Origin of the sequence: Clostridium sp. C105KSO13 (assembly GCF_001517425.1) — a bacterium.
Classification (GTDB): Bacteria; Bacillota; Clostridia; order Lachnospirales; family Lachnospiraceae; genus Muricomes.
Genome location: NZ_FBWL01000165.1, coordinates 57,672 through 115,342 on the forward strand (window position 1 = coordinate 57,672; position 57,671 = coordinate 115,342).

Consider the following 57,671-nt stretch of genomic DNA (forward strand, 5'->3'; position numbering starts at 1 on the left):
GGCCGCCAGTCATGCTGACACCGCCGATTACACAGGCAGCGATAACATCCATCTCTTTTGCGTACAGCATATTCGGCTGTGCAGAAGAATAAACTGCGACAGCCAGGGCGCCGCATAATCCTGCGAGAGTTCCCATTACAACATATACCATAAGTTCTACATTGGAAGTATTGATACCTGAAATGGATGCCGCCTCACGGTTACTGCCCACAGCATATATCTTCCGTCCAATCTTTGTCCACTTCATCACAACAAAGAAAATGATGTAGCAGAGAATCATAATCAGCACTACATTGTTGATTCCCAGTACTTTGCCAAGAGCAAAGTTTTTAAATGTCCCCAGGTTCTCGGCACTTGCCCACTGACTGTTTCCTATCATATATGCCATACCTCTGTATATGTACATAAAGCCCATGGTGGCAATAATCGGAAGTACCTTTCCCTTTGCAATTACAAGGCCGATAATCAGCCCGCATACTGCCCCAATTCCTATTGCAATCAGGAACAGTAAAAATGTATTTTCAACCTTATGATATTTAAGCAGCATCCCGACTGTCATGCCTGAAAAGGCAAGCGTGGAAGCAACAGAAATATCGATTCCGCCGATCAGCAGTACTCCCAGCATACCAAGTGTCATAATCATAATAACCGCATTGTTCTTCAGCATGTCTGAAATAGATTTCAGCGTCAGAAATGAAGGGCTTCTAAACGAAATAACCGCGCAGAGAATGATTAGGACAATCAGTAAGCTTGCTTCACGGGAACCGGTAATTGTTTTCCAGATAGATTTGTTTTCTTTCATCTTTCCCATTTCCTCCTTACTTTGATTTTTCCATGGACAACTCAAGTATTCCCTCCTGAGTTGCTTCGGCACGGTTCAGTTCACCGGTTACTTTGCCGTTGCACATAGCCACGATCCTGTCACTCATGCCAAGAATTTCCGGCATTTCTGAAGATATCAGGACAATAGCATAGCCTAACTTTGCAAGATCTCCCATGATCTGATATATCTCGGCCTTTGCTCCGACATCGACCCCCTTTGTAGGCTCATCCATGATGACAACTTTCATCTTCTGTCCCAGAGCTTTGGCAACCACCACTTTCTGCTGGTTACCGCCGGAAAGTGAAGATGCCGGGTCAAAAATAGTCACAGCTTTTGTATCTACATCTTCCAGGAGCTTTTTTGCTGCCTCCCGTTCCTTTTTCTCATCAGCAAAACCTTTTTTCGCATACTTGCCCATTGTCGGCAGGGTTACATTTCTTCCAAGTCCCCAGCTCATAATAAGACCATCCTTCTGTCTGTCTTCCGGCAAAAGAATAATTCCCTGATTCATAGCATCTGAAGGCTGCTTAATATGTATGGCTTTTCCCTCTAAGAACACCTTGCCCTCATCCGGCTTTGTAATTCCACATATACTCTCCACCACTTCGGTCCGCCCTGCGCCAACCAGGCCTGTAAGTCCCACAATCTCTCCTGCGTGGACACTAAAAGAAACATCTTTGAAATATCCTACTCTGGAAAGTCCTTCGACTCTCAACACCTCCGGTCCAAGCTGAACCTCCGGCTTCGGGAACAGATCACTGATCTCCCGACCTACCATAGCTTTAATCAAATCTGCATTCGTGATTTCATTTACATCATACGTGCCGATATACTTTGAATCACGTAACACCGTAACTCTGCTTGCCAGACGGTACATATCTTCAAAACGGTGGGAAATAAATATTATGGAAACATCATCTTCCCTGAGTTTATCAACAATCCTGTACAGTTTTTCAGACTCACTGTTTGTCAGTGACGCTGTGGGCTCGTCCAGGATAATAATCTGGGCGTTGGTGGAAAGTGCTTTGGCAATCTCAACCATCTGCTGCTGCGCAACGCTCAAAGCCCCCATCTCATCTGTGGGCTTAAAATCAGCATCCAGCTGGGACAATAATTTCCCTGTCTCTTCATTCATCTTTTTCCACTGGATCAGGCCGCTCTTTATGATCTCATGCCCCATAAAAATATTCTCTGCCACTGTCAGATCCGGGTAAGATGTGGGATGCTGGTAAACAGCTGCAATTCCAGCCGCCTGCGCGTCTCTGGGGCCTTTAAAGGATACCTTTTTTCCATCCAGAAACATCTCGCCTTCTTCTGCTTTATGTACACCGGTTATTACCTTAATAAAAGTGGATTTCCCCGCTCCGTTCTCGCCCATCAACGCATGGACCTCACCTTTCTTGAGCTGGAAATGCACATTGTCCAATGCTTTTACACCAGGAAATATCTTCGTAATACCTTTTAATTCCAAAACATATTCAGACACCGTGTTTTCCTCCTTGCATGCTTTATCATTAGTAAGTGTAACAATTATGAACATTTTGTTAAACAGCAAAATATTTTGATTTTGGGTAAATTATTTTTGTGTTGATTTTTACGTGGATTTTGTTAGAATAAAGGTATATGTGATGTATGCAGTCACAATCGGCAGATCTTATGTTTGATAACTGAAGGGCCACCATAGAAGGAGAGTTATGTATTATGAAATTATTAATTGTCGATGATGAAGAATTGACCCGTGAAGGCCTTATTGCCTCTTTGGACTGGGAGTCTCTGGGCGTTGCACAAATCCTTCAGGCCGATGACGGAATACATGCTCTTAATATTGCCCACTTGCAAAAACCCGACATTATACTATGTGATGTCCGAATGCCACGTATGGATGGAATACAGTTGGTAGAGCGTCTGGAAGAGTTTCTGCCCGATACCAGTGTAATCTTTATGAGCGGTTATTCTGACAAGGAATATCTAAAAGCAGCCATTAAACTGAAAGCTATAAACTATGTGGAGAAACCCCTGGATCCTCTGGAAATTAAAGAAGCAGTTCTGGAGGCAAAAGAAAGACGTCAGCAGAAAAGGCGTACACGCCTGAATGAGAATCTTTACTCTATGGAAACCACCTCTCATCTGGCTCTCCTTTTTACTAAGCCTTTCAAGGAAAATGTTGAGAAGATATCGCAGCTGACAGATGAACTTTCTCTCCGTCTGAAGCCCGGGAGCAGCTTCACGACATACATTATAAAACTGAAGACAAACGAACCCGACAGCTCTTTACTCAGTAATATTCGCAATGATTTTTCTGATTTTCTTGCTCATTATCATCTTCAGGCTCTTTACATCCAGCTTCACGCAATCTACCATGTGTTTCACATTATTGGAAACTACGAGCCATCTTCGACTGCTTTTAACGCCATCGAGCAATATTTGAAAGAACAGTTTTATACCTTTGGGGATGCCTTTATCGGCCGGGGTGAGACAGTGGCAGGTGTTGGGAAAGTTTATCACTCTTACACAACTGCTGTTGTGGCATTGCAGAGCAGTTTCTTTTTTGAACCTGGAACCATTCTTTCTGTGTCTGATATGAGGACATCTCCTGCCACCCACGGTGCCGGAGATTATATGGAGGATATTACTCTGCACTTTGCGGAAGCGCTCCTGACGGGTGATCGGGGGTCCTGTGAGAGCCTGCTTAAGGATCTTTATTCCAACTATTTTCAAAATTGCACGCTCTTTCCCAATCAGGTAAAAGATCTTTATTACAAGCTTTTCATGAGCATCAATGACAGTCGTGTGAAGTTAAAGCTAAACTGGGAATCCGGAGAAGACAGCACACAGGAATGTATTATAGAGCACCTGGAAAACTGCTTCACCTATCAGGAACTCCATCAGATGCTTGTCTCCAAAACAGAGCATTTCTTCCAAAGTATTGATTCATATGTGCCAGAGGATTCTACTATATTTTTGATTAAGGATTATATAAGTAAGAACTATACAAAGGATACTCTGTCTATTAAAGAAATCAGTGACCATGTGTTTCTTTCGGCTTCCTACATGTGCACCTATTTCAAAAATCAAACCGGCAGTACTTTGAATCAATACCTGACAGAATACCGGATGGAAAAAGCGATGCAGCTTCTGGCGGATGTACGTTTCCAGATTGCAGACATTTCATCAAAAGTAGGCTACAGCAATGGGAACTATTTCAGTAAAAGCTTCAAAAAGTTCACGGGATTATCTCCGTCAAAATACAGGGAGAAAATATTAAAATGAAAACCATATTCCAATCTATAGGCCGGTTCTATAAGAATCTGAAGCTTCAGACCAAATTTACGATTACTCATCTCGTAATTGGGACAATTCCTATGATCGTCCTGGCAGCTTTCTTCTATGTAAAGCTTTACGATATGATTGTTGCTGATAGTATCCGCACAGAGCAAAATGCATCTGCACAGACTTTTCCACTGATTGAAGACACCGTTTACAAGATTTTAAATGTCCATGCCCAAATTGCAAGCCAGGACTTTTACAAGAAGACTCTCACCGCTGGCTCAAAGGAATCCTTGAGTTCTCTGGCTGCTTCCCAAATTGCAGAGGATTTTCAGGAAAAAATAGAAAATACCATAGACGGGAACCTGGTGACAGACGTAAAGATATATATGGGTGTCCCGGAGGATGATCCTGCTTTTTCTGAATATCCTGTTACTGACACACTTCTGCCCGTTAAGCAGGCACAGGGAACCTACTGGTATGGGATTTTTAGCGGTGATCCCTCCTTAACCAAAATGTTCTGTCCTTCTTTTTATCTTAGCTCCCACGAAATTAGAAATCATGGTGATATGGCATACATCTCTAAATCCAGTATGTCCTATAACGGGGAAAATGTACCCTGTTTTCTTGCAGTTTATTTTTCCCGGGACCATTTTAACAGCCTTTTAAAAGATAATATGGCATCCGGAAGCAGTGTCGCTTATATGGTCAACGGACGGGATAATCTTGTTGCCACTACAGATTCTGCCCTGTCCGGGACTTATCACTTCAGTTATGATGAAATCCAGGAATATTTTAGATCCTCCAATAACTTCATATTAAAAAATGTCTTGGGAGAAGATGTATATGCCGGCTTCTACAATATTAAGAACACAGACTGGTACATGGTAGTCGCTATGCCGTCCCGGCCCATCATTAAAAAAAGTATAGAAATCACAGTTGCCTTCCTTCTTGTATATATTGCCTGTATCGGCGTTGCCCTTTTGATCGCCACATCACTTTCCAGTTCCATTACAAAGCAATTGTCGGCAGTAATCAATCAGATGGCAAAGGCCAGGACCGGCCCTCCTGTTGCGCTTCTGGCACCGGATACTCAGGATGAGATTGGGGATTTAATTTCGACTTATAATTATATGACCCGGGTCATCAATCACCTGATGGAGGAACAGGCAAAATCCGCGGAGGATCTGCGTATAGCTGAATTTAATTCACTGCAGTCCCAGATTAATCCTCACTTTTTGTATAACACCATGGATATGATTAACTGGCTGTCTCAGCAAGGACGTTCCCAGGAAGTAACTTCTGCCGTCCAGAAACTGTCACGCTTTTATAAACTCACGTTAAGCAGAAAAAAAAGCCTGAGCACCATCGCCGATGAAATAGAGCATGTATCAATTTATGTCCAGCTGCAGAATATGCGTTTTCATGACAAAATAGATTTCCTAATCGATGTACCCGATTACTTGCTGGAATATGCCATTCCGAAACTCACCTTTCAGCCGGTGATTGAAAATTGTATCCTTCACGGTATTCTGGAAAAGGAATCTAAACAGGGAACAATTGTTCTTACCGGATGGCTGGAAGAGGATACAGTTGTCATATTGATTTCTGACGACGGAATAGGAATGTCTGAAAAAAGTATAGGAGATATGATAAACGGCCGGGGCACACCTTCCGGTTCCGGCTCCAATATCGGAATTTACAATACACACCGGCGTCTTCAGCTCATATACGGACCCCAATACGGCCTTACGTACAACAGTGTGCCTGGCAAAGGTACTGAGGTAGAAATACGCCTTCCCGCCAACCCTTCCAGGCACGCAGATAGAACCGAAGTAGATAGCAATGTGGAAAATCAGCTAAAAGAAAGTCATCTTTTGCAGGCGCTGAATCTCTTATCCCGTCCGGAGATTAGCCTTTACGAAATTGCTGAGGAATGCGGTTACAAAGATCTCCAGCTGTTCTTTACAGAGTTTAAGGAACACTTTGGCTGCACTCCGGAAGAATACAGACGACATGTTCTATAAAGAGAAGAGGACACCGCCTTTTACGTGTCCTCTTCTCTTTACAATTTATTTTACATTAGCTTATTCCAGGATGACCGCTGGCACCTCCAATAAATCTGCCACTTTCTCATATAAGCTGCCCTGTTTTCCGATGCTCATGGCAAAGTGGTGGGTCGGTGATTCTGCAAACCACTCATCCATATAAGAATCCGGATCTTTTTTAAACCTGACCGGTGTCTGTGTATTTCCGATTGTCATAATTTCTCCGTCTGTGGATTCAGCTTCCGATATAATAAACTTCAGCTTTCCGTCTATGGTCTGTGTGCAGCCCAGATTGGTAATCGCCCCTGTACGCACTTTTGCCTCAACAGACACGCCTGTCCCCTGTTTGCCATGATACAGGCCCATCCCTCTTAAAATCGGCTTTCCTTTTGCAATTTCCAGATGGAATGGTCCGTCATGACCAAGAAGAATTGTATTGTCATCATAATCCACAGTAACAATCTCACAAAAGCTTCCGCCCGTCCCCAGAATGTCACATATCTTCATCGCCAGACAGGTTTTCAGGTCTCCCTCCCCGGCACAGGGAATTCCTTTTGCCGTCAGGAGGGAATGTCCCACAATAAAACCACCCTGTAAGTCCTCGTAATGGTTTCCGGGAGCTCCGTGATAATAATATGTCAGTGCATCCAGTTCAAATTCCTTTACCATCTTTTCCTGGGCTACTGCAACCTTAGCTGACCACTCCATCTGTGCATCTGTAGGTTTCTGCGCAAGTGGGTCAGCAGCTGCATTCTCGCTGATGATAAAGAATTCCTCGATTTCTTTCCTTTTTTCTGCAATTTCCGCTTCTGTAACGTTCTGCAGATGCCGATCCAAATCGCACATCTCCAAAACCTGCAGGTGCGCACCTGTCTGGGCCTGGAACATGGTAAAATCACTGTACATATCCAGCATTCCGCTGTAAGTATTCCCCAGAAACCCAAATCTCGCTCCCTGCAGATTGCATTTCACTTTTGCGGCAAGTACCCATTCTTCTATCTTTTTCCAGGCACGTCTGGCCTCCGGGCGGTCTGCAGTTATCTCATCTGTCATAGAAATTTCAGGTGTTTTCTCAAGCCCCAGGAGTCCATTTACTACCCGGAACTTTATCCCCGCCCGGTTAAATGCATTTGACAGTTCCGGTACCGGGCAGGCACCACAGTGTGCAAGCCATTCCCCGGTGGTTGTGCTCTGGTAATTTATTTTTGCTGTAGGCTGAAGATTCAATACAACGGCCGGAGCACCGCAGATCTGGTGAACAGGCAGAACAGAGGCACTTGTTACATAAGTGGCTGCATGTGCCAGAATTAAATCTGCATGTACTTCATTAAAATATTCCCCTGCCTTTTTCCCCTCCTGTTCACAGTCAACCAGCCCGTAATAATACACTTCTGCATCAAAGGCTTCCACTTTGCCGGCTACAAACTTTCCATATTCTATTAGTCTTTCCTTCAGTCCCGGGAACTGTGTCCAATATGTTTTCAGTCCCATAGAATAAATTCCAATTCTGGGTTTCTTTAAGTCTTTTCTCTCATACATAACAATAACCTCCATATACACCTGTTAAATTCTTGTAACATGTTTACAAACATATTATAATCTTGTAATATGAAAATTGCATCCAAGCAAATTGTTTAAAAATAGCAGAATGTTGTGGTAGTATTATGAATGAACAGCAAAAACTTCTGGAACGTGGTTCCAATACCTGGAGCAAAGACTCTATCCGGCTGATCCTCACGCCGAGCAGTACGGCTAAGGCAACGTACTTTTATACACAGGAGGTGGGATATTTTAAGACCCGTTATCCCTATTTTTCCGAACGTCAGAACCTGGATTCCTTTTTGATTGTCTATACAGTTTCGGGGAAAGGACATTTAAAGTATGAAGGGCATAGCTACACTCTCACAAAGGGACAGTGCTTTTTTATCCACTGTGAGCAGCATCATCTTTACAGTACAGACGAAAAAGAGGACTGGGAATTTCTCTGGATACACTTTAATGGAAACAGTGCACTGGGATACTATAAAGAATTTATACAAAATGGATTTCACATACTGAACTGCAGAGACGACTTTCTCATGGAGCGCACCCTCTGGCGGATTATCGCACTTCATGAAAAAAGAGATCTGACCACAGAGCTGGTCACGTCTAATCTTATTAATAGTATACTGACAGAACTATTGCTACAGACAGCAAGCAGAGAAGCAGATACCTTCCTGATCCCTGATTACGTTAAAAAAATCGCCCGGGAGATCGACAAAAATTTTAAATCAGAACATTCACTTTCTTATTTTGAAGAGTTAACCCACAGGAGCCGCTATCATATAGCAAAAGAATTCAAAAAATATATGGGAATCTCGATCCATGAATATATTATCGTCACCCGCATATCCTACGCAAAAGAACTACTGAAATACTCTGAATTGTCTGTGGGGGAGATTGCCTTTGAAGCCGGTGTAAATCACGTCACACACTTTATCAATTTATTTAAGGCGAGGGAAGGAATTACACCGTTAGCGTATAGAAAAGCATGGAGGGATACTATTTAAAAAAGTACTGTAAAAAGTTTATCGACAACCTTTTTACAGTACTTTTTCTTTCTCTATTCAGGATAGACACACTCTATCCCCAGCTCTTCAAATTTCTGAATCCACTCATCAGCCGGCTTTTCATCGGTAACGATTATCGTGATGTCCTTTAGCATTCCAACTGTTGTAAATGCGATTTTACCAAACTTACTGCTGTCCACCGCAAGAATCTTTTCTTTTCCGGCCTCCAGCATTGTCTTTTTGTTGTTAGCCTGAAGTTCATCGGAATCCGTAATACCCGCTGCAAGGTCAAGTCCTTTGCAGGAGATGATTGTCTTGTCTGCATGATAAGACCGAAGCATCCGGTCTGTTTGAGCTCCTACGAGGGCAAAGGAACCCTCTCTGGATATACCGCCGGTTGAAAGGACACGCCAGTCCGGCACATCAAACAGTTCAATGATAATTTCCACTGAACTGGTAATTACTGTCAGATTTTTCTTGTCCTTCAATGCTTTTACAGTGTATACTGCTGTTGAGCTGGCATCCAACATGATGCTGTCGCCGTCATTCACCTGCCTGCTTATCAGCTCCGCTATACGCTGTTTCCCAACCACGTTTCGGTTCTTTCTGATATTAAATGGCAGATCAATGTTTATATTTTCATTAATGACGGCCCCACCGTAACTCTTGATGGCATACCCGTCATTCACAAGCTTTTCCAAATCTCTGCGGATGGTCTCCTCTGAAACATCATAAACATGACTGAGCTCGCTTACCACCACACGCCGCTCAGCCTGAAGCTTTTCTAATATTTCATTGCGCCTCTCTATTGCAAGCATCTTCCTGTCCCCCGGTTTCGTGTTTTATAGTCTGTCTCTTTATAAGATAGCATCCCGTATCTGCGGATCCGGATGTGCAATGATGGACGAATCCAGATACATTCCGTCTACAGCTACAACAGCCTTGGCTTTTTCAATTGCAGCCTCAACCGCCGCAACTTCTCCCGTCAGCATCAGATACGATTTACCACACATACCTCTGGAAATTCTGATTTCAATCAAATCAACAATAGCAGTCTTTGCGGCTTCATCTGCCGCTACAATGATGGACGTCGCATCGTAAGTTTCCACAATTCCAAGAGCAGACACATCCTCAATCTTCGAGGTTCCATAAATCGCCGGGAAAATGGATTCGTGAGGGTTCCCTAGAATAAAGCTGTTAATCAGGTGCTTCTCATACTGTGTTCTGGACGCCGCTATCGCTGCATTCACAGCACTTAAGTCTCCTGATATGATTACAATATATTTTCCCGGACATACAGTCTGGGCTTCAATGATAGTCACATCAGAAGTCTTTACCATAGCATCTGCTGCTACCACACCCGCTGATACAGTTTTATATTCTACCATTCCGATTGCTTTACTCATCGCCTGAACGTCCTTCCTTTGATTCTATAATTATATATTTTTTGTTCACTGTACAGACTGTACCGTTAATACTTGCATGAATACCTACGCTTAACCCTTTGCCGGGTTCTGCGATCATCTGCCCTTCTTCCACTATATCACCTTGTTTTACCGCTGCAAGTGCGGGAGCTCCAATATGCTGGTTCAATAATATCTTCACTTTTTTGACAGAAATCTCTGCCTCATCAAGAGGAGCCTCCTTGTCATAGCGGCTCAAATCCAGTCTTGCTATCAAGCGCTGCATCGGAACCTTGCGGTATTCTCTTTCGGCCCTTACGGCTTTCGATAAAATATCCTGAGAAGGCCTGATACCATTAGCCTTTAGACCTGCTTTGTATTGTGTCATTAAAGATCTGGGCGATAATCCTTGTATACAGGAATAAAGTTCACAAAGACCACAGGAAGAGCAATACAACGTGTCAATAAATATGTCCGGTTTCTGTATGTCCTTACAGGTTGCCGCTCTCATAAATAAATGCGGCTCTATGGGGTGCCCCAAAAGGTGTCTCGGGCATAAATCCGTACACATACTGCACTGACAGCAGCTTGCCGCCGCGCGTTTTAAATCTATGGACGAGTTTCCTTTGTATTTCTGAATAATGAAATGCTCCTCCGGAAGTACCAGAACAGCATTTGTTGTCTTAGTAATCGGCTGTGAACCTTTTCCGATAAATCCCATCATCGGTCCGCCGATAAAATATACGGGGTTCTTTATCGTCGCACCGCCGGCTGCTTTCACTGTTTCTTCTATAGTTGTTCCAATAGGTACCCTGACTGTCGCAGGATGTTTTACCTCTGCAACGACGGTTACCAGTTTATCTATAACCGGTGTGTGTTTCGCAAGGGCTCTGTACACATTGTATACGGTCTCAACATTAAACACGGCGACTCCACTATCAATAGGAAGACTGCCGGGTTTGAGTTTTTTTCCGGTTACTTCGTAAATCAATACAACTTCGTCACCTGCCGGATACACCTCATCCAACAGCCCAAGCCTTACTTCCTGATATTCTTCGATTATCTCATTTAAAGCATCAATAGTTTCGGTGTAGGCCGTTTTTATGCTGATAATTAGCTCCTTTGCACCTACAGTCTGACCTATCATGTGGAAAGTTTCAACGATTTCCTGTGCATGCTTCTCCAGCAGTTGCCTGTGCAGTTTCAGCAAAGGCTCACATTCCGCACAGTTTAAAATAATTGTTTTGGCACGTTCGTCCAGCTTAGCGTAAGTGGGAAATCCTGCGCCCCCTGCTCCGACGACACCATTTTGCTGCAATAGGCTGCTCAATTCTTTCAAATCCATTGTCCTGCTACTCCAGTCCTGATCCATCGTCTATAATTCCCACGATTGCCGCATCCACAGGTGCGTCCGGCATTCCGGAACCTATTCTGGCCGCGCTTCCCTGTGCCACCAGAACATACTCGCCTATGCCCGCACCAATCTTATCAATCGCAATGAGTTGTTTTGCTCCGGTCTGCATATGCTCCAGAATATCTATAATCATAAACTTATTGCCGACTAAGTTTTCGCATTTGCGCGTTGAAACTACGCTTCCTTTTACCTTTCCTATCAGCATAATATCCTCCTTAAGCGACCGGTCTCTAAAATTTATCTGATAATTCTTACCGTATCACCTGTTGCAATCTTAGCTGCGTTGGCTTCATCTGTATCAATATGCATCTCCAATGTAAAACTATCGTCTACCCGGATTTGTACATGATTAAAGACAGTTCCTCTTTCATTATCTGCTTTAACAGACACTGTATCTCCATTGTGTACACCTGCTGCCATTGCGTCCTTAGGTGACATATGAATATGTCTCTTTGCTATAATACATCCCTCATCCAGATAAAGAGCTCCTTTGGGTCCTACCACCGCTATAGCAGCGGAGCCTGCAGTATTACCCGATTCCCGGATTGGTGCCTTCACGCCAAGACGGATGGCATCTGTTGCTGAAATTTCCACCTGGGATTTACGTCTTACAGGTCCCAGAATCCTTACATTTTCTATAGCTCTGAGTTTCAGACCCACAATAGTGACCAATTCATTTGAGGCATATTGACCGCCCATCAGTTCTTTCTTCTTCGTAAGCTGATATCCCGGTCCAAAAAGAACCTCCACATGCTCCTGCGTCAAATGAATATGACGCGCAGACACGCCGACCGGCACTACATATCCGGTATTATCGGTACTTTTTTGCTTCTCAACCGCTTCCAATACCATTTTTGTAATCAATGCTACATTGCTGTTATCCATATCAATTCTCCTCTTTAAGTATTTACAAGCCCCACAATCCACCCGTAGGCGGACCGCAGGGCCGTAAATCTCTGGCAAAACTAAATGATTACTTATTTCATTACCGGAAGAATCTTCTCTACATCATTGTGCGGTCTTGGGATTACATGTGTTGCAACTAATTCTCCAAGTCTTCCAGCTGACTCTGCTCCTGACTCAACTGCTGACTTTACTGCTCCCACGTCTCCGCGGACCATAACTGTTACAAGTCCGGAACCAATTTTCTCTGTTCCTACCAACACTACATTTGCAGCTTTTAACATTGTATCTGCTGCTTCGATTGATGCTACCAAACCTCTTGTTTCAACCATTCCTAAAGCTTCCTGTGACATTCTTTTTTCCTCCTTTAATTGAATATCCTCTGCCTGCTCTGCCTGCTGCGCCGCCTGTTTTACTCTCTGAGCGGTCTTAGCCGGTGCTTTTGCTGTAGTTTTCTTTCTGGCTGCTGCCCCTGGTTTTGAAGTACCTGGAGTCTGTTCTTCCCCAGTCGGTTTCTTTTCTTCTGCCATCTGACTGCCTCCTAACTTACTCGGTTCGCGCTGTTGTTGATGATTTTGATAATCTCTTCATGGGGACTCGCAATTACCACTTGCGCTACGGGTTTCTTAATTCCATTTGCTGTGGCAGTATCAATGGCTTGCGTTACAGCAGATACATCTCCGCGAATAATAATTGTTACGAGTCTTCCACCTAATCTTTTTTCCCAGGTGACAAGCTGCACATCTGCTGTCTTACACATAATATCGACGGCAGCAATTGCGGCTGTCACGCTCGGTATTTCAAAAAATCCATACGCCTGGCCCATGAGACTGCTCCTTTGCTAAATCGATGACTCTTATACTGTAGGAAGAATCTTCTCTACATCATTGTGTGGTCTTGGGATTACATGTGTTGCAACTAATTCTCCAAGTCTTCCTGCCGCATCAGCGCCTGTCTCAACTGCTGCCTTTACTGCTCCCACATCTCCACGTACCATGACTGTTACCAGTCCGGAACCAATCTTCTCTGTTCCTACCAATGTAACCTCTGCTGCCTTTGTCATTGCATCTGCAGCTTCGATTGCTGCTGTAAGTCCTCTTGTTTCTACCATTCCTAATGCCAGTTGTGCCATTTTAGTTTCCTCCTAAACTTCTTCTACATATATTTTATTGGGTTTTCCTTTATCTAAACCGCTCAGCTTCAGCATTTTCTCTGTATCCTCTGTTGGTCTTGCGATTTCGTATTCAGCTACAATTCCCGCCAGTTCTTCTGCCTTCCTCTTCGCTGCGTCTAATGCCGCTCGAACATCGGATACGCTTCCTCGAAACTTAATCATTACAATCAGCGGTACAGGTAACTCATCTGCATTTGCCGGTTTATTCTTATCAAAGGTCTCCAGATGTACGCTTCCAGCCTTGCACCCGGCGTCTGCCGCCGCAAATGCTGTTGCAAGTCCGAACACCTCCAACATGCCTACTGCTTCTCCCATATCAATTCTCCTTCTGGGGATTGCTGCTATTTATTGATAATAGCAATTTTCAGGCCTTCCATCTTCAGGTTAGTCTGATGGGCTTCATTAATTCTATCCAGTGGAAACTCATGAGTGATGAGGTCGTCCATTGGAAGTCCGATAGCCTTTGCTCTCTTTAAGAAATCAAATGTTGTTGCATAATCTCTCAAAGTATATACCCAGGAACCAACCAGTGTGATTTCCTTGGAGCACAGGTCAAAGTGCGGGTTGATTGTAGCATCTCCACCGTTAATAAAGAATCCTAACTCACAAAGTCCGCCGCCGTTGCGGATGAATTTGTAAATGTTGGAGTGTGCTGCCGGTGATCCTGTGCACTGGAATGCAAAGTCTGCAGAATATCCTCCGAATGCTTCTTTTACAGCATCTGCAAGAGCATCTATTCCTTTGTGGTCCTTAAAGTTTACGGATGCCTCTGCCCCCATTCTTTTGGCGAAGTCAAGTCTCTTCTTCTCACCGTCCACAGCAACAATATTTTCAATACCCATTGTACGCAAAACTGCGATACAAATCAAGCCTATAGGCCCACATCCCTGTACAACAACTCTGCTGTTGAATCTTAAAATTCCTGTAGTTTTTGCTCTTTCTACTGCATGAACAAGAACTGCACATGGCTCAATAAGAATTCTGGATTTCAGATCAAGATCACTTACATTGAAGCATGTAGAACCTTCACGGATCAATATGTAGTCTGAAAACCAGCCGTTGAGATGAATATCATCATCCGGAAGGAGACCATATACATCGGAAGCACCTACATTCTGCTTGTTCAAATCATACATTGTGATCTCCGGATCATCTCCGAAAATCATGCAGGTAACTATCTTATCGCCAATCTTCAAATCTTTTCCCGCGCTGTCTTTTTTAACATTTTTCCCCATTTTTACAATCTCACCGGTTCCCTCGTGCCCAAGAACAACGGGAATCAGACCAAATGGGTCTTTTTTAAACTCATGGGCATCGGTACCGCAGATACCGCATCCCTCCACCTTTACAAGAATATCTCCATCGCCAACTTCCGGAATCGGATATTCTTTAATATCATAATGCTCCAGACCGGTCAGCATAGCCACATGTGCGGTCTTGGGAATTGGTGTGCTTTTTGCAGCTGTACTTTCCGCCAATATTCCCTGCTTATCCAGCATGCTTTCCAGCACCTGTTTTACAACTGCTTCTACATTTGCAGAGCTCATTTCCATTTTAATTCCTCCTGTCTTAACGAATACACAAACTATCTGTCATTACACAACGTCTTCTCTTTGTGAATGTACTGGCGCTTGTAAGTCCTTCACCTGTTCTGCTGGCAATGGTATATGTACAAAAGCCTTCACCGCCGAATCCCAGGGCTGCATAGGACGGTCCGTTCTTTACAAGAATTGCTGTATCGATTGCTTTTGCATACTTTGTAATGTTATCTACATTTTTAGAATGTATGTGTGCGGAGTGCCTGTTGCCATGCTCCAGCCAGACCGCCTGCTCTATAGCATCGTTTAGATCTTTGGCTCTTACGATACCAAGGATAGGCATCATCAGTTCTGTTGTAATAAGCGGATGTTCCTTTGGCCCTTCAAATATGATGCATCTGATATTGTCCGGTACGCTTACACCAATCATTCCCAGGAGAGTTTTGGCATCTTTGCCCACACATTTTCTGTTCAGCTTGCCATTCTTCATGACAGTTGCAGTCAAAGCATTCTGTTCTTCTTTCGATGCAAGATAGCATCCCTGCTCATTTATCATATAGTGCATTAACTCATCCACAACTGAGGTTACTGCAACAACTTCTTTTTCTGCAATACAGGGAAGATTGTTGTCAAATGTGCATCCATTCACAATGTCTTCTGCCGCTTTCCTGATGTCTGCAGTTTCATCCACAAGTGCCGGAGGATTACCCGCGCCTGCGCCGATACCTCTCTTACCTGAAGAGAGAACAGCTGTTACAACTCCGGGACCGCCCGTTGCGGCAATCAGATGAATGTCTTTGTGTTTCATCATCATATTGCTGCTCTCGATAGTTGGCTTCTCAACGGTACATGCAATGTTGTCCGGACCGCCTGCTTCTAAAGAAGCTTCGTTTAATAGATTGATTGCATATATAGATGTCTTGATTGCCGCCGGATGTGGATTGAACACAACGGTGTTTCCTCCTGCCAGCATACCGATTGTGTTGCAGAGTATTGTCTCACTTGGATTTGTACACGGTGTGATAGCGCCGATTACCCCAAAAGGTCCCATCTCTATCAGTGTCAATCCTCTGTCTCCTGACCAGGCAGTCGTTGTGATATCTTCTGTCCCCGGCGTTTTCTCTGCAACCAGCTGATGTTTTAAAATCTTATGTCCTACATTTCCCATGCCTGTCTCGTGCACTCCCATACGTGCAAGAATTTCAGCATTTTCAATTGTTTTTTTCCTGATGTTGGAAATTATGCTTTCTCTTTGATCCATAGACATTCTTCCCACAATCTTCTGGGCCTTTTTAGCCGCTTCGACTGCCTCATTCATATCGGAGAAAATACCATGGCTTTCTGAGACTTCAGATGCAACCTGCATCTTTGCCATGACCTCCTGTACAATGTCCTGAACCATCTGTTCACTTACAGACACTTTAATACCTCCTTGAAAACATCTCGGCCGTAGGCGGCAATGGCTGTATCTTCTTCTGCCGATCCGCCGCTCACTCCCAATGCTCCTATTATTCTGCCACCTGCTTCCAGCGGTTCTCCCCCGCCAAATATTACAATCTTCCCTTCGTTGGTAAACTGTATTCCATACAGAGGTTGTCCCGGCTGGCTTAAATGGCTTAACGCCTCCGTAGACATTTTAAGACTCGCTGAAGTAAATGTTTTATTAACTGCAATATCAAAGCTTGCTATGTAAGCCTCATCCATACATTGAACAGCTACAGGCCTGCCTGCCTGATCCGAAACAGCAATTACTACGTCAACCCCCATCTGGGAAGCCTTCTCTTTTACCTTTTCGATCAGAGCATTCGCTGTCTTCAGTGTCATCTTCTGCCCACTGCACCTGCACTCTTTTTCTGCATGAGAACTTTCTTTCATCTGATCCAGCACAGCTTTCACAGCACTGGTGATATCCTGTTCGTTCATAGCATTCTGCGCTCCTTAATGATTACATTCCAAGCTGTGCCATTACCTTCTTTGTAATAGATGCAACTAAATCAGCATCTGATGCGGAATCTGCCGCTGTATCTTTGCCTGTGCCGCATGATCCTGAACAGCTGTGGCAGCTCTGCTTGCCAGCTTTAGCATTCGGGCATAAGTTTGCAGGATGTTTTCCCGGAAGTCCCATCTGTCTTCTGATTTCATATAATCTGTCAATCTGATCCTGGTTGAATTCCTGTGGCTCGCCCAGCATTCTTGACTGATACAAAAGCCTTGCATAAAATTCTACAGACTCCATCTTGTGATAAGCATTCAGCAGTGTGTTGGCGTAAGTAAGTGCTCCGTGATTCTCAAGAAGTACTGCATCAAAAGACTGTACATATTCTTCAACTGCATCCGGAATCTCTTCTGTAGATGGAGTACCATATTTTGCAATCGGAACACATCCCAATGCGATGACTGCTTCGGGCATGATTGGCTGTGTCAGTGGAATACCACAGATAGCAAATGTTGTAGCATACAGCGGATGAGCATGTACTACTGCGTTAACGTCCGGTCTTTCTTTATAAACACGCATATGCATCTTAATCTCTGATGATGGCTTAAAGCCTTTGTTTGCCTGAAGTACATTTCCGTTAGCATCGACTTTGCAGATATATTCCGGTGTCATAAATCCTTTGCTGACACCTGTAGGTGTGCACAAGAATTCATTATCGTTTAACTTTACGGAAAAGTTACCGTCATTTGCAGCAACCATTCCACGGTTGTAAACTCTTTTACCGATTTCACACATTTCTTTTTTAATCTCGTATTCGTTTTGCATCCTATTTTTCCTCCTTGGACTCTTAAAACAAAACCAAATATTTGTTTTTTGTTGTTTCTTACTAGATAGTATCACATAATCCCACATCAGTCAACTTGTTTTTATGTTGTTTCTGTTGTGTTCCTTCGCTTTCATCAATTTCCCAGGGAAGTACATCTCCCTCTTCTTTCAAATGTTCCAAAATTTCAGGGACTCCCTCGTAACTTTTTGAATCCACATAGAAAATCTTTTTGCATCCTGCAAGCCGCAGCCACTTTTTGGCGCGCTTCACATTAGCCTTCTCGTCATGAATCTTTGTCACAATGCCAATCACCTCCCGGTTGCACATGGCTGTGCAGCAGGGCGGATACAAAGAGTAGGGTTCAGTGGCAGACAAAAGCATTCCTACAACATCTGCCTCATAAGAATAAAGTGCAAGTGCATGTCCCAGGTTTTTCGTCTGGGCATATTCTCCCGGAGTATCTATGATGACATCAAAGTTATTTACATATTGTGTTTTGTGATACTGTATTTTCTCACCTCGTAATGCCTGAGTTAATGTGGTTTTTCCACACTCGCTCCGGCCCATCAATACAATTTTCTTCATAATAGAATCAGGTCCTTGTTATATCACATATAGAAAAGCCCATTTTATCTTTTACGTATTCCAGAACTGCGCGGATTGCTGCCTCTGTCTCGGAAATTGTACCCGTTACAATCAGCGTACCACTAAACCGGTCTACAAATCCCAGTTCAATTCCTGCCGCCTTGATTGCAATATCCGCTGCAATAATCGCTGTTTCTGCCGGGCTGATTGTAAGCACACCGATGGCAGACTTACTGTACTCTGACCGGGGATCCAGTCCCAGTTTTTCATACAGAGTAATATCCGGGCTCGCAATCAGATGGGCAATTGTAATCTCTTTGCCGGGAACAAGTTCCTGCACAATTCTTTCCGGTATCTTTTCATATTCCATTTATCTTTATCCTCCTATCTGACATTCAGCATCTGTTGCCTGCCTTGCAGTCTGCAAAAGCATCTCCATCTTTTCATTGACCGGGGGTCTGGCCTTACTCAATGTATATTCTCTTCCAAGTCCTTCATATTTATCCTGTCCGAGCCTGTGATAAGGAAGCAAGTGCAGCCTTCTTACATTACCGAGTTTCCTCGTGTATTCAGCTATATCCTGTATTTCCTGCACGGTGTCATTAAATCCCGGAATCACCGGTACACGTACACTCAATTCCGTCATCCCTGATTTTGCAATTTTTGCAGCATTTTCCAGTATCAGTTCGTTGGATCGTCCGATGTACTCTTTATGCTTCGCCGGATTCATATGCTTAATATCCAGCAGATATTGATCCAGATAGGGAAGAAGTCCTTCAATCACTTCGAAGGACACACACGCAGTACTTTCTATGGCCGTGCGAATTCCAACTTCGTTTGCCGCTCTTAAAAGTGCTGTGGCGAATGCAGGCTGACAGAGACATTCGCCGCCTGACAGTGTCAAGCCGCCTCCGGTCCGTCTGTAATAGGTGCGGTCCTTCTCTACGGTTTCCATCACTTCTTCCACCGTGACATCTCTTCCTATCACCTTCGGCTCACCCTGTACCATCATCGTCTCAATCTCATGCCGCTGAGACTCCGGGTTACAACACCACCGGCATCTCAACATACACCCTTTCAGAAACACAATGGTCCGGATTCCATCGCCATCATGGATAGAATATCGCTGTATGTCAAAAATGCGGCCTCTTGTTCTCAAATAATCTTCCATTCTGTGAATCCTTTCCTATGGAAATTATAACCTTTCATCAGTTTCCACCTTAAAAGCCCTGTTCTGTCCTGCGGATAATATCGTCCTGCAAAGACTTGGATAAAGTAGTAAACAATGCACTGTAGCCCGCAACCCTAACCACTAGATGCTTGTACTGCTCGGGATGTTTCTGGGCATCCTTAAGCGTCTCACGGCTCACCACATTAAACTGCATATGGCTCCCTTTCTGATCAAAGTAAGAACGAATCAGGCCTACAAAGTTTTCAAGCCCTCTCCTGCCGCTTAGAGCTGAAGGATGAAATTTCTGATTAAAAAGAGTTCCGTTGGAAGCAATATAGTGATCCAGCCTGGACACAGAATTTGCTGCTGCCGTAGGACCGTTCACATCTTTTCCCGCGGACGGCGAAACACCATCTGCAACCGGTGTGTAGGCCAGGCGTCCGTCCGGTGTGGCCCCGGTCTGTGCACCCAAAGGTACATTTGCAGATACCGGATACAATCCGGCCTGGAAAATGCCCCCTCTTGGATTTCTGTAATTTTGAAGTGGCTTTGTATAGGTGTATGCTACGTCTCTTGCAAATGCATCTACCTCCGAAATGTCATTTCCAAACTTCGGCACCTCTTCAATTAGTTTCAGAATACTGTCGCCCTTTTTCTTTACCTCAGGGGATTTTGATGCCGCAACTACTGTCTTTAGAATTGCAGAGATTTCTTTCTCTCCTACGACCTGCCCGGCTTCTTTCATACTGCCGGCTACTTCTGCGGTCATAAAAGCAATATCTTCTTCGCTAAGACCTTTACCGTAGTTTGTTGCCAGAGCTTCCTTCAACTCTTTCATCGTTATTTTCTGCTCATCATAGACCAGCTTCTTTACTGCATACAGTGAATCTGCCATATTGGCTACCCCAAAGCCCTGGGGACCTGTAAAATTATATACGGCACCGCCTTCCTGTACTGTTTTTCCTTTTTCCATACAGTCATCCACCATAGAGGATAGGAAAGGCAGCGGGCATCTTTCTGCGTGGGCCACATCAATGGAATTATCTGCATTCACCAGCAGTTTGATTGCATAGTCCATCTGGGTCTTATAGGCATCATAAAATTCATCAAACGTCTTCATGTCTTCTACTTTGCCTGTTTTGGGCCCCAACTGAACCCCTTTATCCATACCATTATTAAATACCAGTTCCAGGGGACGACACATATTGAAAAACGCAGCATCATGCCAGCCTTCAGTCTTTCCCGCTTTCTGAGGTTCCACACATCCGATAATATTGTAATCTCTTGCATCTTGCATAGTGAGTCCCCGGCTCACCAGTGCCGGGATGATTACCTCGTCGTTATAATATGCCGGAAGCCCGATTCCTGTACGGGTCAGCTCTGCAGCCTTTATTAAAAACTCATGTGGTGTCTGATTCCAAACCCTGACAGACAGGGAAGGCTGTGGGAGAGACACATGCATTGAAGCCTGGATACTCATAAATGACAGATCATTTGTTACATCCACCCCGTCTTCATTTTGTCCTCCCGCGATCAGGTTCTGAAATAAACTGTATCCTGCAAACCCCTGTGCCGAAACGGCATCACGGCACTTGTTCAGATCATTTAACTTTACCCAGATGCAATCTATCAGTTCCTGGGCATACTCTCTTGTTATCCTGCCGCTGTCAATATCCTTCTTATAATAAGGATACATATACTGGTCAAATCTTCCCGGCGAAATAGAATGCCCGCTGGATTCAATCTGAAGCAGCTGCTGGACAAACCAGAATGACTGGCATGCCTCATAAAAGCCTGTGGCGCCTTTCTCAGGAACATTTTCACAATTCTGTGCTATCTGAAGCAGTTCTTTCTTCCGCACCGGATCGGAACACCTTTCAGCCTCCTTAAGCGCAAGTTTTGCATAACGCTTCGCATATGTAACAGCGGCATCGCAGCTGATTATTACAGCGTCCAGGAACCTGGCCTTTTGCTGGTAATCACCGTCAGCCAAGCTAAGCTTCGACTTCTGGCTTGCAGCCTTTTCTTTAATTCCCGAAAATCCAATAGCCAGCACTTCGCCATATTTTACTGTGACGTGCCCCACACCATTATAAAAATAATTTCCCGGTGTAAAAATACCGTGATCTATTGCAAGCAGGGTCTCCGGCTCCATGTAATAAGTGGCAAGTTCGCTTGTTGTCTTTCCCTTCCAGTATGCATTGGCCTCTTTAAGCTCCGCTTTTGTTTTCTCTGATATGTAAAAAGGATCCGCCGACCTGGTGGCCACTGTGTCAAACTCTTCTTCCAGCCAGTCACAGGAAAATTCAGGATACGTCTGACATCCCCTGGGACCTATGGTCGTGCTGCCTGCAATCAGCTCCTGATCACGGATTATGATTGGTATATTCTCCAAAATATGCCGAAACGCCTTAGCCCGCCGTATAACCACAGGCTCATCCTCGGTTTGTTTATAAGATTCCGTAAGCAATACGGCTCTGGCCGACTCGATCTTCGGCATGCCCGCATATAAATCACTGACCAGCTTAGGAATACGGTCCGACTCTGGAATATCTGAACTGTCATAACTATATAACCCCATTGTTTTTATTACTCCTTCCCTGCACATAAATAGTCTGTATCCAGTTTTCATCATTATACTTCAATGTTATATGCAAGTCAATAAAAACAACATATTATTCGCTGATTTCGCTCAAAATCCCACTTAATATTAGTCCATATTTATTTGTTTTTGTTGGTTTTCTAGGGTTTTATTCTGAACTTTCATTGACAAAACCGGGAAAATACTCCATACTATACAGTAAGGTTTTAATTAGAAAGGCGCTGGATATGTCTTCTCTCGAATTTGATATACATACTCATACAATTGCCAGCGGACACGGCTCCGCTGCTACTATAACAGATATGGCAAAGGCTGCGGCCTCCAGACATTTAAAGATGCTTGGAATATCAGACCACGGCCCTGCTACCTTTGGCGGGGGCCGTACCTCTTATTTCCGTAACCTTGCCTATGCCCAAAAGAAGCGTCTTGGAGTGGAAATGCTGTACGGTGCGGAAGCAAACATTCTGGACAACAATGGAAAACTGGATCTGGACAATTCCATTCTTGAAAAGCTGGATTATGTAATTGCAAGTGTTCATAAACCAGTCAAGAAGCCCGGAACTAAAGAAGAAAATACTCAGACCTATATTGCAGCCATGAAAAATCCCAATGTGCGCATCATTGGACATTGTGACGATGTAAAATATCCCGTAGATTATCTTGCCCTTGTGAGGGCAGCCATGAAATATCACGTGCTTCTGGAAATTAACAATAGTTCCCTGGGTCCTGACGGATACCGTGGCGACACCCGGTTCAATGATCTGATGATACTAAACTTATGCAGACACTTTAGCTGCCCTGTAGTGCTGGCAAGTGACAGCCATGGTACCAAGCACGTAGGAGACTTTTCCTGTGCCCTGAAGTTCGCAGACCTTGCCGGGATGCCCGAGTCTCTGATTATGAATTACTCCGTTAGAACATTCAAGCACTTCCTTGAGAAAAAGTGACGGTGCATTTAATGTGTCAAGCAGTTGGTATCTGAATTTACAAAAAATGGCCCAACCATATAGGTGGAAGCCATTTTTTTGTAAAAGCTTTTATTCCCGCGAGCAACGAGCCAAGTGGAAATGCAAGCATTTCCACTTGGCGACTGCCGCGAGGGTCAAATTCCCCGCAGCTTGCTGCGCTACAAATTTGATGCCCCGTCAGCTTGCTGTGGGGTATTTGACTATGCTCTCTTAGATAGCACCTCAGACTCATAACGTTTTATTTCCTTGAACCAGTCTTCTTTCTCCGGCACATTATTGATTTCACAGAAATAATTCCAGACATCTCCGAACGGATAGCATTTCAGTTCCTCCTGCATTGCCATCAGTTCTGTAAACTGCTGTGTATCCTGCAGTTCCATAAGCTTTTTGTTCGGGCTTAACATTGCCAGCATCAGAGCTTTCTGCATATTTCTCATACCGACTACCCATGCGGAAATTCTGTTGATACTTGCATCAAAGAAATCCAGACCGATAATCACTCTATTCAGAGCGTCATTTCTTACAATTTCTTTTGCAATTTCCTTCGTCTCATCATCAAGCAGTACTACATGATCACTGTCCCAGCGCACTGGTCTTGTTACATGAAGCGCAATCTTATCATTGAACAGCAGCATAGAAGAAATCTTGTCAGAAACCACTTCTGTCGGATGATAATGGCCGTTATCCATCAGCGGTACAATGCCTTTGTTCATCACATAGTTCATTGTAAATTCTGCAGACCCTGCTGTGTAAGCTTCCAGTCCGATACCAAACACCTTGGACTCCAGGCATACAAGAACTTTTTCTTTATCATAGTCAATTCCCAGAATCTGATCCAGGGAATCTTTATATCTTGCTCTTGGTCCCAGTCTGTCAGCCGGAATATCCTTAAATCCATCCGGAATCCAGATGTTCATCAGACAAGGTGTTCCCAGCTCCTCTGCGAAGTACTGTGAAATGCGCACACAAGCTTTTCCATGGTCAATCCAGAACTTGCGGATTTCCTCATCAGGACTTGTCAAAGTATATGCATCTGCCTTCGGATGAGAGAAGAATGTGGGGTTGAAATCAAGTCCAAGTCCTCTTTCCTTCGCAAACTCTACCCATTTCTTAAAATGCTTTGGCTCCAGTTTATCACGGTCAACCCACTCACCTTCTTCAAAAATGGCATAGCTTGCATGAACATTAATTCTGTGCTTTCCTGGAATTAGGCTCAGCGCCTCATCAATATCCGCCATCAGTTCTTCCGGTGTCTTTGCCTTTCCCGGATAATTTCCTGTAGCCTGGATTCCTCCCGTAAGAGCACCCTCACGGTCAAACCCATTTACATCATCCCCCTGCCAGCAGTGCATAGAAATCGGCACACTCTTCAAAGTCTCCAGCACCTTATCCGTGTCAACACCGACACCTGCATAAATCTCCCTCGCTGATTCATATCTTTCCTTCGTTGTCATAGTAAATCCTCCTTTTTTCAAAACGGGGACAGTCCCTTTTGAGCTCCGTTTTCAGAATTGTTTTCCTTTTTCATCGTATCTTTTTATGTCAAATGACTCTCCGATGCATGTCCTTGCCTCCGGAAGGTCTACAAACACGCCATCGTGGAGCATTTGCACGGTTATATTACCGATTGCAGTAGCCTCTGTAGGACCTGCCGAAACTTTCTTTTGTGTGTATTTTGCAGTTAATTCGTTCAAATATCCGGCGTTCGCGCCGCCTCCCACCACATAAATTGTATCATATGTATTACCGGTAATTGATTCTATTTCCTTAACTGTGTCACCGTAGCATTTTGCCAGGCTGTTGTAGATAACCGCTGATATTTCTGCTGTTGTATCAGGCACCTGTTGATTTGTTTTTCTGCAGAAATCCTGGACCGCCTGGATCATGCTCTCTGGAGCCAGAAATCTGTCATCGTTACAGTCCACAATAGATGGGATTATTTCCTTCGCTGCCCTCTCACAAATTGCGGCGAAAGATAAATCCTCTTCAAACTCCTTCTTTACTGACTGAATCATCCAAAGTCCCATGATATTTTTCAGGTAGCGAAATCGGTGGTCATAGCCTCCTTCATTTGTAAAATTAGCCTTCATACTTGCCATAGAGCAGTCGGCTTCTTTTCGCTCAATCCCCATCAATGACCATGTGCCGGAACTGATGTAAATAGCATTGTCATTATTTGTTGGAACTGCCAGCACTGCCGAGCCCGTATCGTGTGTGGCCGGGAGCACAACTTTGCAGTCAAATCCCACTTCTTCCTGTATTGCCTTAGTGAAGTTCCCCACTACAGTCCCAGGCATAGAAACCGGTTTAAATATTCCGGAAGGATATCCAAGCATATCCATCAGCTCATAATCCCAATCGTTGGTCAACGGATTGATCAGCTGTCCGGTTGTTCCGTTTGTATACTCCATTCTCTTTACACCTGTGAGAAGAAAGTGGAAATAATCCGGAATCATCAAAATGGAATCTGCCTGCTCAAGATACTCGGGGTTAGTTTCTTTAACTGCCATAAGCTGGTAGATTGTGTTGAAAATCTGTTTCTGAATACCAGTTCTGGTATATAGGTCATCTTGAGAAATTATCTCATATACCTTTTTGTCCATCCCGGTTGTACGGTCATCCCGGTATCCTACTGTGTCACCCAGAATTTTGTCCTCTTTATCAAGCAGCACATAATCCACGCCCCAGGTGTCAATCCCCATGGAGACCGGAATCTTGCCAATCTCTTTACACTTTTTCAGGCCATTCTTAATCTCAGTGAACAGACGGTTTACATCCCAGCACAACGTACCATCCTTATTATCCATGCCGTTCGGGAAGCGGTATACTTCCTCAAGCTGCATCTTCCCGTCAGCTACAGAAGCAAGTATATGACGCCCACTGGACGCCCCGATGTCAACGGCTAAATAATACTTATCCAATTCCATACCTCCTTTATACTTTTCTACTATTATACTTGTATTATAATCGTTGAAAGAGGACAAAAAAAGGACGGCATTTACAAAAATAGCCGTCCTTATTTGCAGTTCTGGATGCCATCACAGGCATTTCTCATAATTATCATTAGCATTGTCCCAGTTAACTACCTGAAACCAGTCATCGATATAATCATCCCGCAAATTATAGTGTTTTAAATAATATGCATGTTCCCAGACGTCTATATTGAGTACAGGGCACATTTCCAGAGGGACCGGTGTATCCTGGTTCTTGGTTGTTATAATTTTTAGCTGTCCGTCATCGTCGACTACAAGCCACGCATAACCGGAGCCAAATACCGAAGAAGCTTCTTCTTTAAATTGTTCTTTGAAGCGCTGGTAATTACCATACTTTTTGTTGATGGCTTCTTTTAGTTGTCCTGTCGGCTGCGCGGGAGCAGGATTTAAAAGGTTTTCAAAATAGAACCTGTGGTTAAATACTCCTCCAGCATTGTTCTTTACATCTGTCTGAATGTCTTGTGGGAGCCTGGGTATATTTCCCAGAAGTGTTTCCAGTGACCAGCTTTGAAATTGTGGATACTTAGCCAGTGCATCATTCAAATCATCAATATATGTTTGAAGATGTCTGTCATGATGCAGCCACATTGTTTTTTCATCAATGTACGGTTCCATAGCATCATAAGCATAAGGTAATGGAGAATTAGAAAACTTGTAATGTTCGTTCATGTAAAAAATCTCGTTTTTTATAGTATATGTAACAGACAGTCTCCCTGTTCATATTTATTGGTTTCTATTCTTCTTTCAGCAGAACCCCCGCGTTCACCTTTGTCACTTTGAAATGGGGCACCCGCACATAGTGCCCGTCCAACTCCGGCACCAGACTTGTAGGATCTTTTCCCTCTGCACATGCGCCTCCGATTGTAAGTATGACCTCTGCCTGTTTTTTCGCATCATTTTTCACAGTTCCGTATATATCCCCTTTGGATATGGCCTCCAGGCAATCTTTTGTTCCATCTATCCCCACGATAACTGGCCCGTTCTCCAGCATATCCTTTTCCCGCAGAGCCTGCACTGCTCCGAGGGCCATTTCGTCATTATTGGACATGACAACTTCTATAGAACTTCCATAATCCTCCAGCCATTTCAGCATTGCCTCATAGGAAAGAGAACGCATCCAGTTGCAGGTCTCGTTCCCAAGCTTATCCATCTCAATTCCTGCCTGCAGAACTGTTTTCACCGAAAATTCTGTGCGGATCAGTGCATCCTGATGTACCTGTTCTCCTTCCAGCATAACATACTGCAGTTTGCCGTCCCCGTTCTTGTCCATCTTTTGTGGATTTCTCTCATATTCATTTATAAGAAGTTCTCCCTGCAGTATACCCGCTTCTCTGGCATCCGTACCGACATAATATTCCCTGTCCCAGATCTGCATATCCTCTTCCACAGGTTCTCTGTTGAAAAATATAATCGGAATATGGGCTTCTTTAGCCTTGTCCGCAATGACTGCTGCCGCTGTCCGGTCCACCATGTTCACACAAATAATGTCATAGCCCCTGCTAATGAAATTATCCACCTGATCATTCTGGCTCCCCTGATTATTCTTTGCATCAGCAATGTTAATGACCACCTTACGCCTGAGTTTTGTCTCCAGAGCCTTTCCGCCACTTGTCAGGTAGCTGCTCACAGAGGAGATAAATGCATCATCACCCCGGTAAATTGCCACCCCTATTTTTATCGGATTCTTTTCCTTTTCTTTATCTCTCCTTTTGATACATCCAGAAGAAGTCACCGACATCCCCACGATTAAAATAACCATACCTGCCAACATCCACAGTCTGCCTAAAATCCTCCTCATATACCTTCCCCCTTGCATCTTTTGGTTCAATTTATTGGCTGAACTGTAACCGGTTATTGTACAAATGGAAATAGAAGGCGCTGATTCTCCATACTGTACATTTGGCCGGAGTCAATAATAGAGTATCTGATTTTATTGTCTTGTGGTTCTTCACCGTGCAATTTTTCAACTGCATTTCTTACGCTTAAATATCCAATACTGTATTCGTTTGACACACCAATTATCTGGATAATCCCATTCTCCAGGTAGTTGATGATCTGGTTTGTATTTCCGATACCACAGATAGGAATTCTTTTAAAATCTTCTTCCTCCTGTTTCACCTTACCCAGCTGTTCCAGTACAGTGCTGCTAAATGCCACAATATGCCGGTTCTTACTGTCTCGCAGCAAATCCACAAATGCCGCTGACCGGGTTGCTTCATCGGTTCCTACATTTACTTCTTCAATGGGTACGACCGCAGCCTCCAAAACATCTTTTGTTCCTTTATACCGCTGTGCCACATCTGTATATTCTGTCCCGCATTTTATCAGAATCACACCCTCTGACAAGTTTGACTGTTCCAGAATTTTTTCTCCCAGTTTCTGTCCCATTTCATAGTCGTCAGCATGAACCTTATTGCGTTTTCCTGTATCCTCTTTTTGGGTCCACGAATTCACCTCGACCACGGGTATTTCAGAACTGATTTTCTCTATTTCTTTTCTCACCACTTCATTGTTTACACTCTCTATGAGAATAGCATCTGCTCCGTTTTCCACCTCTGTCTTTAGAAGTTCTTTTTGTTCCCCTGCATCTGCCGGGTGCCCGGAACTTACCGTTGTTATCTCTACATTGAATTCCGTGGCCGCCTGCTCCATTCCCTGGAAAATTACCTGCTGGGTGTCCTCCGTGGTCTCTCCTCGGTGAATATACGATATCTGATATACTTCCTCGGTCCCTCGGCGGTGCGGCAGAATAAGAAAAGCAAGTACAGACGCTGCTGCACATATTCCCAGTACAAGTATGATAATCTTTCTTTTATGTGTCACAGCCTGCCCTCTCCTTTCTTCTCCGCCTCTTCTACTGAAATTAGCGGCAGCCTGGCACGTACAAGAGTGCCTTCATCCGGCTCACTTTCCACCTCAAGTCCATACGCTTTTCCAAAATAAAGCTGAATTCGTTCCTCCACATTATGAAAACCAATGCCCGATCCCCGTGTACGGCTCTGTTTCTGACTTCCGTTTACGAGTACTTCAATCTGGTCCTCTGTCATGCCCGGGCCGTTGTCTTCCACCTCAATCACCAAATCGTCATCTCTTTGATATGCACGGATAGAAATTTCTCCGTCCCCGTCCATAAAATCCATGCCATGATAAATCGAATTTTCAACCAGTGGCTGTACACTTAGCTTAATGACCCCACATTGCAGCACGGATTTCTCTGTCTCTATATTATAAATAAACTTATTCTTGTACCTTACCTTCTGAATAATCAAATAATTTTCTACGTGCTGCAGTTCCTGTTCTACTGTAATAATATTTTTACCTTTGCTCAGGCTGATTCTAAATAATCTGGCAAGGGCAGTGACCATTTTGATAGCCCCGTCATAACGTTCATTTTCAATCATCCATACAATAGAATCAAGAGTATTATACAAGAAATGTGGATTAATCTGGGATTGCAGGGCATCCATCTCGCTTTTTCTTTTGCTCTCCTGCTCTACAACGATGTCATCCATAAGCCGGCGCATATTGTCCGCCATCGACTGCAGCGTTTTTGCAAGATGACGGATCTCATAGGTTCCACTTTGTGGAATCCTGGCATCCAGATTATTACGTTCCAGTTCTCTCACAGACTTTTCCAGCTGTTTAATCGGGTTCGCAACTCTGGCCGATACAAACATATTTACTGTGATCAGTGTCAATATGGCAAAAATTGCAACAAGCCACATAAACTGGCTATTCTGTGTGTATGCAGAGGTAATGTCCGAAGTGGGAGATACCCCGATCAACTTCCAGCCTGTATAACCCACAGTTTTTACAGTAATCTGGAGCTCCTGGCCTTCAAAAATTTCCATATGACTGCCTTCTGAATAGGCTGCCGCCTTCTTATGATTTTCATGGAATACTCCCGCATATATCAACTGCTGGTTTGGGTGATAGATCAGTTCTCCGCTGGGATCCACGATGTATACATATCCCGACTCTCCCAAATCCACATTTTTGCATATCTGTTCAATTCCCGTAAAATTCATATCAACAAGCACGACACCGTGGACAATTGTTCCGTCTCTGGTCATTTCCACCGATCGGCTTAAGGATACTACCCAGTGATAAATACTATCTGAATTTACAAACAGATTCTCCACATGAGGAGTGGAAAAATGCAGGTTTTCAATCTTTTCATTTGCCCGGATAAACCACTCTTCCTCCGTTGTCTCCACACTGGGTTTGAGACGGCTTAAGGGCTGAGCCGCAATAATTTCTCCATCATCGCTGAAAATAGAAATACTCACCAGCGAGGAGGCATTTGCGTCATATAAAAGTTTCATCTGTTCTGTAACTTTTGAAACCCCATCTTTTTCAAAATCCGTATTCTTAATAATGCTGTAATACATGGCATTTGAAATGTTCATCATATTATGCAGATAATTGTCCAGATTTTGGTTCATCTGGTTCAGCACATTTTTGTTATTATTGATTGCCATTTTCTCCGCAGAATTTATGAAGCGCCCAGAATAGCCCATGGCCACCACGAGCAGGACGACAACAGACACCGCAGTAAATGTAAGCGACAGCATAAACTGCAGACTTCTTCTCTGCAGTGATTTCCTGATTTTCTTCCAGAGCCTCATGTTCCTCTCTCACCTTCCGTTACTGTTTCCTGTATCTGGACGGCGCCACGCCATATTTCTTTTTAAACACATAGCTAAAATAGTTGGGCTCGGCATATCCCACCTTTGCAGCAATTATATATGTTTTATCAGCCGTTGTATCCAGCAGATGAACCGCCTCATTCAACCGGACCTCCGTGAGATAAGAAACAAAGCTCTTTCCCGTCTGTTTCTTAAAAACAGTAGAGAAATATGCCGGACTTACATGAAGTTCCTCACATAAACGCTCTACAGACAGCGCGGTATTCTGAAAGTTATCTTCCACATACTCTTTTGCCCTTGATATCAGTGTCTCGCCTGCGTTAGCCTGTTCTTTTTGTATCATATGACCCAGTTTTATGCATCCTTGCATAAACCACTTTTTAATCTGTCCCAGGGAGTGCAGCCCGAACAGCCTGGAAATATAGTTAGTCTCCCCGCCGAACACTTCTTTTAAATCCAGGTGATATATGTCTGCAAGACGCATCACGAGTGTAAAAAGCTCAAAAACATGTGTCTGATAGCGGTGATAGGGTAGCCTGGATTGTTCCAGCTTATGAAAGAAACTTTCAGTCTGCTGCCGTATCTTCTCTTCATCCCCCGATTTTACCGCTCTGAAAAAAGCCCGTTCCTCCACTTCACTGAACTGCAGCCTTCCAGCTATATCCTCCGGCTCTACATCCTTGATGTAAACACTTTCCCCGCCTTTTGGACGCCCCCGCAGCATGCTGTACTCCACAGCATTCTCAGCCTCCCGGTAGGAATAGCTTATTTCCTCCAGACTCTGTACTGGGCTGCCAATGCCTGCGGCAACCTCCATTCCTGTCACGGACCTGCTCTCCCGGCATATCTCATTGATTTCATTCATTAAAATAGATATCTGGCTTTCTCCGGTCAACTGCACAATTCCGGCTATATAATCCTGATGCAGAAGATAATCTACTTTGTGAAACCTGTCCAGCACTGACTCTGTTATCTGGCGTATGGCAAGAGGGACCAGTTCCTCCCGTCCTGAAAATAAAGAGGCCTGTTCTTTTACTTCAACAATAGGCTCTCTGTCTGCTGCTATTAAGACTACCGCCCGCAGTCTTCTTTCCGAATCAATCTGATACTGTTTTGCCTTTTGGAAAATCTGCTGCCTGGGTATCGTTCTCTCCAGAATTCCGGCCAGAAACTGCTCCCGCATAATCGGATAACTTTCTTTATAGCTTTCCCGCAGCAAATCAATATTCCTGCGTTCTTCCAGCTCCTTATCCATTTTCTTTTTTAATTTTACAAGGGACTGTGTCAACTGCGCGGATGAAATCGGCTTCAGCAGATACTCTTCCACGTTCAGCCGTATTGCCTTCTGCGCGTATTCAAAATCATCAAACCCTGAAAACACAATGATTTTCACCGTGGGAAGCATCTCCACAGCTTTTTCTATAAACTCAAGCCCGTCCATAAAAGGCATCTTTATATCTGTCATGATAACGTCGGGCTTGGTCTGTTCCAGCATCTCCAGTGCCTCCACGCCATTCTCGGCGGAAGCCGCCACAGCAAAACCTAAGACGCCCCAATCCAGCCTTTGTATCATACCATCTCGGATTTCAGCCTCGTCATCCGCTATCAAAACCTTATAAATCCCCATAAGAACCTCCGTCTAAACGTCGAACAGAAAGATGCTATAATAGATCTATCACAATCTATTATAGCATTTATTGTAAACTATTTCTTCCTGTATTTTGACAAGTCAATGGCAACCGCCACTGCAATAATAATGCCTTTAATTACCTGCTGCCACATTGGGCTGACTGCTATGAACTGAAGACCATACTGAATGACAGTGAATATAAGTACACCACTGACAATACCTCCGACTTTTCCGATTCCTCCGTTTAAGGAAACGCCTCCCACAACGCAGGCTGCAATGGCATCCAGTTCATAACCGTTGCCATAATTGTTCGTTGCCCCGGCAGTTCTCGCTGCTTCAAGTACACCAGCAATTCCGTACAGCACAGATGCAAGAATAAAGATTCCCATAATTGTTTTAAATACATTCACACCGGATACAACTGCTGCCTCTCTATTGCCGCCGATGGCATATACATTTTTTCCGAATACGGTTTTATTAAGAATAAACCATATCAGTAACACAAAGAAAATCGCAATCGGTACAAGAATAGAAATTCCCGGAAATACACCTTCTATCGTAAGGATTCTTTTCTGACCCAGTGCAACAAAATCCGGACGTACACCGCCGATAGGCTGAGATTTATTTGGCTCCATATCAAAATACAGTGAAGTAACGCCATAAACCATAACCTGTACAGCCAGCGTTGCGATAAACGGGTGCATCTCATATTGCGCTACAAGAAAACCATTGAGCAGGCCAAAGACGGCACAGGCCAATACGGCAAGTACAATGGGAACAATCAACGGCATGCGTGGAAGATCCGGGAAAAACCTATTGGCATAGTCGGGCGTCTGCAGCATAGAGGTGGAGATAACCGCTGCCAGTCCTACCATACGCCCTGCCGAAAGATCTGTACCTGCAATCAGCAGGGTAAAACTGATTCCAAGAGCTACGATCATTTTCGTGGATGACTGTGTCAGAATATCCAGCATAACCTGAAGTTTCATAAAGCGCGGCTCCATAATCATGATAACCACCACCATAACCAGTAGCGCCAGCATAATCGCATTATTTGTCAAAAACTGTTTTCCTGTTACAGTCGAAATTTCCACCGGAACACCCTGGTGGTGCTGCCTGCCCTTAAGCTGACGAAGGCCATAAATCCCAAAGGCCGCTCCTACCAGTGCAACATAAAGTCCCATGTCATAAAAAACCGCAGGATCCAGAAAATAGTAAAAAATCCATCCCAGCACAAATATTGCAGCTCCGGCTATCGCAAAAAACATGCCATACTTTTTGCGGGCAATTATTCTCCCTTTTTTTTGCATATGTATTACCTCACTTTCACTCATTTCCTATTACATAAACTTTGTGGCATAGTTCATCACTTTTACGGAATCTGCGTCTTCGCCTTTTAAAAATCCTGTGACACGTCCTTCGCACATTACCATAATCCTGTCTGACATTCCGAGAAGTTCAGGCATTTCAGAGGAAATCATAATAATGGATTTGCCCTGTGCTGCCAGTCTGTGCATAATTGTGTATATTTCATATTTAGCACCTACATCAATTCCCCGGGTTGGCTCATCCAATATTAATATATCCGGATCCGTAAGAAGCCATCTTGCAAGGAGTACCTTCTGCTGATTTCCTCCTGAAAGGTTCTCCATCAATTCTTCCAGATTTGGTGTTCTGGTTCTTAGCTCTTTGTTAGATTTGCCTGCCGCCTCTGCTCTCTTTCTGTTGTTCAGCACACCGTTTTTGGCATATTTTTTCTGACTTGCAATTACCGTATTATCGAGAACGGAAAGAATGCCAAAGATGCCGGTTGCCCGCCGCTCTTCCGTGAGCAGCGCAATGTTCTCTCCTATAGCGTCACGAGGGGACTTTATCTGAAATGGCCTGCCATCTTTAATAATTGTCCCTGACACAATCTCCCGCAGTCCAAAGATTGCCTCTACCACTTCCGTCCTCTGAGCTCCCACCAGTCCGCCGATTCCCAGTATTTCACCTTTTCTCAGCTCAAAACTAACATTCTTGAAAGACTTCTCCATTGGAGATGTAAGCCCTTCCACTTTCAATACAACTTCATCCGACGGAACATATTCTTTGGGCGGGAACCGGTTTGTCATATCACGTCCCACCATCCTGCTGATGATCAGATCAGTTGTAAGATCCTTTGAATCCCAGGTCCCTACATACTGTCCATCCCGCATAATTGTAACCTCGTCCGCTATCTTCAGAATTTCTTCCATTTTGTGTGATATGTAGATAATCGCGCACCCTTTTGCCTGAAGCTGCTTTATAATCTTGAACAGATGCTGCGTTTCATTCTCAGTCAAAGATGAGGTTGGCTCATCCATAATAATAATCTTAGAATTATAGCTGACCGCCCTTGCAATCTCCACAAGCTGGAGATTGGACGCAGACAGCTTACCAGCTAGTACTTCCGGATCTATATCCAGGTCTACTTCCTGAAACAGTTCCTTTGTTTTCTGTATCATTGCCTTTTTGTCAACTGCCACCCCTTTCATAGGAAACCTGCCCAGCCAGATGTTTTCCATGACTGGCCTGAACCGAATGGGATGGAGTTCCTGATGAATCATGGAAACACCAAGGTCAAGCGCCTGCTTTGAATTCATTATTTTTTCTTCTTTTCCACTCAGAATAATCTCTCCGCCGTCTTCATGATAGATGCCGAACAGACACTTCATTAAAGTAGACTTCCCTGCCCCGTTTTCACCCATCAGCGCATGAACAGTACCAGCCCTGACTTTCAGGCTGACATCATCGAGTGCTTTTACACCTGGAAAAACTTTGGTTATATGGTTCATTTCCAGTATATATTCGCCCATATCATCGCTCCTCCTTCACAGCCGGAGGCAATATATTTCTGCCTCCGGCCTGCTTTTTGTTACGGCTGTTTATTTCATATAATCCTGATAGTTCTCGTCTGTCACCTTTACATAGTCAATCCAGATATATTTGCCGTCTGTTACAGGATAACCAACATTTTCTTCATTGATTTCTTTTCCTGCCACTGCAGCAGCCGCTACATTGATTGTTGCTTTCCCCTGGTTCTCTGCGTCATTTAGAACTGTTCCCAGCAGAGAACCTTCTTTCATGGCTTCCAGAGCCGGTGCCGTAGCGTCCACTCCTACTACGGGAATATATTTTGTAAGATCGTCTTTGTTTGTATTGTATCCTTCTGTTTTCAGTGCCTCAATTGCACCCAGGGCCATATCATCATTATTGCAAAGTACTGCCTCAATTTTGTCCAGTCCCTGTGACGTAATAAATGCTTTCATCAGATCTGTTGCCTTTGCCTTATCCCACATTGCCGTATCTGCTGCCAGCTTTTCTGTCTTGAATCCGGCTTCTTCCAGTGCTTTGACAGAGTATTCTGTACGAAGTGTTGCGTCTTGATGTCCGGGTTCTCCCTGGATCATGATATACTGAATCACGCCGTCTCCATTCTTGTCAGCTTCCGGGTGTTCTGTAAAGAAGTCCGAAATAATCTCTCCAGAAAGAGTTCCTGACTGCTCTGCCTTTGCACCTACATACCAAACCTTATCGTAACTCTGCATATCATTTTCTTCCGGCTCACGGTTAAGAAATACAATCGGCAGTTTCGCTGCTTTCGCTTTTTCAATAATAGGCCCTGCCGCCGTACGATCTACAGGATTAATTGCCAGGGCATTTACTCCCTTTGTGATAAATGTATCCACCTGCTCATTCTGAGTGGCCTGTTTGTTCTGGGAATCCACCAACTCCAGGTCAGCCCCCTCTGACTTTGCCTGATTCGTCATAGCTGTGCGCACACCGGTCATAAAAGTATCATCAAACTTATAGATCGCAGAACCAATCATGACGCTCTCTTTCGATGAACCCTTGCCCTCATCTTTTGCGTCCGAACTGCCGCCGCCTCTTCTACATCCGGTTGCCATTCCAACTGTCATAATCGCCGCCAGACTAAGTGCCAATACTCTTGCTGCTTTTTTTCTTTTCATTCTACCATCCTCCTGATTCTTTTCTTGTTTCGTAAGCATTCATTTGCTTATCTTGCATTTAGTGTAGGAAAAATCTTTTACAAAGTACATACAAAATTCTTCTATATTGCTTTGATTTTCTTGGCTAGTTGTACAATTTCTATATATTTGCCTTTATCTTTTTGTGCATATTTCTTATATCCCAAAGAGACCGGGAAATTTATATAAATTTCCCGGTCTCTCAAAAGCTGTTATTAATTTCACCTCACTGCACTTGATTCAGTTGTTTTAAGACATCCTCTTTAACTCTCTTAATTACTGCCAATGCCGTACTTTCGTTTTCGCCCTTTGTATAAAAGTACAATTTAACTTTTGGTTCTGTTCCAGACGGGCGCACCGAAAACCATGTTTCATTTTCCAACACGAACTTCAAAACATTGGATTTACTTATATCTTTATACCCATTTTGGTAATCTATCACTTCTTCTACTTTCATGCCCCCAAATTTAGTGGAACGATTTGCGCGGAATGCTTCCATCATGCGTCCGATACGCTTTGCACCTGCAGTTCCTTCCAATACAACAGAAATCTGTTCTTCTTTATAATAGCCATACTTTTCATATAACTCATGAAGCACCTGAATAAGGGTTTTCCCCTGTTTTTTGTAAAATGCCGCCGCCTCGCATACAAACATGGCCGCACTGATACCATCCTTGTCTCTGACCTCTTTGCTGACTGCATAACCTATGCTTTCTTCATAGCCAAAGACATACTGATATCCTTTTTCTTCAATCTCCGGTATCTTTCCGCAGATATTTTTAAATCCGGTTAATGTTTCAAACATCTGGATGCCATAGGCCTTACCTATGGCCGTTCCCATATCCCCGGTTACAATCGATTTAATTATAGCTCCTTTTTGGGGCAGTTTACCCGCAGCTTCCAGCCCCTCCAGCAAATAGTGGATTAAAATTACCCCAGTCTGATTCCCGTTCAAGGCAACATAATTTCCTTCTTCATCCCGCACTTCAACCGCCATTCTGTCTGCATCAGGATCTGTGGCGATGAGTACCTCCGCTCCCACGTTTGCACCTAGTTTCTCCGACAAGGCAAAGGCTTTTGGATCCTCGGGATTTGGATATCCCACAGTTGTAAAGTCCGGATCCGGGAATTCCTGTTCGGGTACAACATGAATACCCGTAAAACCCCTCTCAGATAAAATTGTTTTTACCGGTATACTACCCGCGCCATTTAAAGGAGTGTAGACAATGGATACACCCTTTTCCAGTTCGTCCCCGTCCCGGATTGAAAGAGACTTCACCAGGTTCATGTAATCCCGGTCCGTTTTTTCAGGGAGGACCGTGATAATTCCGACCTGCACCGCTTTGTCAAAGTCTACACGTGCAGCACCCCCGAACATATGGACCTGCTGTATTTTCTCGTACATCCCGTCTGCAATATCCTCCAGAACCTGTGCCCCACTCTCCCAATAGACCTTGTACCCATTATATTGCTTTGGATTGTGGCTTGCAGTAATATTAATCCCGGCCGCAGCCTTCAACTGACAGATTGTATACGACAATTCTGGAGTAGGCCGCAGCGATTCAAAAATAAATACATGAATACTGTTCGCCGCCAATATTTCTGATGCCAGTGTGGCAAACTCCCTGGAGAAATGACGGCAGTCATAAGCTATAACAACTCCTCTCTGCCTGTACTCCTCCCCTTTTTCAGAAATAAAATCCGCTATTCCCTGAGTTGCCTTTCCAACTGTAAACTCATTCATTCTGTTCGTCCCGGCACCCAGCTTTCCTCTTAATCCAGCTGTCCCAAACTCCAACTCTTTGCAGAAACGCTCCTCTATCTCTTTTGTATTTCCCTTTATCTCTTCCAATTCACGGCGCAGCTCTTTGTGCCCCTCAAGCTTATCCAGCCATTGTAAATAAACCTTATCTGCTTCCATACAAAAATACTCCTATTCCATTTTTGTTCTTACTTACACATGCTTATTTGCGTATAATATTTCCTTCAAGCCTTGGTGCCGTCCGTCTGTACGTAACTGCAGGGTACCCAATCAGCATACAGCCTGCTATGGCCTTTTCTCCTACCTCCAGCCAATTTCTTAATGCAGGACTTTCGCTGATTACCCGCATCATATACCCGCTGAATAGAACCCCCAGACCTTCCGATACCGCCATATTCTCCATGTTCGCCGCCGCAAGTCCACCGTCCATGGAGTGATTATCCGTTGCAATGACCAGAAATGCAGGCGTGTTATAAAGGAGATTATCCTCACAGGGATTTTCCCTTCGTCTCTCGTAAAAATGTCTGAAAATTTTTGCATATATAGGAGTACTTTTCTTAAATATATCAATCAGCTTCGGAAGTATCTCCCATACCAGGTTCCTGAACTCCTCCATATTATCCTGAACAAAAACAAAGGTAGTTGCCTGCCCATTTTTGGCAGTTGCCGTGTAACGTCCCGCCTGCAATATATTTCTTACTTTTTCCTCTTCTATTTTATCAGGCTTAAAATTGCGGATGCTTCTCCTAAACTTTATGGCATGCAGCATATTTTCCGGGTTTATGCAAAAGGTCCCCGGGTCATACTCCTCGACGTCCTGCATATCGTATCCGGAGATGGAGACCGCCTGAACCGGACAGACGGCCACACAATGTCCGCATTCCATGCACGGTGCCGTGTAAGCGGCTTTCCCAGCAGTCATACAAATGGATTTAGACGGACAATCCGCTGCACAATCACCACAGCCGATACATAATTCTTCATCTATTAATACCATATAATTGCCTCCTTCAAGCTAAAAGTATCTCATATCATTCATTGGTAAAATTGTAGCATAATTTAAAAAGATAATAAACATAAAATCCAAGGAACTTGAAAGTAGGGCACTCGGCTTACTTTTAGATCTAATTTGATACTAAGGGGTGAAACATATTCCTTTATTTCTAGTGTAATGAATACGTACATAAGCCCCCCTCCCGCAAGACTCAAATCTGGAGTTAGTTCTTGATGATGTTACGCCTGAAGCCCTTGTCAATAAAATGGGAGAAAACAATGACGTATGAGGAGAGATTATTTTGAAGCATCCTTTATTAACATCATGAATTATTAGATATTCTTGATTTAAAAAGTTAAGCAATCTATAAAAGGCCTATTAAAACGAATAATTTTTATTGTATTTCTCCCCTCTGCAAGGCTATACTATATGCATATACGGTAATCCGTATAGTTAGCAAAACTTTACGAAAGGAGAATTTTTTATGAAAGCATCTATTGACAGAGACGGATGTATCTCATGCGGCCTTTGTGCCGAAACATGTCCTGATGTATTTCGTATGGCAGATGACGGCCTGGCGGAGGCATATGGGGATGTTACATCGGATACAGAAGACGCAGCAAAAGAAGCAGCCGAGAATTGCCCCGTCAGTGTAATCACTGTTGAGTAATTTGAGTGATTTTTTTCTGCACATAAGACGGCTGCCGTATGAATTTTATTTTCATACGGCAGCCTCACTCTTAATAAACTATAACAAACCCGCTTCTTAGAGGTCATTTATGCAGACTGTTTTTCAAAAGCTCCTGGAAGACACCATGACATACAATACCAGGCCTGTCTTCATCTACAAAATATTTTACCCATGTTTTTTAACCACATGCAGCACTGCTGCCGCAAAAAGTATTAACCAGCACTATACCGAAAATGCCCTGGCTGCGGAAGCGCACTGTAGAACTGAGCTCTACCCTCAGGCCGTTGAAACCGCCAGGTACATTGTGGACAAAAAGCCGCCTTTTAACAGCTACACTTTCGAGTCCGTCTATAAAATCACTTATAATCAAGCCTGCGTCTCCAGTCTTTATTTTGACAGCTATACTTTTATGGGCGGCGCCCACGGCGCAACATTTCGAAACTCCGATACATGGGACTTTTCCACCGGCAGCCGTATAGAGTTAAAAGCTTTCTATCCCAAGGGAGCTCCCTTTGCCGAATATCTTTTTGGCAACATAGAACGGCAGATAGCCAAACGGCTGAAAAGCACTCCAGGCTCCTACTTCGATGATTATGCACAGCTGCTTCGGGAAAACTTCCATCCGGAAAACTATTTTCTAAAACCGGAAGGCATTGTTATCTATTACCAGCAATATGATATTGCACCTTATTCCACAGGACTGCCGGAATTTTTGATTCCTTTTTCCACCTTTAAACAGGATTTCTGAACCTGATGGCCAGTTTCTATTAGTCAAACAGATAACTTGTCATTGAAAGTGAGCTCAGCACACAGGAATCATTAAAGACTCTGGCTCTCTCCTCCTTTTTCGATGCCCCCAGAACATAAAGAAGGGGTGCAAAATGATCCATGGCCGGAACCGCAAGCTCTGCTGACGCTCCGGCCCTGGAATAATTGATTACCTTCTCATATTTGTGGTTCAATATGCTTTCTTTTATATACTCGTCAAATTCCCGGGCCCAGTCCTCCCCCGCCTCTTCTATAGCCCAGTTAGTTCTGTAAAGATTATGTACAACATTACCGCTTCCCAAAATTATTACTCCCGGTTCCGCAGACCGGGTGTATACCAGTCGTTCCTCTCTTCCCCATTAATGTATAGGTGCTTTTCCCAGGCATACTCCATTAATAAAAGGATAGCTTTCTGGCTGCCGTATTTTCACTTCCGAAGAGTGATCAAATTCTGCATCCTCCCGAATATGAATATAAGGCGGTGAGATAATTAAAAACTGTGGCGACTCACCTTTTCTTCTGCAAAACTCCTTCATCCGAATCACAACCTCCTCCATACCATAGCGTATCTCTGATGCTGATACATTATATCTGCACTTTGTGTCATTTGTCCCCAGCATGATAATAATAACATCCAGCGGGAAATGTGACATCACACACTGCGCCGCATAATCCAACCCATTCCTGAAGGGTTCCAGATTGTCCGAAAATACTGTTGTTCTTCCGTTTAGTCCTTCTTCAATGATTTCCAATTCCCCACACCGAGCCAGTCTTCCCGTCCAGCGTATGTACCCGGGATAGCGGGTTCCTTGTCCCGGCATATAGCCCCAGGTATTAGAATCTCCATAACAGAGCACTTATAAATTGCAAAGTGAACATATTGAAAAGGCGCACCTCATAAATTCTAAGGTGCACCTTTCCAAACTCTCAGGAACTTATTTTGTTATCTTTATATCGTAATATTCCACGCTGCCATCCTGAACCTGCAGTCCTATTTCATATTCCGTTTTTTCATAAACACGATATGTAAAAGCTACTTTTTCCCCGATGAAAATTTCAACCATATCGCGATCAATGATTACTTTTACATCAATCACATCCCCCGTCTTCACCGAGAATGTTTTTTCACATACACGGATGCCATCCGGTCCGGGATCTTTCGGCTCTCCCACGTTGGTACAGGACTCTCTCCAAAAAGGATCTACATCCATCGGCAGATTTACAAGTGACACCCTCTGCATACCGGGTTCCACTCTCAGCTCCAGACACCTTGCAGCCTTCTCATCAGATTTTAGCAGCAGACCAAAGTAATCACGGCAATCTCCCACCTTCATTTTACACCTAAACAGCACGCTTTCTTCTTTGAATTGAAAGAAACCGTAGTTCAGTGTCCCTTCTGCGTCCAGAACAATTGTTTTGTCTCCAAACTTCCGGGCCTCTCCCCAGACGGGCTTATATGTCCACTCTACCGGCCCGGTTATAGATTCTGCAATCTCATCTGGCATTTTTACATCTAATTCCCCGTCATCATTGGCCACAACTTCATGGGGGACACAGAACGTCCCTCCCCAATACCATTCTCCACGGTCACTTTGTTCCGCACGATCATGTGCCCACGCAAAATAAAACCTTCTTCCCTCATCGTTTTCCATTGATTTCGCTGCATAGAACCTTCTGCCGCCGATTCCGTCCATTTTCGGAGTCCGCCAGGGGCCGAAAGGAGACTTAGACACACGGTATACTGTATTAACAAACTCAGAGAACCTGGAATAGGACAGGTACCAATTGTCTCCTATTTTATACATTTCACTGCATTCCGGGCAATTTGTATGATAAGGCTTGTATATAGGACCATAATATTTCCAGCTTTTCAAATCCTTGGATCGATACAGAATAATGCACCCTGTCTTAGTCGGCGGCCCTTCTTTCAATCTTCCTGAAATCAGCATCCAATAACAAGCATCATCCTCATTATAAAACACATATGGGTCTCTCCAGTCCAGGCGTTCGTACAGTTCTGGAATAGGCCTGATTAGCGGATTATTTGAATCCTTTTCCCACTTAACGCCATCATGACTTGTAGCATGGCATATTGTCTGCTGATCAGTCTCCAAATGATAGTTATAACCAGTATAAAAAATATGATATTGGCCTTCCCCATATATCACAGCCCCTGTCCATATGCCATCTGCATCCGGCTCATCTCCTTCTCCCGGATATAGGGCCGTCTCGAGTTCCTCCCAGTGAACCAAATCTTTTGAGATTGTGTGACTCCATGTTGTGCGGAGCCTCGCTGGGTAAACGGTCGTACCCGTAGGCGGTGTCAGTGAAAAAATATGATAAACGCCATCGTGATAAAAAGGGACCGCATCCCCTGTTGAATCCGCTAATGACGGCTTTCTGAATATTTCCATGGTTGTCCCCTTTCTTATGCTTTACTTACTTTTTTTCTTTTTCCCACTCTGTCAGAAATAATATCCTTCTGTGAATCTATTATAACTGCTATAAGAATGATCATCCCTTTTACCAACAGCTGCCAGAAGGAACTTACACCAATCAGATTCAGCCCGTTGCTAATAATTCCGATTACAATCGCACCAATGACTGTCCCGCTTATGTGGCCGACACCTCCTGCCATAGATATGCCACCCAGCACGCAGGCTGCAATGGCATCCATCTCATAACCCTCACCAGCCTTGGGCTGCCCTGAATACATACGAGAACTTAACACAATCCCCGCAAATGCCGAAAGTAAACCGGTAATTGTGAATACAAGAATCTCTATCTTTTTAATCGGCACACCTGACAACCGGGCTGATTCACGGTTTCCTCCTACAGCATACACATAGGTACCAAACTTTGTTTTGTTTAAAAGAACGGAAAAAATAATAATTAGAATAATCATATATACAACCGGCAGCGGGACAATGCCAAACAAGTATCCCGTTCCAATCATTGAATATGCGTCCGAGGTAATGCGTGTAGAGCGTCCACCGCTGTATATATAAGCAATCCCTTTTGCCATGTTCATGGTAGAAAGGGTAACAATAAATGCAGGTACCTGAAACCATGCCACAATAACTCCGTTAAAAAGACCTACTAGTGTCCCAAGTGCCAGACCAATCATAATTGCGGGCAACATAGGTATTCCATTCGTTACAATAAAACCAACTGTTAGTGTTCCGCTCATAGCCACAATGGAGCCCACAGACAAATCAATGCCTCCAAGTATAATAACCAAAGTCATACCTAATGCCAGAAAAATGTTATTTGAAATCTGACGTAATACCGATATAATATTTTTTGTTGTCAAAAAACTTGGAGTCATGAATGACAGTATTACTCCAATCAATACCATTACACATAAAATGCCCGTATTTGATTTCAGCATACTGATAAACGGATTACTGCTTTTAACTTTCTTTTTGTCACTCATCTCTATTCTCCTCCTGTAGCAAATCTCATGATTGCTTCCTGATCCAGCTCATCACGGCCCAATCTTCCTACAATTTTCCCGGCTTTTACAACGCAGACGTTGTCGCACATATTAATAATCTCCGGCAATTCTGAGGAAACCATAATAATAGCCATGCCCTCCGCGGCAAGGCTGTTGATAATGGCATAAATTTCGGCTTTTGCCCCTACATCTACGCCTCTGGTAGGTTCATCCAATATCAAAAGCTTTGGTTTCGTAGCAAGCCACTTGGCCAGTACAACCTTCTGCTGGTTTCCTCCGGAAAGACTGGATACAGATATATCTGTAGAAGCAGTCTTTATATTCAATCCTTCCACATAATCATTGATGACATGTTTTCGCTTTGTTTCACTCAGCAGCGGACCATTCATCACAGAATCCAGACTGGCAAGTGTTATATTGAACCCCACAGAATTAAGTAATGTCAGCCCCTGTTTTTTACGGTCTTCCGGTACCATTGCCATGCCATTATGAATGGCATCCTTGCTGGATTTAAACTTTACCTCTTCGCCTGACAGGAATACTTTACCGCTTTCAAAAGAATCATTTCCAAAAATAGCCTGCATAATTTCACTTCTCCCGGCTCCGACAAGCCCGGAAAAACCCAGTATCTCTCCTTTATGTACAGAGAAACTTATATCCTGGAACACACCCTCCTTTGTAATATTCTCCACCCGCAGTACTTCTTTATCAGTCATGTTGTAATCACGTGTATAATAGTTCGTAAGACTCCGTCCGACCATCATACTGACCAATTTGTCAGAATTCGTTTCTTTTGTATTTACCGTGCCTACATAGGTGCCGTCCCGCATAACGGTTACACGGTCCGTGACGGCAAAAAGCTCTTCCATTCTGTGAGAAATATAGATAATACTTACATTGTTCTGCTTCAGACGGTGTATCGTTTCAAAAAGCTTCCCCACCTCTTCATCTGAAAGAGAAGATGTGGGCTCATCCATCACCAGGATCCTCACATTAAAGGAAATTGCTTTTACAATCTCTACCATCTGCTGCTGCGCAATACTTAAATTTCCCACCTTTGTGGTCACATCAATATGAAGCCCCAGTTTTTCCGTCATTTCCAGGGCCCTTTCATTCATTTGTCTTAAATCTCTTGTATGGAAAGGTGTTAATATCTCCCGGCCAAGAAAAATATTTTCCGTAACCGTAAGGTAGGGGACCAGCACAATTTCCTGATGTATAATGCCGATTCCGGCATTTTGAGCATCCTGTATACCATTAATATTCACTGCCTGACCGTTAATCTTAATTACTCCGGCATCCGGCTGATGTATTCCTCCCAGCACTTTAATCAGGGTTGATTTTCCGGCTCCGTTTTCTCCCAGCAGCGCATGGACCTCTCCCAGTTTTAATTCAAAGTTAATTCCATCCAGAGCCTGTGTGGCACCAAACTTTTTGCTGATGCCTTCCATCTGTAAAATCACTTTTTCTTCCAATGATCACTCACCTCGCTCAACGCTTTGCATCCTACTACTTATTGCCACTGTCCTGCAGTCTTTTTGGCCTCTTCTACTGATACAAGATGAGAATCCAGCCAGATTTCCTTATCAATTTCTTTTCCCTGCATCAGCTCTTTTGCTTTATCAAATGCTGTCTCTGCAATCTGCACCGGTACCTGTGCCGCTACACATGTCAGCATACCGTCCACCAATGCCGCTTTTCCATCTGGAGATGCATCAATGGAATATACATCAACCTTTCCGGTAAGTCCGGCTGCCTTCAGAGCTGCTGCTGCCCCCAGGGATGATGGGTCATTAATGCAAAAAAATGCGTCCAGATCTGAGTTGGCCTGAATAATATCTTCGGCGATCGGCATAGATTCATCCAATGCAGCCTTACCGTCCTGCTGGGCCACAATGTTAAACTTATCTTTGCTGTCTCCAAGTCCGTCAAGGAATCCATTGACACGGTCTACGCAGCTCTCATTTGAGGGGAAATCCAGAATTGCAATTTTGGCACCATCCGGATAGTCTTTCACCATCTGTTCACCCACAAGCTGCCCTGCCTGATAGGCGTTTGTCGCTATCACAGACTTTACCAAGTCCTTGTCATCATCAATCACTGCTGTATCCACATTAATCACTGGGATTCCGGCATCATTTAGTTCCTGTAGACCCTGACGGATACCTGCAGAATCGACTGGTATTACAAACACAGCATCAAATCCCTGATTAGCCGCATCAGACAACTGACTCAACTGCGTGTTCAAATCATAATCCGGATCCAGACACGTATACTTATAATCTGCATCATCACACAACTCTTTGAATTTATCATTCATCGAGGACTGGAATGTATTGTTCTGAGTATTTGGCAGAAAAGCAAAATTATATGGCCCCTCCTTCTTTGTCTCTGTTTCTTCCTTTTTATCACTATCATCAACAAGTTTTGATTCCGTTGTACAGCCTCCCAAAATTGAAACTGCCATACCTGCACATAAGATTAAAGATAATATTTTCTTTTTCATATGTTCATCAGCCTCCTTTGTATTATTTACGCAAAATATATCATCCAAGTAAACATTTGTCAATCTCACTTCTTGATTTTTGTTGGTTTTTAATCCATGTTTCATATATTTACGTAAATTATATTTTTAAATAGTTGCTCCACTCTCCAGGTATAGACTCATGCATAATTTCTTTCCAGGCCCGAACAATATTATTCTTTTGTACAAGATAAGGCGAGACTCCTATATACTTGTACTCAGTATATCCCAGCAAGGCCTTTGCAGTAGCCATTGCCACAGCCACCCCCTGTTCAAATGGGCGCTGCGTACTCAAACCCTTCACAAACTTTTCCTGCACCAGGTAGTTGCCAATTTCTCTGTCCAGGTCTGTGGTAAATATAGCTATGTCTTCACGCCCAAGCTCTTCCAATGCCCGAATCACCCTTAATGCAGGCTGATCCCATGAGATATACATAGCTTGTATATCTGGATGCCTTTGAATCATATTTCGCCCAATTTCATAAGCATCCGCAATATTGTAAAACTTCCCTACTGACGCTATCTCAATATTTGCGTAATTCTCGCAGATAACCTGTGTTGCAATTTCATCCCTAAGATGAGTGCCATAGAAAGGAAGGCCATGGTTTATAAATCCCACCTTAACATTTCTTTTCCCCTTAAAGTATTCTCCCAAAAGAGTGCCTACTATCCTCCCGTTTTCCCGCTCATTCACCGATACGCAGGACATATAATCTTCTGTTCCAAAGCCTTCAGGTACATTACTCAAAAACATTAGTTTTGTTTCCCGCGAAAGTTTCTTAAATGTTCCTGCCGTAACATTATCATCGGCAGGAATTGCTATAATTGCATCCAGGTGCTGCATAGCAAGAGCTTCCAGCTGCGTCACCTGAAGTTCAGAATCAAAATTTGCTTCAGTCACTGCTGCTACTGTAACCCCGAGCATTTCAAGCGTCTGCCGGATTCCGTTTTCATGGAGTCTTTTCCATGCAGTACCGCTATAATGAAAAGATATTCCAACTTTAAAGTTCCCGTGTCTCAATCGTCTTTTTTCCTCTTCAGTCAAGACAATATCATCCGGCGAAAATGCCTTTTCACCAAACGGCCCCCTTCCGATCATTTGTGTAGATTTACGCAATGATAAATGAAGCGGCACACGTACTTCCTGTTTTTCATACCTTCTATTTTCTATTTTTGCAGAAATTCTTTCGGCTGCGTACCAGGCCATACTCTGAGTGTCTTGTTTCATAGAAGTAAGAGGAGGCATAACCAGTTCGCACCATTTCTCGTCTCCAAACCCTACCATCGAGATGTCTCGGGGGCATTCCAACTCCATATACTGCAGGGCCTTTAAAACCAGAAAAGTCAGCCGGTTCCCTCCACTAATAAAGGCGGTAGGTTTTCTTGCTTTATAAAATTTTTGGATTTTCTGAATTCCATCCTCTATATCTTCCTCATGAATAATTGAAACCACTTCTTTTTCTGTATAATCCAATTCTGCATCCCGCAAAGCTCTGCGATACCCCTCTAGCCGCTCCGCCACTGCACTTGTAGTCAGATCTCCCAACACAACACCAATTTTTTTATGTCCATTCTTAATTAAATGCTGTGTTCCTTTATATAAAGCATTCTCATTATCAGCGACAATACTCTCATCCTCTTTTCCAATAACAGCTCTTTCCAAAAAGACCGTCGGAATGTTCCGTGCAAATAATTTTTCATAACTCTTCAAGTCCATCCTGCATGGGCTTAATATAATCCCCGCCACTTTTTTATCTAGCATAAGACGGTTTAATATCTCTGCTTCCTGTCGATAATCATCATTCGAAAAATAAACAGCAGCCACATATCCCTTTTCTCGTAAGAAAGCAGCTATACCATCAACAAGCTGAACATAAAGCGTGCCCATTATAGAAGGTACAACAATCGCCACCTGTGATTGTTTTCCAATCTTCATGTTGCTGGCTTTTTTTTGAATCTTCATTTTATAGTCACTGTTGTTTATGGCATCTTCTACTCTTTTTACGAGTTCTGGACTTACATACCGGGTTTTATTAATTACGTGAGAAACAGTAGCTACCGAGACTCCTGCCGTTTTTGCAATATCCTTAATCGTTGTTCCCATACTACGCGCCTCCAATTTACGTAAATTTTATACGTTTTTAGTCTATCATTCTTTTCCGTGCATGTAAATCCTTGCTTTTTAGCAAATTTATTGATTTTTCTGTTTGCTTTAAATAGTTGAATTTAAACCGCTCTTTTTATTTGATTGCATTCTTTGATTGTGATATATTTACTAGCAATAAGAATGCTAAACATACTTTAAGAATTACAGAAATGAGGACATACCATGACTAAAGAATCCCTCAATACAGATAATCTACTGCAGTTTATTTTTACGGACACCGGCTTTTATGCTGAGACCACCAATCTTTCTTTATCTGACACCGATGCACAGTGGAGGACTGCTTTTGATCGGAACTGTTACGATGCTCTGTTTCAGTTCAGTTTCGAAAGAAAAACAAAGTAAACAGACACTGTTAAACGCTGTACCTTTTTCAATCGGAGCGGAGTATATTACCGAAGATTGGCTGGAAAATGTCTTTTCGCATCTCCGGCAGGTTTTTGCATCTGATATTGCCGTCTATAAAGGAAGTGTAAGCATGTACCTGGCTGAAAAGAGCCAGCATCTCCAGGTACCGGAACGTATCTTCTTCCACCTTGTAGAGAGTCATCAATCAGATTATCCCTTTGCATTTCTGGCAACTTATGCAACGCGCACTGCACAGGGAGCTATCTCACATATGCCTTTAGAATATGCATTGACAGAATATAAAAATCAGCGAGAAAAGCTGCTTTCTCTTCTTTCCTGCCTGAATAAAGCGGCTGAGGTATGCGAATTAATTTCAAATTTTGTAGAGACCGGAGAATTATTTCATCCCCTCCGGCTTACAGCTGCCGAGGCATACGCCTTTTTAAAGGCTATCCCCGATATTGAGAAAAGCGGAATTCTCTGCCGCATTCCGAACTGGTGGAAAAGGAAAAGCTCCTCTGTTTCTCTTTCCCTCAGTCTTGGAGATGAAAAGCCGTCTATGCTTGGTTTTGATACATTGGTATCGGTAAAGCCAAGTCTTACCGTCGACGGCACCCAGTTATCTGCCGAAGATATTTCTCTTCTGCTAAATCAGACAAACGGGCTTGCTTTCTTAAAAGGAAAATGGATTGAAGTAAACCATGCACTCCTGGAACAGCTGCTAAAAGAGATGGAGGAATCCCAGAAAGCAGTTCCCTTAATGGATGCACTTCGCATGGATATCCACCCGGAATCTCCGAACGATGGGGCTTTTGCTCCACAGGTTACAAACGGTACATGGCTGAGCGGACTTCTGCAGGACTTACGTTCTCCCGGACGTATCAAGGCGCCCGCTCTGCCGAAAAGCTTTACTGCCTCCCTCCGACATTATCAGAAGACCGGCTACACCTGGCTGAACTACATGAATGCATTGGGATTCGGAGCTTGTCTGGCCGATGATATGGGGCTTGGCAAAACGGTTCAGGTTCTGGCTTATTTGGAAGCACTGCGCAAAAAATCCCCATCCTCCCATGTTTTGCTGGTTGTCCCCGCCTCTCTTTTAGGAAACTGGGAAAAGGAAACTTTACGCTTTGCGCCCAGGATGTCCTTTTGCATTCTGCATGGAAAATCAGCCCCTGCATTATCCGAAGAGCTTTCCGGGAAACATGCGTTCCTTTATATCACAACCTACGGCATGACATCCCGCATAAAGGCACTGGCGGAAACAAACTGGCAATGTATAGTTCTGGATGAGGCACAGGCAATTAAAAACCCTGCCACAAAGCAGACTAAAAATATTAAAAAACTGCATTCTGATATGAGAATTGCCATGACGGGTACCCCCATCGAGAATGACTTGTCCAACCTGTGGTCCTTATTTGATTTTTTAAATCAAGGGCTCCTTGGAACCCCCACCGAATTTCGGGATTTTTCAAAAGGTCTGGACACGCATCCCGAAGGTTATCAGAAACTAAAGACAATGGTTTCCCCCTTCATTCTGCGCAGGCTGAAAACGGATAAAAGCATTATTGCGGACCTTCCCGATAAGCTGGAAACAATCGACTATTCAGGGCTTTCTAAAAAGCAGATTGTTTTATACCGTAAATTCATTTCGGACTTAGAGCGCAGACTATCGGATTTTGAAGAGGGAATGGAACGTCGGGGCCTGATTCTCTCTTCCATCGTAAAGTTAAAGCAGATATGCAACCACCCGGATCAGTATCTTGGAGGAGAAGTTTTTATTCCTGAAGAGAGTGGAAAGTTTCAAATGCTCCGTGAGATTTGCGAAACAATCTATGAAAAACGGGAGCGCGTTCTTGTATTCACACAATTTAAGGAGATTACAAAATATCTGGCAGATTTTTTGGAGAGCATTTTTCACAGTAAGGGGTATATTATCCACGGCGGCACACGAATCAAGAAGAGGGGCGAGCTGGTTGATGCCTTCAATGGAGAGCCATATGTCCCGTTTATGATCCTTTCTGTAAAAGCAGGCGGAACAGGGTTGAATTTGACCGGTGCCAATCATGTGATACACTTTGACCGCTGGTGGAACCCGGCTGTGGAAAATCAGGCTACAGACAGAGCCTATCGTATCGGGCAGACTAGAAATGTCATGGTACACAAACTCGTATGCGAAGGTACCATTGAAGAAAAAATTGATGCTTTAATTAACTCCAAAAAAGAGCTGGTTGACAACGTAATCGGCTCCGGAGGAGAAAAGTGGATTACCGAGCTGAATAACGAGGAATTACTTTCGCTTATGCGTCTGAGCTAGAAAGGAGAAATACTTATGAGCAGATATTGGAATACAGGTGATACTTATTCACAGATTTCTGTGGCAGAACTGCGCCGTATATGCTGATTATAGTTCCCGCCTGGAGCGGGGAAAGCGATATATTCGTTCCGGTGCGCTGGTCGATTTGAAGATTCAGGGCGGCAAAATTCTCGCCCGTGTTCAGGGTACACGCAGAACACCCTACAAAGTAGAAATTCGCATCAGTCCTCTCTCCGAAGAACACTGTCAGGAGATCATTCATAAATGCGGACGGAAAATAGAAAACCTTGAAGCCCTGGTTTCCGGTAACTTTCCCGATGATTTGAAGGAACTGTTCACCGGCAAAGACGGTCTTTTCCCGTCACCTAAGGAAATCAGTTTTCAGTGCAGCTGTCCTGACTGGGCGCTGCTTTGTAAACATGTGGCTGTGGCGCTTTACGGGGTCGGCGTAAAGGTGGACGAAAATCCCTTCTTATTCTTTGCACTGAGAGGCATTGATATTGACCGGTTTATCGATGTAACACTCAACAGTAAAACCGAGCAAATGCTGGAAAATGCAAAACAGCCCAGCAGCCGCATAATCGAAGATACAGAAATATCCGACTTATTTGGTATTCTATAGGCATCAGGCGGGAATAAAATTCCATTTTCCAGTCTGTTGACAATCATATCAATCTCTGGTAGAATAAATTAGTCATGACTAACTAACATTATATATTATTCAATTCCAAAGGAGAAAACGATATGAACCTTAAAAAGATTACCGGTCTTAATAAAGCCATGATTGTCATTATTGCTGCCTCTTTTCTTGCAGGCTGCTCCAATTCATCCTCAGTTAAAAACAACACTGCAGAGAGTAGCTCCTCCGCAGAAAGCACAGATTCAGATACAAAATACCCCATCACTATCGAGCATGCTCTCGGTGAAACTGTCATAGAAAAGAAACCTGAAAAAATTGCAACTATATTCTGGGGAAATCAGGATGTTCCACTTGCTTTTGGTATAGTTCCCGTCGGCGTTTCCGAGGCCAATTATGGGGTGACAGATGGCAGCGGACTTCTTCCCTGGACTTTGGAAGGTTTCCGGGAATTGGGTGTTGATTCACCTGTACTCTTCCATGATACAGACGGGCTGGATTTCGAGGCAATCAGTGATGTGCAGCCTGATGTTATTCTTGCAGGCTATTCCGGAATCACCCAGGAAGAATATGATCTTCTCAGCGAAATTGCTCCTGTAGTCGCCTATCCCCAAAAGCCCTGGGTCACCTCTTGGAGAGAGCAGATTCTTCTGGATTCTAAAGGCATCGGGATGGAAAAAGAAGGGGAAAAACTGATAGCTGATCTGGAAAATGAAATAGCAGAAAAGATAACCGCCTATCCCCAACTGGAAGGAAAAACCGCTGCATTTATGTATTTCACTCCGACAGACCTGGGAAATTTCTATGTTTATCTTACAGCAGACCCGCGTGCAGCTTAACTGACAGATTTAGGGTTGACTCTGCCGGATTATCTGGAGGAACTGGAAGGCGACTCTGATGAATTTTCCGTAGGAATCAGTGCAGAAAATGTAGACAAGCTGCAGGATTTAGACATTATCATCGCTTATGGCGACGAAACTCTGGTAAAAACACTGCAGGATGACCCCCGTCTCGGCACATTACCTGCCGTACAGAACGGTTCTGTGGTAGTTCTGGATAATGATACTCCTATTGCAGCCTCCTGTACGCCAAGTGCCCTGTCCATTCCTGCCACCATCGATGAATATTTGTCTTTACTGGGAGAGGCAGCTGATAAAGTAAAATGAGACATTCCAAAAAACTTTTTATCGTATTAATCATCAGCCTCATCTGCATTCTGTTATGCATTACTGGTTCTCTTGCCCTGGGTTCGCGTGGCGTATCCCCGGAGGAAATTATAGACGCTCTCTTTCTGGGTAAAGCTGAAACTTTTAATCAAATTGTTGTAAAAGAACGAATTCCCCGCACTGTGTTCAGCCTGATAGCTGGAGCGGCCCTTGGCATTTCAGGGGCTCTCATGCAGGCGATTACCCGCAATCCTATTGCTGACCCAAGCGTGCTGGGTGTCAACACAGGGGCATCTCTGTTCGTAGTAATGGGTATTGCCTTCTTAAATATTCAGACAGCAGGCCAATATATTGCACTTGCACTTCTGGGCGCGGCAATTACCGCCGTATTCGTATACGGCATTGGTTCTATGGGCGCAGGCGGTGCCACTCCAATCAAACTTGCGCTGGCCGGATCAGCAGCCAGCGCCGCTCTGTCCTCATTTGTCAGTGCAATTATGCTGCCTCGCTCTAATGTTATGGATAGTTTTCGCTTCTGGCAGGTAGGCAGTGTCAGTGGGGCAAACTGGACAAACATCCGTGCCGTTCTGCCTTTCCTGATTTTAGGTTTTCTAATCAGTATCCTGCTGGCGCCGGTTCTAAACGCCATGGCGCTTGGGGATGAAATGGCTTCAGTGCTGGGTGTGCACACGGGTATTGCCAGAGCAATCGGCGCTCTGGCCGGAGTCATGCTATGCGGTGCCATTACTGCAGTGGCCGGCCCAATCGGCTTCGTGGGACTCTTGGTCCCTCATGTAATGCGTCTGCTTCTGGGTCCCGATCAGAGGGTTATCCTACCAATGTCCGCCGTGGGAGGCGCTTTACTATTAACCGCGGCAGATATCGCAGGCCGGATACTCGGCAATCCGGGCGATCTTGAATCCGGAGTTGTCACCGCCTTCCTTGGCGCCCCGGTGCTGATAATAATAGCTGTAAGAGCAAAAGGGAGTTCATTATGACAACAAAAAATAAAAACCTAGTATCTAGTGGTTTCCGCAAGAGGAAAAGACGTTATATTTCTGTTACCGTCATTCTTGCCGCAGCCGTCCTCTCATTATGTGCTGCCATGATGTTACTTGGAAATACTTTTTATTCACCATCTACTGTCTGGAAAGTCCTGACAGGAGAAAATATTAAGGGAGCCACATTTGCTGTCCGAACTTTGCGGCTTCCCAGGATGCTTTCCGGTCTGTTAGCCGGGTTTGCCTTCGGAATGGCCGGCAGTACTTTTCAGACTATGCTTCGCAACCCGCTTGCAAGTCCAGACATCATAGGAGTAACCGCCGGCTCCAACGCTGCTGCCATCTTTCTTCTTATCATGATGAATTTATCGGGAGCACTGATATCTGTGGGCGCTGTTCTTGGAGGTGTTTTGACCTCTGCTTTCATCTATATTCTCTCAAGAGGAGGAAAATTTAACGGGGGCAGGCTGATACTTATAGGTCTGGGAGTGCAGGCAATGCTGAACGCATTTATCTCCTATTTATTGTTAAGGGCGCCTCAGCATGATGTCCCGGCAGCTTACCGCTGGCTGAGCGGAAGTCTGAATGGGGTCCGGCTGTCAGACATCCCCATGCTTGCCATTATAGTTATTATTTTCTCTCCCATTATCATACTATCGGGAAAGCACCTGCGTATTCTTGAATTAGGGGAGGATTTCGCTGTCACACTTGGAGTTAATACCGACCGCACCAGAATTTTGCTTATTTTAAGTGCCGTAATATCTATTGCTTTTGCTACTGCCACCACTGGACCCATCGCTTTTGTATCCTTTTTATCGGGTCCAATATCGTCCAGGTTAGTCGGAGCAGGCACACGAAATGAAGTACCAGCCGGACTCGTGGGTGCCGCAGTCTCCAGTTGTCCCGGAAGGAATAGTGGTCGCTGATCTGATAAGCAGGGGCCGGTTTCCGTATCAGGGGCTAATGAAAGGATTAAGCAGAGAAGACCACGCAGCTGTGGTGGAAGCCTTGGAGATTATGGGCATTAGCAATCTTGCCAATCGCCGCCTTGACGAGCTCTCCGGGGGCCAGAGGCAGAGAGTCTGGATTGCAATGGCTCTTGCCCAGGATACAGACATCCTCCTGCTGGATGAGCCCACCACATACCTGGACATTACCTACCAGGTTGAGATTCTTGATCTCTTGACAGATTTAAACAGGCGGAAAGGAACCACAATTGTTATGGTTCTGCATGATATCAACTTGTCCGCCAGATATGCCGACTATATCTTTGCCCTTCGTGAAGGACATCTCGTTGCAGAGGGGATGCCATCTGAGGTGATTAGTGAAGAATTGATTAAGGAAGTATATGGAATGAACTGCTCCGTCATCAATGATCCTGTATCGGGGTCCCCCTTTGTTTTACCAAAGGGCAGACACCACATACTGGACTCCTGCTTAGCATAATAGGCTCTATAGCTGGCTCTTATTTTCGGAATAATTCTCTCCAAATGTTGTAATATATCGTCAACAGAGCGGTCTACCTATGCCTTAGCTGCTGCAATTTCAAACAATAATTTCTTATACGGAAAATCCGAAGAAATGGAATTCGTAATGATTTTTCCTTTTCTCCGGATTCTTTTATACCTTTATTGTTTATCTTATGACAACCAGTAATTATACTCTGGATTCTATAAGATATTTCCCATAATCCTTCTGCAGCAGCATCTGCTCAGATCTGGGCATTGAGATCCCCAGGGTTTCTCTAAGCACATCTTCAATAGTCTCCACCGGTATAATTGTTATTTGGTCTTTTACCTCCTCCGGTACATCCCTTAAATCCCCTATGTTTTCATTCGGGATCAATGCTCTGGTAATACCGGCCCTCTGTGCTGCCAGAAGTTTTTCTTTCAAACCTCCGATAGGCATAACCACACCTCTTAGTGTTATCTCCCCGGTCATCGCAAGTTTTGGATCTACTTTGATGCCGGTAACCAGTGATGCAAGGGCTGTAAATAGTGCAATCCCCGCAGACGGTCCGTCTTTTGGCACTGCCCCTGAGGGAACATGGATATGAAGATCCCTTTCCTTAAAATTAATAGCATTCAGCGGTAATCTGGATTTCAGCAGACTTAAGGAAATCTCTGCAGATTCTTTCATTACATCGCCCAGTTTCCCGGTCATCAGGACTTGTCCGCTTCCCGGCATGCTGGTTGCCTCTATAAAGAGGATTTCACCGCCAACCGGTGTCCAGGCCAGCCCTGTAACTACTCCCGGCGGATTGTCCATCTGCGCCACTTCATGCCGTGACACCCTGTGGCCGAGGATATCCTCCAATTGATCTGCCTCTACAGGATAAAGAGGCTCCCCCTTTTTGGATACAATTTCCGCAGAAGCTACTCTCGCAATGGCTGCCAGCTGCTTCTTTAATCCTCTGACTCCTGCCTCCATTGTATAGTCACTGATGATCTTTCTTATTACATTATCCGGAATCACAAGCTGCTCGCCAGTTAGCCCGTGCTCCTCAAGAACCAGCGGATACAGGTGTTCTTTTGCGATGTGGAACTTCTCCTCACTGGTATAACTGGAAATCTGTATGATCTCCATACGATCCAACAGAGGTTCCGGTATTGTATCCAGCGAATTTGCTGTAGCAATGAAGAATACATCGGAAAGATCATAAGGCTGATCCAGGTAGTGGTCTGTAAACGTATTATTCTGCTCCGGATCTAATACCTCCAGTAAAGCACTTGCCGGATCTCCGCTGAAACCACCTGTCATCAGTTTGTCTACCTCGTCCAGCACCATAACCGGATTGGTGACTCCCGCTTTCTTAATGCTCTGAAGAATCCTACCGGGCATTGCCCCGATATAGGTTCTTCTGTGTCCGCGGATCTCAGCCTCGTCTCTTATACCGCCAAGGCTAAGACGAATGTATTTTCTCCCCAGTGCTTCTGCAATGCTCTTGCCAAGACTGGTCTTTCCTGTTCCCGGAGGGCCTATCAGCAAGAGAATGGAACCTTTCTTATCCTTCTTAAGCTGCATAACTGCCAGATGCTGTAGAATCCTGTCCTTTACCTTATCCAGGCCATAATGCTGGCCATCCAAAATACGCCTCGCTTCTATAAGGTCAATAGGCTTATCTTCTATCTTCTTCCAGGGAAGCGAAACCAGAAGATCCAGATAATTGCGTATGACATTGTATTCAGCGCCATTAGGCCCTTGAGCCTGAAGCTTATCCAGCTCTTCCAGGGCTGCTTCCTTAATATCTTCCGGCATCCCGGCCGCTTCTATTTTGCCTGCATATTCCTCGTCTTTCTTTCCATGTCCTTCTTTGCCTTCATTGAGTTCTTCCTGAATTGCCTTCAGCTGCT

At 44.1% G+C, this 57,671-nt stretch carries 52 protein-coding genes and 1 pseudogene (2 of these 53 cut by a window edge); 13 read left to right on the top strand and 40 right to left on the bottom strand.

From position 1 onward, the window contains the following. Together BN3456_RS08860 and BN3456_RS08865 are read right to left on the bottom strand one after the other, a co-directional pair. Positions 1–802, bottom strand: the 5' portion of a protein-coding gene (locus tag BN3456_RS08860) for an ABC transporter permease (protein ID WP_089983832.1). 191 nt of this gene lie to the left of the window's left edge; the window shows 802 of its 993 coding nt (coding positions 1–802); the start codon lies at positions 800–802; its stop codon lies off the left edge, out of view. A 16-nt stretch (positions 803–818) separates the two neighbouring features. Continuing rightward, entirely contained in the window at positions 819–2,309 is a 1,491-nt protein-coding gene (locus BN3456_RS08865) for a sugar ABC transporter ATP-binding protein (protein ID WP_089983784.1), read from the bottom strand. Between the two features lie 215 nt (positions 2,310–2,524). On the opposite strand from BN3456_RS08865, the gene BN3456_RS08870 reads away from it, so the two are divergent. Continuing rightward, the gene (locus BN3456_RS08870; RefSeq protein ID WP_089983785.1) at positions 2,525–4,093 is read left to right on the top strand and encodes a response regulator transcription factor; all 1,569 of its coding nucleotides are present in this window, start codon (positions 2,525–2,527) and stop codon (positions 4,091–4,093) included. Next, the gene (locus BN3456_RS08875; RefSeq protein ID WP_089983786.1) at positions 4,090–6,117 is read left to right on the top strand and encodes a histidine kinase; all 2,028 of its coding nucleotides are present in this window, start codon (positions 4,090–4,092) and stop codon (positions 6,115–6,117) included. Before BN3456_RS08870 ends, BN3456_RS08875 begins: the two co-directional genes overlap by 4 nt. 60 nt (positions 6,118–6,177) lie before the next feature. On the opposite strand, the gene BN3456_RS08880 is transcribed toward BN3456_RS08875, so the two are convergent. Next, positions 6,178–7,677: an L-fucose/L-arabinose isomerase family protein gene (locus BN3456_RS08880; RefSeq protein ID WP_089983787.1), complete on the bottom strand. Its 1,500-nt coding sequence runs from the start codon at positions 7,675–7,677 to the stop codon at positions 6,178–6,180. A gap of 125 nt (positions 7,678–7,802) precedes the next feature. On the opposite strand from BN3456_RS08880, the gene BN3456_RS08885 reads away from it, so the two are divergent. Then, entirely contained in the window at positions 7,803–8,687 is an 885-nt protein-coding gene (locus BN3456_RS08885; protein WP_089983788.1) for a helix-turn-helix domain-containing protein, read from the top strand. A 53-nt stretch (positions 8,688–8,740) separates the two neighbouring features. Here BN3456_RS08885 and BN3456_RS08890 read toward each other — a convergent pair whose 3' ends face one another. From BN3456_RS08890 to BN3456_RS08970, 17 genes are all read right to left on the bottom strand, one after another. Continuing rightward, complete coding sequence (locus BN3456_RS08890; RefSeq protein ID WP_089983789.1) at positions 8,741–9,505, bottom strand: DeoR/GlpR family DNA-binding transcription regulator; 765 nt, start codon at positions 9,503–9,505, stop codon at positions 8,741–8,743. A gap of 39 nt (positions 9,506–9,544) precedes the next feature. Continuing rightward, positions 9,545–10,093 carry a BMC domain-containing protein gene (locus tag BN3456_RS08895; RefSeq protein ID WP_089983790.1) on the bottom strand — a complete coding sequence of 183 codons (549 nt, stop codon included), beginning with the start codon at positions 10,091–10,093 and terminating at the stop codon, positions 9,545–9,547. Next, positions 10,086–11,435, bottom strand: a complete 1,350-nt coding sequence (locus tag BN3456_RS08900; protein ID WP_089983791.1) for a 4Fe-4S dicluster domain-containing protein — start codon at positions 11,433–11,435, stop codon at positions 10,086–10,088. The genes BN3456_RS08895 and BN3456_RS08900 overlap by 8 nt, the downstream gene beginning before the upstream one ends. A 7-nt stretch (positions 11,436–11,442) precedes the next feature. Beyond that, positions 11,443–11,709, bottom strand: a complete 267-nt coding sequence (locus BN3456_RS08905; protein WP_089983792.1) for a EutN/CcmL family microcompartment protein — start codon at positions 11,707–11,709, stop codon at positions 11,443–11,445. Between the two features lie 32 nt (positions 11,710–11,741). After that, on the bottom strand, positions 11,742–12,389 hold the full coding sequence (locus BN3456_RS08910) for a phosphate propanoyltransferase (protein WP_089983793.1): 648 nt from the start codon (positions 12,387–12,389) through the stop codon (positions 11,742–11,744). Positions 12,390–12,481: 92 nt separating this feature from the next. Further along, on the bottom strand, positions 12,482–12,760 hold the full coding sequence (locus tag BN3456_RS15695; protein WP_141654511.1) for a BMC domain-containing protein: 279 nt from the start codon (positions 12,758–12,760) through the stop codon (positions 12,482–12,484). A 188-nt stretch (positions 12,761–12,948) separates the two neighbouring features. Beyond that, complete coding sequence (locus BN3456_RS08920) at positions 12,949–13,233, bottom strand: BMC domain-containing protein (RefSeq protein ID WP_089983795.1); 285 nt, start codon at positions 13,231–13,233, stop codon at positions 12,949–12,951. A gap of 30 nt (positions 13,234–13,263) precedes the next feature. Then, positions 13,264–13,539, bottom strand: a complete 276-nt coding sequence (locus BN3456_RS08925) for a BMC domain-containing protein (protein WP_009003872.1) — start codon at positions 13,537–13,539, stop codon at positions 13,264–13,266. A 12-nt stretch (positions 13,540–13,551) separates the two neighbouring features. After that, positions 13,552–13,896 (bottom strand): BMC domain-containing protein, encoded by a 345-nt coding sequence (locus tag BN3456_RS08930; RefSeq protein ID WP_089983796.1) that lies wholly within the window; start codon positions 13,894–13,896, stop codon positions 13,552–13,554. 26 nt (positions 13,897–13,922) lie between these two features. Beyond that, a complete protein-coding gene (locus tag BN3456_RS08935) occupies positions 13,923–15,134 on the bottom strand; it encodes a zinc-dependent alcohol dehydrogenase (protein WP_089983797.1) in 1,212 nt (403 codons plus the stop codon). Positions 15,135–15,150: 16 nt separating this feature from the next. Further along, on the bottom strand, positions 15,151–16,539 hold the full coding sequence (locus BN3456_RS08940) for an aldehyde dehydrogenase family protein (protein ID WP_089983798.1): 1,389 nt from the start codon (positions 16,537–16,539) through the stop codon (positions 15,151–15,153). Then, complete coding sequence (locus BN3456_RS08945; protein ID WP_089983799.1) at positions 16,530–17,042, bottom strand: GlcG/HbpS family heme-binding protein; 513 nt, start codon at positions 17,040–17,042, stop codon at positions 16,530–16,532. The genes BN3456_RS08940 and BN3456_RS08945 overlap by 10 nt, the downstream gene beginning before the upstream one ends. Before the next feature lie 22 nt (positions 17,043–17,064). Beyond that, positions 17,065–17,880, bottom strand: a complete 816-nt coding sequence (locus BN3456_RS08950; protein WP_089983800.1) for a class II aldolase/adducin family protein — start codon at positions 17,878–17,880, stop codon at positions 17,065–17,067. A gap of 61 nt (positions 17,881–17,941) precedes the next feature. Beyond that, positions 17,942–18,466: a EutP/PduV family microcompartment system protein gene (eutP, locus tag BN3456_RS08955; protein ID WP_089983801.1), complete on the bottom strand. Its 525-nt coding sequence runs from the start codon at positions 18,464–18,466 to the stop codon at positions 17,942–17,944. Between the two features lie 7 nt (positions 18,467–18,473). Beyond that, positions 18,474–18,836 (bottom strand): BMC domain-containing protein, encoded by a 363-nt coding sequence (locus BN3456_RS08960; RefSeq protein ID WP_089983802.1) that lies wholly within the window; start codon positions 18,834–18,836, stop codon positions 18,474–18,476. A gap of 6 nt (positions 18,837–18,842) precedes the next feature. Further along, positions 18,843–19,637: a glycyl-radical enzyme activating protein gene (locus BN3456_RS08965; RefSeq protein ID WP_089983803.1), complete on the bottom strand. Its 795-nt coding sequence runs from the start codon at positions 19,635–19,637 to the stop codon at positions 18,843–18,845. Positions 19,638–19,686: 49 nt separating this feature from the next. After that, positions 19,687–22,218, bottom strand: coding sequence for a glycyl radical protein (locus BN3456_RS08970; protein ID WP_089983804.1), 2,532 nt, complete (start codon positions 22,216–22,218; stop codon positions 19,687–19,689). 248 nt (positions 22,219–22,466) lie between these two features. Here BN3456_RS08970 and BN3456_RS08975 point away from each other — a divergent pair, with 248 nt between their 5' ends. Then, complete coding sequence (locus tag BN3456_RS08975; protein ID WP_089983805.1) at positions 22,467–23,186, top strand: phosphatase; 720 nt, start codon at positions 22,467–22,469, stop codon at positions 23,184–23,186. A gap of 221 nt (positions 23,187–23,407) precedes the next feature. On the opposite strand, the gene BN3456_RS08985 is transcribed toward BN3456_RS08975, so the two are convergent. The 12 genes from BN3456_RS08985 to BN3456_RS09040 form a co-directional block, all read right to left on the bottom strand. After that, positions 23,408–24,661, bottom strand: a complete 1,254-nt coding sequence (locus BN3456_RS08985; RefSeq protein ID WP_089983807.1) for an L-rhamnose isomerase — start codon at positions 24,659–24,661, stop codon at positions 23,408–23,410. Positions 24,662–24,712: 51 nt separating this feature from the next. Beyond that, on the bottom strand, positions 24,713–26,128 hold the full coding sequence (gene rhaB, locus BN3456_RS08990) for a rhamnulokinase (RefSeq protein ID WP_089983808.1): 1,416 nt from the start codon (positions 26,126–26,128) through the stop codon (positions 24,713–24,715). 117 nt (positions 26,129–26,245) lie between these two features. Beyond that, the gene (locus BN3456_RS08995; RefSeq protein WP_089983809.1) at positions 26,246–26,869 is read right to left on the bottom strand and encodes a superoxide dismutase; all 624 of its coding nucleotides are present in this window, start codon (positions 26,867–26,869) and stop codon (positions 26,246–26,248) included. Positions 26,870–26,933: 64 nt separating this feature from the next. After that, on the bottom strand, positions 26,934–27,998 hold the full coding sequence (locus tag BN3456_RS09000; protein ID WP_242862844.1) for a galactose ABC transporter substrate-binding protein: 1,065 nt from the start codon (positions 27,996–27,998) through the stop codon (positions 26,934–26,936). A 53-nt stretch (positions 27,999–28,051) separates the two neighbouring features. Then, positions 28,052–29,023, bottom strand: a complete 972-nt coding sequence (locus BN3456_RS09005; RefSeq protein WP_089983810.1) for a substrate-binding domain-containing protein — start codon at positions 29,021–29,023, stop codon at positions 28,052–28,054. Continuing rightward, on the bottom strand, positions 29,020–30,828 hold the full coding sequence (locus tag BN3456_RS09010) for a sensor histidine kinase (RefSeq protein ID WP_089983811.1): 1,809 nt from the start codon (positions 30,826–30,828) through the stop codon (positions 29,020–29,022). Before BN3456_RS09010 ends, BN3456_RS09005 begins: the two co-directional genes overlap by 4 nt. A gap of 19 nt (positions 30,829–30,847) precedes the next feature. Beyond that, a complete protein-coding gene (locus BN3456_RS09015) occupies positions 30,848–32,476 on the bottom strand; it encodes a response regulator (RefSeq protein WP_089983812.1) in 1,629 nt (542 codons plus the stop codon). A 77-nt stretch (positions 32,477–32,553) separates the two neighbouring features. Next, a complete protein-coding gene (gene mglC / locus BN3456_RS09020; RefSeq protein ID WP_089983813.1) occupies positions 32,554–33,789 on the bottom strand; it encodes a galactose/methyl galactoside ABC transporter permease MglC in 1,236 nt (411 codons plus the stop codon). Positions 33,790–33,819: 30 nt separating this feature from the next. Then, positions 33,820–35,316, bottom strand: coding sequence for a sugar ABC transporter ATP-binding protein (locus BN3456_RS09025; protein ID WP_089983814.1), 1,497 nt, complete (start codon positions 35,314–35,316; stop codon positions 33,820–33,822). A gap of 69 nt (positions 35,317–35,385) precedes the next feature. Further along, positions 35,386–36,471 (bottom strand): galactose ABC transporter substrate-binding protein, encoded by a 1,086-nt coding sequence (locus BN3456_RS09030; RefSeq protein WP_089983815.1) that lies wholly within the window; start codon positions 36,469–36,471, stop codon positions 35,386–35,388. Between the two features lie 244 nt (positions 36,472–36,715). Further along, complete coding sequence (locus BN3456_RS09035; protein ID WP_089983816.1) at positions 36,716–38,410, bottom strand: phospho-sugar mutase; 1,695 nt, start codon at positions 38,408–38,410, stop codon at positions 36,716–36,718. Between the two features lie 43 nt (positions 38,411–38,453). Continuing rightward, positions 38,454–39,248: a nitroreductase family protein gene (locus BN3456_RS09040; RefSeq protein ID WP_089983817.1), complete on the bottom strand. Its 795-nt coding sequence runs from the start codon at positions 39,246–39,248 to the stop codon at positions 38,454–38,456. A gap of 481 nt (positions 39,249–39,729) precedes the next feature. Between BN3456_RS09040 and BN3456_RS09045 the strand changes: the two genes are divergently transcribed. Then, entirely contained in the window at positions 39,730–39,915 is a 186-nt protein-coding gene (locus tag BN3456_RS09045; RefSeq protein ID WP_089983818.1) for a ferredoxin, read from the top strand. Between the two features lie 109 nt (positions 39,916–40,024). Continuing rightward, on the top strand, positions 40,025–40,684 hold the full coding sequence (locus BN3456_RS09050) for a DUF3298 and DUF4163 domain-containing protein (protein WP_089983819.1): 660 nt from the start codon (positions 40,025–40,027) through the stop codon (positions 40,682–40,684). Positions 40,685–40,703: 19 nt separating this feature from the next. On the opposite strand, the gene BN3456_RS09055 is transcribed toward BN3456_RS09050, so the two are convergent. From BN3456_RS09055 to BN3456_RS09085, 7 genes are all read right to left on the bottom strand, one after another. After that, positions 40,704–41,045: a DODA-type extradiol aromatic ring-opening family dioxygenase gene (locus BN3456_RS09055; protein WP_089983820.1), complete on the bottom strand. Its 342-nt coding sequence runs from the start codon at positions 41,043–41,045 to the stop codon at positions 40,704–40,706. Positions 41,046–41,063: 18 nt separating this feature from the next. Then, a complete protein-coding gene (locus tag BN3456_RS09060) occupies positions 41,064–41,561 on the bottom strand; it encodes a GDSL-type esterase/lipase family protein (RefSeq protein WP_278280286.1) in 498 nt (165 codons plus the stop codon). Between the two features lie 78 nt (positions 41,562–41,639). Next, positions 41,640–43,118, bottom strand: a complete 1,479-nt coding sequence (locus tag BN3456_RS09065; protein ID WP_089983822.1) for a glycoside hydrolase family 32 protein — start codon at positions 43,116–43,118, stop codon at positions 41,640–41,642. A 14-nt stretch (positions 43,119–43,132) separates the two neighbouring features. Continuing rightward, the gene (locus BN3456_RS09070) at positions 43,133–44,140 is read right to left on the bottom strand and encodes an ABC transporter permease (RefSeq protein ID WP_089983823.1); all 1,008 of its coding nucleotides are present in this window, start codon (positions 44,138–44,140) and stop codon (positions 43,133–43,135) included. 2 nt (positions 44,141–44,142) lie between these two features. Further along, positions 44,143–45,636 (bottom strand): sugar ABC transporter ATP-binding protein, encoded by a 1,494-nt coding sequence (locus BN3456_RS09075; RefSeq protein ID WP_347458031.1) that lies wholly within the window; start codon positions 45,634–45,636, stop codon positions 44,143–44,145. Between the two features lie 38 nt (positions 45,637–45,674). After that, on the bottom strand, positions 45,675–46,667 hold the full coding sequence (locus BN3456_RS09080; protein ID WP_089983835.1) for a sugar ABC transporter substrate-binding protein: 993 nt from the start codon (positions 46,665–46,667) through the stop codon (positions 45,675–45,677). Between the two features lie 118 nt (positions 46,668–46,785). Further along, positions 46,786–48,789 (bottom strand): LacI family DNA-binding transcriptional regulator, encoded by a 2,004-nt coding sequence (locus tag BN3456_RS09085; protein ID WP_089983824.1) that lies wholly within the window; start codon positions 48,787–48,789, stop codon positions 46,786–46,788. A gap of 289 nt (positions 48,790–49,078) precedes the next feature. Between BN3456_RS09085 and BN3456_RS09090 the strand changes: the two genes are divergently transcribed. The 7 genes and pseudogenes from BN3456_RS09090 to BN3456_RS16295 form a co-directional block, all read left to right on the top strand. After that, the gene (locus BN3456_RS09090; protein WP_089983825.1) at positions 49,079–51,514 is read left to right on the top strand and encodes a DEAD/DEAH box helicase; all 2,436 of its coding nucleotides are present in this window, start codon (positions 49,079–49,081) and stop codon (positions 51,512–51,514) included. A gap of 37 nt (positions 51,515–51,551) precedes the next feature. Beyond that, the gene (locus tag BN3456_RS09095) at positions 51,552–52,136 is read left to right on the top strand and encodes an SWIM zinc finger family protein (RefSeq protein ID WP_242862845.1); all 585 of its coding nucleotides are present in this window, start codon (positions 51,552–51,554) and stop codon (positions 52,134–52,136) included. Between the two features lie 122 nt (positions 52,137–52,258). Next, positions 52,259–52,990 (top strand): ABC transporter substrate-binding protein, encoded by a 732-nt coding sequence (locus BN3456_RS09100; RefSeq protein ID WP_347458032.1) that lies wholly within the window; start codon positions 52,259–52,261, stop codon positions 52,988–52,990. 15 nt (positions 52,991–53,005) lie between these two features. Continuing rightward, positions 53,006–53,317, top strand: a complete 312-nt coding sequence (locus tag BN3456_RS16590) for a hypothetical protein (protein ID WP_347458033.1) — start codon at positions 53,006–53,008, stop codon at positions 53,315–53,317. Continuing rightward, positions 53,314–54,315 carry a FecCD family ABC transporter permease gene (locus BN3456_RS09105; protein ID WP_089983826.1) on the top strand — a complete coding sequence of 334 codons (1,002 nt, stop codon included), beginning with the start codon at positions 53,314–53,316 and terminating at the stop codon, positions 54,313–54,315. Before BN3456_RS16590 ends, BN3456_RS09105 begins: the two co-directional genes overlap by 4 nt. Positions 54,316–54,425: 110 nt before the next feature. Next, positions 54,426–55,244: a FecCD family ABC transporter permease gene (locus BN3456_RS16290; protein ID WP_242862847.1), complete on the top strand. Its 819-nt coding sequence runs from the start codon at positions 54,426–54,428 to the stop codon at positions 55,242–55,244. Then, positions 55,201–55,764 (top strand): annotated as a pseudogene (locus BN3456_RS16295) (ABC transporter ATP-binding protein); the annotation flags it as partial. The gene BN3456_RS16290 and the pseudogene BN3456_RS16295, both read left to right, overlap by 44 nt. 210 nt (positions 55,765–55,974) lie before the next feature. Here the strand turns inward: BN3456_RS16295 and lon are convergent. Further along, positions 55,975–57,671: the 3' portion of an endopeptidase La gene (gene lon / locus BN3456_RS09120; RefSeq protein WP_089983829.1), read on the bottom strand. 691 nt of this gene lie beyond the right edge of the window; 1,697 of the gene's 2,388 nt are visible here — the last part of the coding sequence; its start codon lies beyond the right edge, outside the window; it ends in the stop codon at positions 55,975–55,977.

Coding starts and splice junctions, on each gene's coding strand:
- BN3456_RS08870 (WP_089983785.1), top strand. CDS start 2,525: ATGAAATTATTAATTGTCGATGATGAAGAATTGACCCGTGAAGGCCTT.
- BN3456_RS08875 (WP_089983786.1), top strand. CDS start 4,090: ATGAAAACCATATTCCAATCTATAGGCCGGTTCTATAAGAATCTGAAG.
- BN3456_RS08880 (WP_089983787.1), bottom strand. CDS start 7,677: ATGTATGAGAGAAAAGACTTAAAGAAACCCAGAATTGGAATTTATTCT.
- BN3456_RS08885 (WP_089983788.1), top strand. CDS start 7,803: ATGAATGAACAGCAAAAACTTCTGGAACGTGGTTCCAATACCTGGAGC.
- BN3456_RS08890 (WP_089983789.1), bottom strand. CDS start 9,505: ATGCTTGCAATAGAGAGGCGCAATGAAATATTAGAAAAGCTTCAGGCT.
- BN3456_RS08895 (WP_089983790.1), bottom strand. CDS start 10,093: ATGAGTAAAGCAATCGGAATGGTAGAATATAAAACTGTATCAGCGGGT.
- BN3456_RS08900 (WP_089983791.1), bottom strand. CDS start 11,435: ATGGATTTGAAAGAATTGAGCAGCCTATTGCAGCAAAATGGTGTCGTC.
- BN3456_RS08905 (WP_089983792.1), bottom strand. CDS start 11,709: ATGCTGATAGGAAAGGTAAAAGGAAGCGTAGTTTCAACGCGCAAATGC.
- BN3456_RS08910 (WP_089983793.1), bottom strand. CDS start 12,389: ATGGATAACAGCAATGTAGCATTGATTACAAAAATGGTATTGGAAGCG.
- BN3456_RS15695 (WP_141654511.1), bottom strand. CDS start 12,760: ATGTCACAGGAAGCTTTAGGAATGGTTGAAACAAGAGGTTTGGTAGCA.
- BN3456_RS08920 (WP_089983795.1), bottom strand. CDS start 13,233: ATGGGCCAGGCGTATGGATTTTTTGAAATACCGAGCGTGACAGCCGCA.
- BN3456_RS08925 (WP_009003872.1), bottom strand. CDS start 13,539: ATGGCACAACTGGCATTAGGAATGGTAGAAACAAGAGGACTTACAGCA.
- BN3456_RS08930 (WP_089983796.1), bottom strand. CDS start 13,896: ATGGGAGAAGCAGTAGGCATGTTGGAGGTGTTCGGACTTGCAACAGCA.
- BN3456_RS08935 (WP_089983797.1), bottom strand. CDS start 15,134: ATGGAAATGAGCTCTGCAAATGTAGAAGCAGTTGTAAAACAGGTGCTG.
- BN3456_RS08945 (WP_089983799.1), bottom strand. CDS start 17,042: ATGAACGAACAGGATATCACCAGTGCTGTGAAAGCTGTGCTGGATCAG.
- BN3456_RS08950 (WP_089983800.1), bottom strand. CDS start 17,880: ATGCAAAACGAATACGAGATTAAAAAAGAAATGTGTGAAATCGGTAAA.
- eutP (WP_089983801.1), bottom strand. CDS start 18,466: ATGAAGAAAATTGTATTGATGGGCCGGAGCGAGTGTGGAAAAACCACA.
- BN3456_RS08960 (WP_089983802.1), bottom strand. CDS start 18,836: ATGGAATATGAAAAGATACCGGAAAGAATTGTGCAGGAACTTGTTCCC.
- BN3456_RS08965 (WP_089983803.1), bottom strand. CDS start 19,637: ATGGAAGATTATTTGAGAACAAGAGGCCGCATTTTTGACATACAGCGA.
- BN3456_RS08970 (WP_089983804.1), bottom strand. CDS start 22,218: ATGGGGTTATATAGTTATGACAGTTCAGATATTCCAGAGTCGGACCGT.
- BN3456_RS08975 (WP_089983805.1), top strand. CDS start 22,467: ATGTCTTCTCTCGAATTTGATATACATACTCATACAATTGCCAGCGGA.
- BN3456_RS08985 (WP_089983807.1), bottom strand. CDS start 24,661: ATGACAACGAAGGAAAGATATGAATCAGCGAGGGAGATTTATGCAGGT.
- BN3456_RS08995 (WP_089983809.1), bottom strand. CDS start 26,869: ATGAACGAACATTACAAGTTTTCTAATTCTCCATTACCTTATGCTTAT.
- BN3456_RS09000 (WP_242862844.1), bottom strand. CDS start 27,998: ATGAGGAGGATTTTAGGCAGACTGTGGATGTTGGCAGGTATGGTTATT.
- BN3456_RS09010 (WP_089983811.1), bottom strand. CDS start 30,828: ATGAGGCTCTGGAAGAAAATCAGGAAATCACTGCAGAGAAGAAGTCTG.
- BN3456_RS09015 (WP_089983812.1), bottom strand. CDS start 32,476: ATGGGGATTTATAAGGTTTTGATAGCGGATGACGAGGCTGAAATCCGA.
- mglC (WP_089983813.1), bottom strand. CDS start 33,789: ATGCAAAAAAAAGGGAGAATAATTGCCCGCAAAAAGTATGGCATGTTT.
- BN3456_RS09025 (WP_089983814.1), bottom strand. CDS start 35,316: ATGGGCGAATATATACTGGAAATGAACCATATAACCAAAGTTTTTCCA.
- BN3456_RS09030 (WP_089983815.1), bottom strand. CDS start 36,471: ATGAAAAGAAAAAAAGCAGCAAGAGTATTGGCACTTAGTCTGGCGGCG.
- BN3456_RS09035 (WP_089983816.1), bottom strand. CDS start 38,410: ATGGAAGCAGATAAGGTTTATTTACAATGGCTGGATAAGCTTGAGGGG.
- BN3456_RS09040 (WP_089983817.1), bottom strand. CDS start 39,248: ATGGTATTAATAGATGAAGAATTATGTATCGGCTGTGGTGATTGTGCA.
- BN3456_RS09045 (WP_089983818.1), top strand. CDS start 39,730: ATGAAAGCATCTATTGACAGAGACGGATGTATCTCATGCGGCCTTTGT.
- BN3456_RS09050 (WP_089983819.1), top strand. CDS start 40,025: ATGCAGACTGTTTTTCAAAAGCTCCTGGAAGACACCATGACATACAAT.
- BN3456_RS09065 (WP_089983822.1), bottom strand. CDS start 43,118: ATGGAAATATTCAGAAAGCCGTCATTAGCGGATTCAACAGGGGATGCG.
- BN3456_RS09070 (WP_089983823.1), bottom strand. CDS start 44,140: ATGAGTGACAAAAAGAAAGTTAAAAGCAGTAATCCGTTTATCAGTATG.
- BN3456_RS09080 (WP_089983835.1), bottom strand. CDS start 46,667: ATGAAAAAGAAAATATTATCTTTAATCTTATGTGCAGGTATGGCAGTT.
- BN3456_RS09085 (WP_089983824.1), bottom strand. CDS start 48,789: ATGGGAACAACGATTAAGGATATTGCAAAAACGGCAGGAGTCTCGGTA.
- BN3456_RS09090 (WP_089983825.1), top strand. CDS start 49,079: ATGCTGAGACCACCAATCTTTCTTTATCTGACACCGATGCACAGTGGA.
- BN3456_RS09100 (WP_347458032.1), top strand. CDS start 52,259: ATGAACCTTAAAAAGATTACCGGTCTTAATAAAGCCATGATTGTCATT.
- BN3456_RS09105 (WP_089983826.1), top strand. CDS start 53,314: ATGAGACATTCCAAAAAACTTTTTATCGTATTAATCATCAGCCTCATC.
- BN3456_RS16290 (WP_242862847.1), top strand. CDS start 54,426: ATGTTACTTGGAAATACTTTTTATTCACCATCTACTGTCTGGAAAGTC.